This is a genomic window from Marinobacter sp. ES-1 (assembly GCF_000475255.1).
GTDB classification, from domain to species: domain Bacteria; phylum Pseudomonadota; class Gammaproteobacteria; order Pseudomonadales; family Oleiphilaceae; genus Marinobacter; species Marinobacter vinifirmus.
Window position 1 is genome coordinate 1 of record NZ_AXBV01000001.1, and the last position, 57671, is coordinate 57671.

Genomic DNA, 57671 nt, shown 5'->3' on the forward strand with positions numbered 1-57671 from the left:
TGGGTTTACCGGACGGTTACGCCGAATGGCCGTGACAGCTTGCTGGCATGGGGCGCAAGCCCGAAAGCCCGACGGCGCATCGCGCCGACACACCTTATTTTGGGAATGCGCCCCTACAGCAACAGGTCACTACATGAAGAAACTGCCTTGATCCGAATAACCATTCGGCTCAATCGTCAGATCTGCCAGCCGTGACTGCATGACACGCTTGCACCGGAAGGTCTCACCACCGTCTTGAATCCACGCACCCAAACGCCGCTCCAGCCAGCAATGCGCCACCGCATCACCGTCAGTCAGGCCGCAGTACCATTCTGGTTGGATATCAGCTTTACGGGGATTGAGAATGACACTGATGGAAAGCTCGTCTCCGCTGATAGCGTTCACATTGGCAATTGCTGCTATCTCTCCATCAACCATAAAGCGGTAAGTGCTGCGTTCACACTCATGGCTTTCCGGCGCACCGCCAGGCCACCAGTTCTCACCTGGTGAAAGCCCAAACAAGCGCTGTTCGAGACCTGCATTGATCGCCGCTACTAGCAGGTTGCGCCATGCACGCCAACGCACACTGCGTCCTTTCCTGAGCGGAAAGTTCTGGAAAGGGGAATAAGAGTGCTCGAACTCCGGCAACAATCGGAGGTCATCAGGCACCGAGGCATAACCTAGCTGGCGCAGACGCTGCACTAGCCTGGCATTGCTGGGCTTCTGGGTCTCGGCGGTTGCACGACCTTCAAGCGCGGCTCGCAGCGCAGCGTGGGTCTTGAAACCCAAAGCTGCCGCAACCCCTTCACTCAGGTGGGAAGAAGAAACACCACGAACATGCCGTTGTGCACTCTGCTTGAGCGCGCGCACAGCGGACTTGGAAACAAAAAACGTAGAGTCAGACATGCCAGATTCCTCTTGCAAGGTCGATGTCTGCCGATTACGCATCGACCGGGAATAGGCACGGTCAACTAAAAAAGTGAGGAAGAAACGTCGTTTAACCCGGCAGCAGGTTCAGCGTGACGCGGCTGTCTGCTCATGATAAGGCATATCTGCTGCCGCACAAAGAAGATAAAGCAGGCCAGCCCCTGGGCTGGCATTCCAGAGGGCAGTCGCTGACTGCAACGCCTGGTTGAGATGTTCCCGCACAAGGTCACTTGTGCGTCATCGCGCCGCCGCCTGACCGAAGGCGGCGGCGCGACGGTTTTGAAGGCAGTAAAAAGCCCGGCGCGGGCTGCGCCGGGGTCGTGCCGAATGCAGCTATCTCATGCCTCCAGTGCGTCTGCCGCTTCGCTGTCGGCCTCCACGTCGGCGTCCTGCGCTGCTTCCGACTTGCCGTCCTGCGTGGAGCAGCCTTCGACTGCGAACAGGGCGGGCATCCAGCCGGTGCCTTCGACCAGTCGTTCCGCTTCGCTGGCAATGTCGGCCTTCTTCAACTTCGCCAGCCGGGTGACGTGCTCCGGCGCGTACTCGCCCACGGTTTTCAAAATCGCTGCCTTCGGAACGTGCTTGAAGTAACCTTCGGCAGTTGGCTGCCACCATGCGGCCATGCCGAGGCCGACGGCCTGCGCCAGTTCCGCGCCGGGCTGGTGCTGCGTAGCGCGGAGCGTCACCACGTCCACCGTGGAAGCCACGCACACGGCCAGCAGCCGCACCAGTTCATCCTGCGACTTCGCCAGCAGCGCGGTGAACAGTTCGGCGCTGTCCTCCGGCAGCGCTTCACCCGCGACTTGCTGCAATTCGCGCAGTGCCACAGCGGCGGGTGATTCCGGCCAGTCTGGGGCCATGCCTTCCAACCGGTCTTGCACTTTGAGGCTCACGCCTAACGGCAGATCGTTCCCGTAATGGCCTTCCTGCAAGACGGTCTGCACCATGCCATGCACCACGGCGGCCAGCGCGGTTGGCGGATGCCGGGCCACTTCGATTTGCAGCGCTGCGGTGCGATGCGCGCTCAACCGCTGCGCCAGCCGGTCGGATATGACCGGGGCTTGTGCCTCGTCTGTCGTGTCGCCTTCATTATCGCTCTCGGCATCCTCGCTACCCAGTCCCTCCCGCAACCGTTCCAGCGTGCGCAGCGCCTTGGCCTCGGCCTCGCGCATCAAGCCGCGATGAATGACAGCCTCGCCATTGCGATCAATGGTGACAATGGCACCGGCGGCAGCCTTCACGTTCGGGTCGTAGTCCTGCAAGCGATATTCCAGCGCCTGCAATTGCTCGCCCAGCCGCTCTCCCTCGACTTGCAGCGCATCGGCTTTTTCCGCGTCATCGGCGTCCAGCGCGCTATCCACAGCGTCATCAATGGCCTGCATTTTGGTTTGCAGCTTTGCGATACGCTCGGCTTCGCGTTTAGTCGGGCGGCGGCGCTCTCTGGGAGCACGGTGAAAGGCGTGTAAATCGGCGTGGGTCATGGCGGGTGTGGCATCGACCCATCCCCAGCCTTCCGCCTTCACCTCGGCGGCAAGTTCGGCCAGCTTGTCCTGTGCCAACCGTTCCAGCAATGGGGCATCGGTCAGATACACGCCTTCGTCATCCTCCGCGAACAGGTCACGGCGGACACCACCGCCAGCAGTCTCGTAGCCATCCAGTCCGACAAAACGTACCAGCGGATGCCGGTGGGCTTCAATCTCGCGCGCGGTTAAGCGTTCGCGCAGGCTATGCGGGCTGCGCTGCCATTCCGGCGCATCGTAGAACGCACTCTCCTGCGCCGCGTGGTCGTCGGTGATAGCAAGGGCCATCAACTGGTCGAGGCTCACCGCATCGGCTCGATAGTCGGCCATCAGGCGCGGGGAGACGTTCGCCAGTTTCAAGCGGCGCTGCACCACCAGCGGCGTTACGGAAAAATCCGCTGCAATGTCCTCAATAGGCCGTCCTTCGGCCACCAGTGCCGCGAAGGCTTCAAACTGGTCTGCCGGGTGCATGGCCTCCCGCTGTACGTTTTCGGTCAGGCTCACAGTGCGGGCGCTGCCATCACTTACCAGCAGGCAAGGCACTGCCCAATCCTTGGGAATGCGCCGTTTCTTCGCCAGCCGCTTGAGGGCGGCAAGACGACGGCTACCGGCCACCACATCGTAATGCTCGCCATCACGGGCCTGTATCACGGTCAGGTTTTGCAGTAAGCCAACGCGCTGGATGCTGGCAGCCAGCGCCTCAATGGACTGGCCAGTGGTTTTGCGCACGTTGCGGCGCGAGGGTCGAAGTTGCGACAGCGGCACACGCATCAGGTCTTGCATCAAAGCCGTGTTGTCCTGTGCTGTGGCGTCGAGGGTTTCGGGTTGGGTCATGGTATTCATGGGAATAGCTCCTGTCGGTTCAGAGATGCAGCAGCAAAAGATGCGGCAAGGGCTGCTGCCTGCCCCTGCCGCGTGAGGGTTCAGGCTTTCAACTGGCGCAGACCATCGGCCAGCAACCACAGGGCGCGGTTCAGGCGTACATCGGAATCAATGCCCTGCACGGCGCGGGTGCGCTGGCGGCGTCCGTTGGCGCTTCGCCCGGACAGGCCGCCTTTGGTCAGGTTCTCCTGGGTGCGGTTGAACACGCTCCACAGGTCGGGGCGGCGGTCATCGAACCGGCGCGGCATCAGGATTTGCGATTCGGTGATAGGTGCGGGTTTGTTGTCCGTGGGGTCGTACTTCAGCGCCAGCGCGGAACGGGCAAAGACTTCGGCCTCGCTGTCATCCAGCGTCACGGCACGCATGGCGTCGCGGGATTCCTGCACTCGCTCGAAGCCACTCAGCACCTCGTAGGCGCCTTCAATGACTTGTCCGGCCACGTCACCTTTGTGCGGTACACGCACATCGGCCACGGTATCGCCGCACACCAGTCCGTTGGCGCAGACGAACCGGAACATTCCGGCCAGCATCTGGTAACTGCTGGTGCCGTCGTGGGAGTTCAGCAAAATGATTTCATTGGCTTCCGCACCGTTGATCTGGCTGGCGTGGCGCAAGCGAATCATGTGTTTGGTGTAGTCGCGCCGGTCTTCGTGGCGCGTGCGGGTCTGCGCCACCATGAAGGGCTGAAAGCCTTCCTTGCGCAGTTCTGTCAACACGGCGGCGGTGGGGATATAGGCATACCGCTGTGAACGGCTCTCATGCGGGGCGTCCGCGAAAATGGACGGGGCCACACGTTGAATCTGGTCATCGGACAGCGGGGAATCGCTGCGCAGTACCGGGGAACGGGAAGCGAAACGGGATGCAAGCATGGTCTGTACTCCTGACAAAATGGGTTGTTGGTCACACCGCGCACCGGATTCCTAGATTCGGAGCCCAGCCTTTCGGCTGTTCGGTGTGGTTGGCACGAAGAACCCGGTTGGTCTCGTTGCCACCGTCTTTCCTGAGTTCATCGCCCGCGACGGTCAGGAGCGCGCGGACGGGAGCCGTCAAGGAGATAAGCGTTGGGATGGTGCGGCCCGCAGGCGCAGCCGAGGACACGGCCCGGCGCGCCTTGATGGCACACGGACGCGGGCTACAGTCGCGGAAAAGGTGATGGAATCAGGAGAGATGGCTGGACAGGCAACGGCCGCCTCAATGTGCCGACCGCACGCAAGCGAAGCGCGCAGGCCCGAAACTGGAAGCCGGGCCGTAGGCGTCAGGGATGTAAAAGGCTGGCACCAGCTAGTCCCGTCAGGGATGAGCGGATAGCGAACCTGGAGCAGCGCGGTTCGCGAAGCGAAGACGTGAAAGTGTGTCCAAATGTTATGAATTTCTGGTAAATTGGGAAGTTAAACAAAGGGGTGGGTTGAAAATCCAAGGGGTTGTGAAGTATCAATCCCTACGCTTCCTGCGTAACCGTCCTCAAAAGGAATAACAGCGGTCTGAAACCAAGTTTATATACGGCTTGCTCTTAGACTGGATAAAAATGGAGCGTCGATGAGCTTTCTCAACGAGACCGAGATTGAAAACCTTACCATTGAGCGAATGATTTTCCACGTTGTCGATCCTGCGTTGGAATCACCCACTTTTCTAGCAGAAGTGAAACCGCCTCAATGCGTCGATTTTTTTGTTGAACGCGTAAAAGAAACCCTTCGTGGGGCCGCGTACGAATTTCTTCCAGGTGCAGGTGTTCCCGATCTTCTCTATCGAGCTCTACCAACCTCTGACGGGGACGATGATTTTATTCAGGTCTCCCATGATCTCGCAGACCGGTTCAAAGACAAAGTCAAACAGGACAAGCGTCTTGCTCCAGGCGTATTAATGCTCTTCGCACTTAAAACGACAGGCAACGTTCAACTGGTCGCAGTTATCAAGTATGAGCACCAGCAAGTAGTCTCTTACTCCTACATTAAAGATGAGAACGGTACGCCAGTTTTAGACGCCGATGGAAATCCTGTTCCTGATCTCCAGACGCTTGTGGAAACATTTACCAAAGATCGCAAGGCCATGCAGAAATCTGCGGTCATTCGATTCCAAGATTATAGAAAATCCACCAAGCATAAGACGCCTCAATCATCAGTCGTTGTCATTGACCATTCATCCGGCCGCTACCGAGACGCAACCCAGCATTTTGCCAACTTCCTGGATATTAAACGTACGCTTGAGCCTATCGAACTGACTAAACGTCTTGAAGATGCCGCTGTCGAATCTATAAAAGCAAACAAAAGTGAAGTTCCACCCGAAGTTGCCAAAGCCCCTAAGCGCTTTGTACGGACAGCGATCTCAAGACTCGACGGTTTTGACTTTGAAAAGCCCGAAGAGTTTTTGAGTGCTGTATTGCAGGGAGTCGACCCTGAGGCAAAAATCCTGAAAACCTTTAAGAGCAAACTCGCCAATAAGAATATAAGTACAGAGGCATTCAAATTCGAGGGAGCCACACCGCCTGCGGCCGAGTACCGTCGTGTAGTCACGAACGAAGGTATTACACTTTTGTTCAGTGCAGGGCATGAAGAGAACAAAAACGTAGAAATAAAAGATGAGGAGAATGGCGGTATTGAAATAACGATACGGTCCACCGGTCTGGAACGGGATGATGAACTCGAAAAAATGCCTAGAATCCCTGATTGATGGGTTAGGAGAGCACCCAAATATTCGAGAAACCATTGGGCAACTCGATATTTCCGGCCGAGTTTCTCCAGAACAATCAGATTCGTTTAAACTGGCGTACGACGACTTCTTGAAAGAGATGTCTGATGAGTGGTCGGTTTCAATTCGCGATGGTGAATTTTCAGAGATTTCCATAGATTCCATCACGAACGAGGATGTTACCCTTGTCGTAAAGAAGCCGGTAGGCGGCAGGGTTTTCTTTGCTACGTTAGCAGGGTTTTCATCAGCTCTTGATGATAAGTCGTTAACTCTATCCAGAGAGCTATTGGTACTGGGCTCATTTACTGAATTCAAAACCCGAGGGTTTTCCGTTTTGCCTTGGGATGGCATCCCTTTGCCTAGTTTGCCTTATTTTGATCCGAGCCCAGATGCGATTGACCCGAGAAAAGGCATCGTACGAGATCTAACTGGTATCACTGTTCCTGCTGATCCATATCGCTGGATACTATTGGGCGACAAAGGAAGTGGCGAACCGTGGGAGATCTGGAGAAGCAAGGCAACCAGGAAGCTAGCCACTCTTTTTGTTTCAGATGTCTGGGAAGAAGATAAGACAAAAATATCTCTTAATGGGGCAAGAAAGCGTACATTTGTACTTGGGAGTGAATTCGAGGATAACAATGCTTATGAGAAAGTCTGCCAAGTATCTGAATGGTTACTTGTAAAGCAAGATACCGAAGCACGCCATGAAGTTCTCGTGCGACGCCTTTCCGCAATTGTTAGGGATTCGGACACCAATACCGACTGGCTAGCCGTATTGCCTGAAGCACTGAAAGAAGCGCTTGATGGAGCGCGGCTTGATCATCGCGCTTATGTAAGATCCAAGTCAGCGGAGACGGTGAAGGCAATGGCTGACCTTCGGAAAGCCGTCGGAGAAGATGTTTCACGTATCGTAGAACGCGTTCATCGGCTATCGACTGGCTTTGTCGTTGGTCTTGCGGCATTAGCAACCGGACTAGGCGTTCGGCTGACATTATTAACATCACAAAAAAGTACTTGGCCGGCGGTGGGAATCATTTTTTGCCTCGTTGTTCTCGCAATCACTTGGGCTAGCATAACTCTCCAACGCCATGTCAGCACGAAGTCATTAGTGAATGAGCTGCGAAACATGAGGCGTTGGCACAAAAATGTTCATACTGCATTGACCCGATCCGATTACAGAGAGTTGGCATTACGCCCTGTATTAGATGCCGTCCGGCTATACAAGAAGACCGCCAAATTTACTTATAAAGGCATGATTTATGCCTCAATTATATTTTTGGCTTCCTTTGTTCTTATCCCGCTTTTTCACTCTGTAGAAAAGCCACTCGAAACAAACATAGAAAGCTTTCAGACTCCACCTCCCAGTGCAACAGGCACTAAATCAACCCTAGAAATTGAAGATGTCACACAACAATCCGGAGCGCCCACTGAGGCCACCGACAACTCAACGCAGACAGACAAGTCTGGAAATGAAAAAGAGACTGAGAGTGCTGATCCATTAGAAGATGAGCAGCCTAGACCACTCTCAGAATAGCTGTTTAAGAAAAAAGGGGCCGAAGCCCCCAGGATCAGATCAGTCCGCGCTCTGCAAAGGACGTGGTGTCGCTACCGGCGACAATGACGTGATCCAGTGTGCGCACGTCCACCAGTGCCAGCGCCTCTTTGAGGCGTTTGGTGATGGCTTCATCGGCACGGCTCGGCTCGGGATTCCCACTGGGATGATTGTGCGAAAAAATTACCGCCGCCGCATTGAGCCGCAACGCTTCCTTGACGACTTCGCGCGGATACACCGATGCACCGTCAATGGTGCCCCGGAACATCTCAGTGTAGTCGATCAGTCGATGCTGCGAATCGAGAAACAGTACTGCAAAGACTTCGTGCTCGAAGCCTGCCAGCTTGGCACACAGGTACTCCTTGACTAGTGCTGGTGAGGTGAAAGACATCCCCCGCTGGAGTTTCTGGTCGATGACATGGCGTGCCGCATCAAGAATTTGATCTGGCGACGCCGGCAGGTAGCGCCCCTGCGCGTCACGTACCAGCAGAGAAGAATCGAATGAGGAAAAGGACAGTTGAGTCATGATCGTGCTCCGGTTGCTCGGGCGGAATTGCCCGGAACCGGCGCCAGCACGGCGCAGCGCAAGCTGTCAGGGGTGACCCACGGCCGCAGGACGCAAGCACGCGGAGCACGCGCCGCCCTTGACGGCGAGCACGCCGTGGTACGGTGAAGGGAAACAGCAAGACCGCCCACACCCCGCCCACTGCACCCACTCGCTTTTGGCAAGCGGAGCGCGCAGGCCTATGGGCCGAAGACACTCAGGGATCAAAGCCAGATGGCTGTGACTCAGTATGAGGCGCGGGGCGCAGCCCGCGAGCCCGACGGAGAAACACCGGGAGGACAGTTTTAGATGAAGTAGTCTGCGCTGTTGTTGTGTAGATTACACGCCCGTCAATCACCAACGAACGTCAGCCGATACAACTCAATACCTTGCTCATTCCTCCAGATGGGCTATGGAATGATTATGTCTAAGATCCGAAACGACAGCGATTAGGCGATTGACTGGCTCAGCCAATCGCTTTGGTAATACACGGTGCTCTGAGAACCTTTTTTCATCTGCAATCCAGCGCTTTGCAACCCACACATCATCTTCAGGGTGATTGTTGTCCACGCCGTTGCAATACTTATAGCCAACCAACGCATCGGTGTGTGATAGCAGGACTCGCGCCATGGTCATGTGGAAACGGTGCGCTTGAAGATCGGTCGGCCCCTTTGAGCGAGGAAGGGTCAAACGAAGACATTTCTGATCATTGAATTCTTGCCAATCGGGCCCAACAACTTGCCCGGCACGCTCCAGCATCTTGCGAGCCTGGTCGTTCTTGCCGTTGACTAATGCGACAGCAACCATTCCCTTTGGATACTCCAGCTTGTCGGCCAACAGATTCATCCAGCGCACCAGCTTGTTTAGCGTTTCATCATCGGCAAATACCAGAAACTGATGGCGTTGCTCGTTATCAAGAAACGCCGGCAATTGAGCATAGAGGGGATACAACAAGTCATGGAGATAGATGTAGGTCTGCCGACGCCCTTGTTCATGGCTACGCGTGGTTGCTGTCAACACACGTTGCGCCCATTCTGGAGTCAGTTCGGCCAGTGTCATTTCGGTTATATCGATGGAGATGAGTGGGAATCCGAGCGACTTTCCGATCAGCGCTTTGCGTCCGTCGAAAGCGTGGCCGAGTTCGATTTCAACCCCGCCAAGTACCATCGGCTCAGCCTGGACTGGCGGGCCAAGCACGGCCACATCGAGCCTAAACTGACTGCCAAACGGTGTTTCAAGGGAGTGCTCAATTGTCACTTGATCGGCACCAAGTAACAGGTTGCCCTCTAACGGATAATCGGATGCATCTTCATCTTTGAATGCCCAAGGCATGGCAAGCCCGGCATTCAGACGGTTGGAGAGTTCTTCTGCAACTAGCTCTTTCGCCCGGCGGTGTTCGGGGCTCTCCTGCACAGCGCGCCACCGGCTGCCTTCTTCATCGTCGAAGTGCGCTTTAGGCTTAAAGACGTGCTGGGCAGGCAGTACTCTAAAATGGGATCGTCGGCGCAGTTTTCCATTGTTGAAGGAGGGGCTGACCCAGGTGACCATCTGTCGCGACCCGTCAGCGGAAACCAAAGGCCACAGCTTTCGCGCATGCTCCCGACTGCGGACGTCTCGCGCAGCGATAGAGGCCTTGAAGATCCCTTTCCGGGAGAAAACAACAATCGCCTCGTCCATGGTGCCCCCTTACATCGAAACAGCAAACCTAGAGACACCATCCAGCTTTCGGTGAATCAATGATGCCAACGTCAGGATGTCCAGGGCGTCTTGTTCAGACATCGGCCACTGCGTTTTGGTGGCATGTGCGAGTGGATTGCGTACCGCCCCAAACAGACCGATCAATAGGTTTACAAAGCCCTTTTGCTCGCTCTTTTCCGACTCAGTACTCAATGCTCTCAAAACAAGAACGGGGTGCTGTCCCCCGAATGCTTTATTGACCAGGTCAGCCCCATCTCCACCGAGACCTGAAAGTTGACGAATCCGCTCGGCGACACCCTTAGTCGCCTCAAAGACCGCGTGAAAATAGTTCTCTTCCATGAGTTCCGCGCGGCAGTAATTCAGAACCTCTGAATGCACCGCACGACTTTCCAGCGCTACTCTGAGACGGCCCGCACGAGCACGGGCCTCGTCTAGTGTATTGGCCTTGTCAGCATGAGCGACTTTGCCATCGTTACGCACGTAGAACCCCGAAAAGGCCAGGACTACATTGAGTTCATCGCGGCGCCATGCAAATGCTCCAGAATTGCTGGCATAACTCACTGGATTCATCGCACGGTTGATGAACATGATGAGATGGTTGCCGACCTGGTGCCGATTCTGTGCTTCAGCCAGTGCATTGAACAACCGTTTCCATTTGGTCATATCTGGCGAGGGATCGGCTACCTGAATCTCTTGAAGCAATCGGCCAATTTGTGTGCCGGTCAACCCCTGTGCGGTGTCAGCAAGAACGCGGCAGGCCGCCTCCAAGTGCTGGGAACTGAATGGGGCAATGCGTGAAGCCACTCTCTGTCTCTCCGCCGGAGTTACTTAATCAAATAATGGCCTGCAAGCCCTTGTCGGCAATAACGTTAAGCAGTTTGAGCGCCGGGCCAGCGGGACGGGTTTCTCCCTGCTCCCACTTGCGTACCGTCGAAGCGCTGGTATGCAGGTGGTGGGCGAATACCGGTTGGCTGAAGTGCAATGCTTCACGCAAACGTTTAATATCGTCGGCACTGAATTCGCGCACTGGCGGCGGGCAAATCGCGTCGAATTGGCGCATGGTTACTTTGTTGATCGCGCCAGCGTCGTGCAATGCAGCCAAGTCACCGCGCAAAGATTCAATGATTTTGCTTGTCACAACATACCTCCAGTAGAACACCTGCCTGTAATGCCTTCAATAACGCCGTACCCGATAGTTCCAGAAATACCTTGCCAGCATATTGCAGTGCTTTTTTCTCGTCCCGCGTGATGTTGGCCTTGTCACTCTTCGGGAACCCATGCAGGAATATATAGCGGTGGCCAACACAGGCCGATAACAAGGTGCGGTAGCCACCGCTCTTACCTGAACCAGACCGGGCGACCCGCTTCTTGTAAAGATGGCCACCCAAGTCTGTATCAATCAGTCCACTTTCCATTTCCCTGACAGCTTTGCACAGGGCCGCATCGGACAATTTCTCGCTCGCCTGCCACCGCGCAAAGTCCTTTCGCTTAAAAACCGTCATAGACTAACACTCCCAAAATATACCCGTAGCGGGCATGATTGTCCAGATTCTAGGAGACTTGGCCGGTTCATACGGACGCTCCCTTGTCAGGCTGCGCCCCGGTGATGGTCTTGCGCCGGTTCGCCACCAGCTCGGCCGCCTCACGCACCGGATCATCCTCGGTGTGGATATAGCGCATGAACATGGTCACCGTCTTATGTGCGGTCAGCACCATGCCGACCTTGACCGGGATACCCGAGTTGGCGATGTCGGTGGCTGAGCGGTGGCGGATACCGTGGGTGCCAACATGCGGTACACCAGCCGCTTTGAGTGTCCGAGTCCAGCCACCGTAATATTCCCCATAGGTCAGGTGGGTAAGCGGGTTGCGTGGCGACGGCAGCACATAACGCATACCGGGCTGTCGAGGGGCTGTGGAAAGCAGCCGATAGGCTTCCTCGCTCATGGGCTTGGACATGCCACCAGTCTTGCTGTCAGGCCAGACCACCCGGCGGTTTTCCAGATCAATCCATTCCCACTCGAGCAGGACGATTTCAGAGCGGCGGGCAGCGAACTCGAATTGCAGACGGATCGCCAACGGGATGACATAAGGCACCAAGCCCTCGACCTCGATTTGGTCAAGATGCTTGAACAGTCTGGCCATTTCTTCGTCGGTAATGAGGCGGGTAGTCTTGCTCCCGGTATACAACGGAACATGTCGGCACGGGTTCGAGCCATCCGGGCGATAGCCCCAAATTTCAGCCAGGTTGAACATCTTGCGCAGGACTGACAGCGCCTTGTTCGCCTCACCTGGCTTGTAGTCCAGCTTCTTCATCATCACCGCTACGTCAGATCGTTTCACATCCTGGACTTTCATTCGCCCCAGGATTGGGATGATGTTGCGGTCGATATTGCCCTGGTAGCCTTTCTGGGTGCTGGGTTTGTTACGATGCCTGGAATAGTCCTCCATGAACTTTGCACACAGCTCCTTGACCGTCGGTGCGTTGCGCGCCTCAGCCTTTGCGGCTCCCGGATCGCCGCCCCGGCGAACCTCAGCTAACCAACTCTGCGCCAACGAGCGGGCCTGATCGACCGTCAGTTCTCCGTACAGGCCCAGTGCCGGCTTGCGCCGCTCACCAGCATTTGTCCGGTACTGGAGCATGAAGACCTTGCGTCCGGCAGGCGTGATCTTGCACAGGAAGCCGGGGACGAGAGTGTCACGCAACTCAACGGGCTGCGCCTGGGGTTTTGCCGCATCGATTGCGGACTTGGTGAGTTTGATCTTAGCCATAGCTGACTCCTTGGAAAGACCCGTTTCCAGGAGCCTGTTAGGAGCCAAGCGGAAGGAAGCCGGGTCAAGTTTCGGAAAGCACCGGCATATGATGAATTCACCTAAGTTATTGATAAACTTGCTGTAGCGAGCCTAGGCGTAGTCCAGCGAAGTACGGTGCTGGAGTCATGGTGAAATAAAAAAACCGGCCTGGGCAATCAGACCGGTTTTTGGCTGTTCAGGCCAGGCTTATTCCTGATCGGGATTTACAGCCAGCAGTTCTACATCAAACACCAGCACCTCGTTGGGGCCGATCGCCTGGTTGCCGCCCGGGCCGTAGGCCAGGTCTGACGGGATGTACAGCTTGTAACGGGCGCCTTCGTTCATCAGCTGCAGGCCTTCAGTCCAGCCCGGAATGACCTGGTTCAGGCCGAAGGTGACTGGCTGGCCACGCTCGCGGGAGCTGTCGAAAACTTCGCCATTGATCAGCTCACCGGTGTAGTGAACCTGAACCTGGTCTTCGGCGGTCGGCTGGCTGCCATCGCCTGCTTCGATCACTTCGTACTGCAGGCCGGACTCGGTGGTTTCTACGCCGTCACGCCCGGCGTTTTCGGCCAGGAACGCTTCGCCGGCTTCCTGGTTCTTCCGTGCCAGCTCCTCCATCTGCTGCTCCTGCTGGGCCTGCATGTCCTGCTGGTACGCCATCAGGGCTTCCTGGATTTCCTCGCGGGTCAAGCGCTTGGCGTCTTCATCGCCAGCGTGGCCGTGCTGGATGCCCTGAAGAAACTGTTCCATCTGCAGGTCCGGCAGATCGTTGCCCATGCGCTCGCCCAGCACCAGGCCCATGCCGTAGCTGACCTTTTCCGGGGTGGACTCCAGGGTGGGATCCTTGACCGCTTCCTGGGTATTGGAGCAACCGGCAACCAGGCCAGTCATGGCAACGGCTAACAGGGTTTTCTTCATATTTCCGTCCTTTACACGTGTATCAGGGCGCCAGGCCCTATTGGATTTGTAGGAAAGACAAGGTAAACGGTTCGTCGCCAGTATGCCACTGAACATGTGGTAAGGGAGTTGTCCGGAAAGGTCAGGACCCGTTTCTGCCAGTGGTGCCATTCAGGGAAAACGGCGCGCTGTAGGGCGATTGCCAGTCGTTGTCGGCATCTGCTCCCAAGCCCTGGCGAGGTGAGGAGTTCGGCCGGTCGATAGCCAGGGCGTTCCACGACCCCTGCTTCGGCGGCTGGTCAGCGTAGTGCCAGTTGCCCTCGGTATCCTGCCATTTGAACACAATGTCCGGGCCTTCCACCGGAATGGGCGAGGGCAGAAGGCCTTCAAAACGGGGCACCTCTTCCGGCTGTTTCACTGCCGTGGGCTGGGCCATCTTCTCCGGGTCGCCCAGGCCGAAAAAGATCAGCAGCAACAGCAGGCCCAGGGCCGGGAAGGCTAGCCGGATCAGCCATTTCATGAGCATGGCGGAAGGCCTCCCGCAGTGATTTCGGAAAATTGCCCAGCCAGCGTTTCCAATTGCGCTATTTGTTCCGGCGCCAGTGCCCGGGACGGGGCCGCCGCAGACAGGTTGTGCAGGATGGCAGCGGTGGTGTCTTGCATGGTGCCGGTCTCCGGGTTCAGTGTGGTGATGGACTGCCAGGCCAGGGCCAGTTCCGTTTGTTCCGCCTGCAACTCCGCGCTGGCGAGGACCTCCCGCAGTTGCCGGCAGTCTTCATGGTGCCGGGGAATGGATTTTCGCGCCGACCGGATGCTACCGGTTACACGGCCGCGCCACTCTGTTACCTTAGCGTCCTCAATACCGGTGAACACGCGTCCGTTCATGCCCAGCCAGGCGGCGCATAGCATCCGGGTAACGCTCCAGCCCTGCGCCTGAAGTGCCAGGCAGCCCTGTGCCAGGCCGGGATTTCGCCAACAGGCCATTGCATAACGCCAGAGCGGGTTATCCGGTTCCATTGTTACCGGCAGGTGCAGCGGTTCAGGCTGGGAAGCGGTCATGGCAGGGCGCGTTCCGGCAGAATTCCATGGATAAAGTAAATCTATGTTAACGATAACCGATCTCAGTTTACAACGAGGCGGCGTCTGGTTGCTAGAAAACGTCAACCTGACGGTTCAACCCGGCCAGCGGGTGGCCATTGTGGGCGCCAACGGCGCTGGTAAATCCAGTTTATTCAAGCTGTTATTGGGGCAGCTGACGGCGGAGCAGGGTGGCGTATCCCTGCCCGGCGGTTGCCGGATTGCCCATATGGCGCAGGAAGTCGAAGCCTCGGCCCGCTCGGCCCGGGATTTTATCCTGGATGGTGATTTCGAACTGCGTCGGTTGGAACGGGAGTTGGCCGAGGCCGAAGCCCGGGGCGATGACCACGCCATCGCCCACGCTCACGGCGAGCTGGACCTGCACGAAGCCTGGTCTGCTCCACGGCGGGCAGAAGCCCTGTTGCGGGGCCTGGGCTTTGCGGACAGCGATGCGGAGCGGCCGGTATCGGCATTTTCCGGGGGCTGGCGCATCCGGCTGAACCTGGCCCAGGCGCTGATGCGCCCGTCAGACCTGTTGCTGCTGGATGAGCCCACCAACCACCTGGACCTGGACGCCTGCCTGTGGCTGGAGAACTGGCTGCGCCGCTACTCCGGCACCCTGCTGTTTATCTCCCACGACCGGGACTTCATGGATCGGGTGGCCACCCACCTGGTGCATTTCGACCAGAAAAAACTGGTGCTTTACACCGGCAACTATTCCGCCTTTGAGGTTCAGCGCAGCGAACGGCTGGCCCAGCAGCAGGCAGGCTTCGAGCGCCAGCAGGCGCGGATTGCGGAAATCCAGCGCTTTATTGACCGGTTCAAGGCCAAGGCCACCAAGGCCAAGCAGGCCCAGAGCCGGGTCAAGGCACTGGAGCGCATGGAACGGATTGCCCCGGCCCATGTAGATTCGCCGTTCAGCTTCGAATTCCCCATGGCCGACAAGGTATCGAACCCCTTGTTGTCGATTCGACACGGCGTAGCGGGCCATGGCGATACCGCGATCCTGCGGAACATTAACGTCACCCTGTTGCCGGGGTCCCGGATCGGCCTGCTGGGCCCGAACGGCGCCGGCAAGTCCACCTTTATGGATGCACTGCGTGGCACCGGCACGCTGCTGTCCGGCGAGCGAACCTGTGGCGAACACCTGGCCATCGGTTACTTCGCCCAGCACCAGCTGGAATCGCTGGACCTGGACGCCAGCCCGTTCCTGCACCTGCAGCGCCTGGCGCCAAGGGCCTCCGAACAGCAGGTAAGAAACTTCCTGGGCGGCTTTGATTTCCATGGTGACGAGGCCCTGAGCCCGATCCGATCTTTCTCCGGTGGCGAGAAGGCCCGGGTGGCGCTGGCGATCATTGCCTGGCAGAAACCCAACCTGTTGCTGCTGGATGAGCCCACCAACCACCTGGACCTGGAAATGCGCCAGGCCCTGACGATGGCCCTGCAGAACTTCGACGGAGCCATTGTGGTGGTGTCCCACGACCGGCATCTGCTGCGCAATACTGTAGACCAGTTCTGGCTGGTGTCAGACGGCGCGGTGCGGGAATATGACGGTGACCTGGAAGACTACGAGCGCTGGCTGGCGGAACGCCGGAAAGATGACGACGAGCCGCCGAAGCGGGAAGTGGTCGAACAGGCGGTGGCCAGCAGGGCTGGCGCCACCGCACTGACCGCCGATGAGCGCAAGGCCCGCAAGCGTCAGGAAGCCGAGCTGCGCCAGAAACTGAGCCCATGGCGCAAGAAGCAGGGTAACCTGGAAGCGCGGATGGATCAGCTGCAGCAAGAACTGGCGGGCGTCGAACAGCAGTTGGCCGACCCAGCCATTTATGACGACAGCGCCAAGGTGAAGCTGAAAGAGTTGCTGGCGCAGCAGTCCGGCCTGAAGCGGGAGCTGGACAATGTGGAGGCCGAGTGGCTGGACGTCAGTGAAACCGTGGAGAACCTGGAGGCGGAACTGGCCGGCTGAGTGCCGGCCTCAGCGGGCAATGATTTCCAGGGTGAAATCCTGCCGGGCCAGGTAATCCCGCTCGTTTTTCAGGTCGGCCAGGGTCAGCGGCCGGTTGTCCAGCCAGCCCTGGGGCAGTTCCACCACCAGCTTGTTCTCGTGGCCGTGCAGGGAAAATTCCGGCGGTTGTTCCAGGTTGCGGGGATGCTGGATCAGCACCGCAAGCCGGACCAGCACACACAGGTAACGCAGCCGGGGCTTGTCTTCCGGCTCGATGCCTTCAAATACCGCCGCTGAAAATTTACGCCGGTGGCCGCGCACCAGGGTAGCCAGGTCTTTCTGGAACTGCTGGGTAAAGCCAGGCAGGTCAGAGTAACGCAGCAGGTAGGCGCCGTGTTTGTGGTACTGGCTGTGGGAAATGGTCAGGCCGATTTCGTGCAGCCGGCAGGCCCAGCGCAGCACATCTTCGTCGGCATCGGTGCGCAGTCCCCACTGGTCGGCTACCTGCTCCCAGGCGGCCATGGCGGTCTGCTCAACGGCGGCACCGTGGGCCTGGTCGACATGGTAACGTTCCTGCAGTGCGGAAATGGTTCGCTCCCGCACATCTTCATGCTGGATACGCCCGACGATGTCGTACAGCAGGCCTTCACGCAGGGCGCCGTCGGCGAAGGTCATGGCGTCGATGTCCAGTGACCGGAAGGCGGCCAGCAGAATGGCAAAGCCGGCCGGGAAAATGCTCTGGCGATCCTGCCGGACACCCAGTTCGGCCAGCTTTTCCACCTTGCCCATATCCACCAGCCGCTTGCGCAGCTCTTCCATGGCGGTGCGGGTAATGGTGCCATCGGTGATCTTCAGGGCGGCCAGCACATTGGCGATGGCCTTGATCGAGCCGGAAGAGCCCACGGAACTTTGCCAGCCCACCTGCCGGTAGTGCTGGCGGATATTCTGCAGTTCCTGCTCGGCGTGGATGATGGCCTTGTCCATTTGCCGGCGGCTGATCTTGCCGTCCGGGAAATAGCGGTTGCGGAACGATACGCAGCCCATGTGCAGGCTTTCCATTTCCTGGGGCTCGAAGCGCTGGCCGATAATAAACTCGGTGCTGCCGCCGCCGATATCAATCACCAGCCGTTTACCGGAATCGTCCGCCAGGGTGTGAGATACCCCCAGATAGATCAGGCGGGCTTCTTCCCGGCCGGCAATTACTTCCACCGGATAACCCAGGACGTCCTCCGCCCGGGCAATAAACTCGTGGGCGTTGCGTGCCACCCGCAAGGCGTTGGTGCCGACAATCTGCACCCCCGCCGCAGGCATGCCCTGAAGCCGCTGGGCAAACCGGCTCAGGCACTCCAGCGCCCGTTGCTGGGCGGCCTCGGTCAGGCGGTTGTACTGGTCCAGGCCGGCGCCGAGCTGAACCTTCTCGCCCATTTTTTCCACCGTGCGGATCTCGCCGTGCACGAGGCGGGCCACGACCATGTGAAAACTGTTGGAGCCCATGTCAATGGCTGCCAGCATGTCCGGTGCGGGTGTTGCGTTCTCGGCGTTGGGGGTGGCCGTCACGTTGGTAGGAATCCTGTGTGGTGTGAACTTGGTCGTACTATAAGTGAAGAAACAGGGGTGTGTCAGTAACGGACTGCGGTCATTACTGACACGAATCAACCCTGAGCGGGATACTTCCCGCTTCACATTCAGGCGGCCAATCGCGTAAAGTATCTGTCTAACGAAATCCGGGCAGGCGGGATTTTCCCTTTCGGAAAAGTCCGTTTGCTACAGTCAACAGCGACTCCGCCGGGGCCGGCCAGAACGGCCCGGGAGCGCCTGAATCAGGAAAAGGTAATGAGCGGAAATATCGTTAATGTCACCGACGCTTCCTTTGAACAGGACGTACTGAAATCCGACATTCCGGTACTGGTAGATTACTGGGCCGAGTGGTGTGGCCCGTGCAAGATGATCGCACCGGTTCTGGAAGAGATCGCCGACGAATACGAAGGCAAGCTCAAAGTCTGCAAGCTGAACATCGACGAAAACGAGCAGACCCCGCCCAAGTTCAACATTCGTGGCATTCCGACCCTCATGCTGTTCAAGAACGGCAATGTCGACGCCACCAAGGTAGGTGCCCTGTCCAAGTCACAGCTGGCCGCCTTCCTCGACAGCAACCTCTGATCTGCTGTTGAAAAAAACCGCCCCTGAACAACGCTTCACGGGCGGTTTTTTTGTGCCTTGAGCCTGTCAGTCTGAAGACCAGGCCTGGGTCCGTTCACGATCAGACGCCTTCTGTTCCACCCAGTGCTCGCCGTCAGAGGTCATCTCTTTCTTCCAGAACGGAGCGGAAGTTTTCAGCGCATCCATGATGAACGAGCAGGCGGCGAAGGCATCGCCCCGGTGTGCGCTGCATACTCCAACAAATACGATCTGGTCGGAAAGCGCCAGCCGTCCGACCCGGTGAATCACCCGGGCATCACGGACATCCCAGCGGCGGGAAGCCTCGTCTATCAGCCCCTGAATAACCGCCTCTGTCATCCCCGGATAGTGTTCCAGGAACAGTCCCGTTACGCCGGACAGGTCTCCGGAATCCCGGACCAGTCCGGTGAAGGTGGCAATGGCACCGGTGCCTGAACCGCTTGCTCTCAGCGCGGCATATTCCGCGCCGGTATCAAAATCCCCGGTCTGCACAGAAATCATCTCAACCTCCGGTTACCGGCGGGAAAAACGCGACCTCATCACCGGCCTTCACCACTGTAGCGGGTTTTGCCATGGCCTGGTTGACCGCCACCATGACCGGCTGGTCGCCCTTAAGCTGGGCCCACCGGCCGCCACGGCTGGCCAGTTGGGTCAGAAGGTCGTCGACGGTTTGCCCGTCATTGGCGGGCAGGTTCAGGGAATCGGTATCCAGCTCTTCCCGCAGGCGGGCGAAGAAACGAACGGTCAGGGTAGGCTCGGTCATCATCAGCTCAGCAATTCGTTAAAGGAATAGAACGTAACCAGGTCGCCCCGGGCCACCCGGGTATTCTCGGGCACTATTGCCAATCCCGAAGCCCAGCAGGCGGAACTCATTACCCCGGAACTCTGGTTGGGGAAGGCCGCAACCTGCACTTCGGAGCCGGCATTCTCCTTGCGGGCCCTGACAAACTCGCGGCGCACCGAGGTCTCGGTAATCTCGAACGCGGCAGGCAACCGCTCACCGGTCAGTACAATATCGGAGCGGCCCTGGCGTTTCCGGATATAGGGCATGGCGACCACCATGAAGGTCACCAGTACCGACGCCGGATTGCCGGGCAGCCCGATTACCGGCGTGCCGGCTACCTCGCCAAAGGCCAGCGGCTTGCCCGGTTTGATCGCCAGGCGCCAGAGTGACAGCTTGCCGGATTCCTCGAGCACGGCCCGCACATGGTCTTCCTCGCCCACCGATACCCCGCCACTGGTGATGATCAGGTCGGCCTCTGCCGCAGCCCTTGTCAGGGTCTGGCGGGTGGCATCGCGGGTGTCTTCCAGGCTTTCACACAGGGTTACATCGCAGCCAGCTTCGGCCAGCAGGCCCAGCAGGGTATACCGGTTGGTGTTGTAGATCTGCCCCGGTGCCAGCGGCTGGCCCGGGTCTACCAGCTCATCGCCGGTGGTCAGGATGGCCACTTTCAGCTTCGCCAGTACCGGCACCCGGTTGATACCGGTGGACGCCAGCAGGCCCATTTCCTGTGGCCGGATTCGTGTACCCCGGGCCAGGGCCAGGGCCCCCTTGGTAAGGTCTTGCCCGCGGCGCCGGATGTTCTGGCCTGAGCTGACCGTGGCGTTGATCATGATGCTGTCGCCGGTGCGCTCTACCCGCTCCTGCATCACCACCGCATCGGCTCCTTCGGGGATCTCCGAGCCGGTGAAGATGCGCACTGCCGTGCCCGGCTGCAGCGGCGCCGGGGCGGTGCCGGCGGGAACCCGGTCAGACACGGTCAGCGCTTCGCCATCACGTACATCGCCGTGGTAAACCGCATAGCCATCCACCGCGCTGTTGTCGGCCGGCGGCACATCGGCCGGTACATAATGGTTTTCCGCCAGGATCCGGCCCAGGCAGTCTGTCAGGTTGACTGCCTCGGCACGGGTAACCGGGGTGGCCCGGCCAAGCAGGTGGTTCAGGGCATCGTCCAGGGAGATCAGGTTCTGGCCAGCCATAACGTCTCCTTATCGTTCGGCCCGGGAGCCGATTACTTCATGCAGCCGCTGGCAGGCACGATCCGGCTTGCGCAAGGTCAGCCCTGAGAAATTGCAGGGGCCGTGGCGGCTGTCGAGCTGGCTTTTCAGAATGCCTTCCCACCCGGTGCGGCAGGCGCCGGTGGAGCCGGGCAGGCAGAAAATGACCGTGTTATTGGCCATGCCTCCGAAAGCCCGGGACTGAATGGTGGAACTGGCGATCTCGGCGGCGGACAAGCGGCGGAACTCTTCGCCGAAGCCGACAATCTCCTTGTCGAGCAGCGCACCAACGGCTTCCGGGGTGCTGTCCCGTTCCATAAAGCCGGTGCCGCCCGTGATAATGATTGAATGAACTTCCGGATCGGCAATCCACAGGGACATCAGCGCACGGATCAGGTAGACGTCGTCCGGCAGGATGCGGCGGGCCAGAAGCCGGTGGCCGGCTTCGATAATCTGGTCTTCCAGGTACTGGCCGGAGGTGTCTTCGGCGGGGCCGCGGGTGTCTGATACGGTTAACAGGGCGACGTTCAGGGGTTTGAGTTCGCTGGTAAGGTCACTGCTCATGGAAAGACTCCAGAAGGCTGTATCAATAATATAGTCAGTATCCGGATTGGCGCTGGTAAATGGAAGAGGGTGCCTGCCAGAGAGATTTCCGGTGTCGACATTGGTCTGATGCAGGGCAAGCCACTGGTTTAAATTTGGTCACAGGTCTTGACATCAGCCTTCAAGGTGGTCGATTATGCCGCTTGCCCGGCGAACGATTGTTCCCACTCTCTGGCTTCAGCATACTTAATCCGGATTTCATCTGCACCGGTAGCTCCATCGAGCCAGCACCTTGTTTCAGCTTAATCAGATCAATGCGTTCAGGGGCACCCCTGTCATTCCAACTGTCGTTTACTTCCATTCCTGAAAATCCAACAAACTATGAATCTTACTGAACTCAAGCAGAAATCCGTGCCCGAATTGCTCGATATTGCGCAAGAAATGGGTCTGGATAACCTGGCTCGCTCGCGCAAGCAAGACGTGATCTTCACCATCCTGAAGAAACACGCCAAAAGCGGCGAAGACATTTACGGTGATGGTGTACTGGAAATTCTGCAGGACGGTTTCGGCTTCCTTCGTTCCGGCGATGCCTCTTACCTGGCCGGTCCGGACGATATCTACGTCTCTCCCAGTCAGATCCGCCGTTTCAACCTGCGTACCGGCGATACCGTTTCCGGCAAGATCCGCCCGCCGAAAGACGGCGAACGTTATTTTGCCCTGCTGAAAGTTAACGAGATTAACTTCGACAAGCCGGACAACGCCCGTAACAAGATTCTGTTCGAGAACCTCACCCCGCTGTTCCCCCAGGAGCGTCTGACCCTGGAACTGGGTAACGGCAGTACAGAGGATCTCTCTTCCCGGGTACTGGACCTGGTGGCTCCGATCGGTAAAGGCCAGCGTGGCCTGATCGTATCTCCGCCCAAGGCCGGTAAAACGCTGCTGATGCAGGGCATTGCCCAGTCCATCACCCGCAACAACCCGGAATGTCACCTGATGGTGCTGCTGATTGACGAGCGCCCGGAAGAAGTGACGGAAATGCAGCGCACCGTGCGCGGCGAGGTTGTGGCATCTACGTTTGACGAGCCGCCGGCCCGCCACGTTCAGGTAGCCGAGATGGTGATCGAAAAGGCCAAGCGCCTGGTGGAGCACAAGAAGGATGTGATCATCCTGCTGGACTCCATCACCCGCCTGGCCCGCGCCTACAACACCGTGATTCCGTCTTCCGGCAAGGTACTGACCGGTGGTGTGGATGCCCATGCCCTGGAAAAGCCCAAGCGCTTCTTCGGTGCAGCCCGGAATGTAGAAGAGGGCGGCAGCCTGACTATCCTGGCCACGGCCCTGGTGGATACCGGTTCCAAGATGGACGAGGTAATCTACGAGGAGTTCAAGGGCACCGGTAACATGGAAGTGCACCTGGACCGCAAGATTGCCGAGAAGCGGGTTTACCCGGCCATCAACATCCGTCGTTCCGGCACCCGCCGCGAAGACCTGCTGATGAGCGAAGCGGAAATCCAGCGGGTGTGGATCCTGCGCAAGCTGCTGCACTCCATGGACGACGACACTGCGTCTCTGGAATTCCTGCTCGACAAGCTGCGGGATACCAAGACCAATGACGAGTTCTTCCAGTCTATGAAGCGTCGTTGATTCTGATTTCTCTGCGCGCCTGATTTTGGGGCGTGAGTAAAGAAGTCGGAAGAACAAGGTCGGGAGGGGGTGTCAAAACCATCAGGAAAACCACTGTTTTCCGTTTTGGCACCCCCTCCCGGCCTTGTTCCAACGCCGAAAAGTCACAACTCCAGGGGCAGCCCGGAACGCCCCGAACTCCGTAGTACCGTAAAAAAAACGGAGCACACCATGAAATACAACGACCTCAGAGACTTCATCGCCCAGCTGGAAAAGCAGGGCGAGCTCAAGCGCATCAGCACCGAAGTCGACCCCCACCTGGAAATGACCGAAATCTGCGACCGCACGCTGCGGGCCGGTGGGCCGGCGTTGTTGTTTGAGAATCCCAAGGGCTACGACATGCCGGTGCTGGCCAACCTGTTCGGCACGCCAAAGCGTGTAGCCATGGGCATGGGCCAGCAGGATGTTTCGGCATTGCGGGAGATCGGCAAGCTGCTGGCGTTTCTGAAGGAGCCGGATCCCCCCAAGGGCTTCAAGGATGCGATCGAGAAGTTGCCGCTGTTCAGGCAGGTGATGCGCATGAGCCCGAAGGTGCTCCGTTCCGCGCCCTGCCAGGACGTGGTGATCGAGAAGGACAAGGTCGACCTGTACCAGATTCCGGTGCAGCACTGCTGGCCCGGGGATGCTGGCCCACTGGTGACCTGGCCGCTGGTGATTACCCGCGGCCCGAACAAGGAGCGGCAGAATCTGGGCATTTACCGGCAGCAGTTGATCGGCCGTAACCGGTTGATCATGCGCTGGCTCAGCCATCGCGGTGGCGCGCTGGATTACCAGGAGTTTCGCCGGGCCAATCCGGACAAGCCTTATCCGGTTGCGGTTGCCCTGGGGGCTGATCCTGCCACCATCCTGGGCGCTGTTACGCCGGTGCCGGATACCCTGTCTGAATACGCCTTTGCCGGATTGCTGCGGGGCAGCCGTACCGAGCTGGTGAAAGCCGGCCTGAGCGACCTGCAGGTTCCGGCCAGTGCCGAGATTGTGCTGGAAGGCTTTATCTACCCGGATGATATGGCGCCTGAAGGCCCGTTTGGCGACCATACCGGCTATTACAACGAGGTGGACCAGTTCCCGGTGTTTACCGTGGAGCGTATTACCCACCGCAAAGACCCGATCTACCACAGCACCTACACCGGCCGCCCGCCCGATGAGCCGGCGGTGCTGGGTGTGGCGCTGAACGAAGTGTTCATTCCCATCCTGCAGAAGCAGTTCCCGGAGATTGTGGATTTCTACCTGCCCCCGGAAGGTTGCTCCTACCGGCTGGCGGTGGTCACCATGAAGAAGCAGTACCCGGGCCACGCCAAGCGGGTGATGATGGGCGTGTGGTCGTTCCTGCGCCAGTTCATGTACACCAAGTTTGTGATTGTGACCGACGACGATGTGAACGCCCGCAGCTGGGAAGATGTCATCTGGGCTATCACCACCCGTATGGACCCGGCCCGGGACACCACGCTGGTGGAGAATACCCCCATCGATTACCTGGACTTCGCGTCGCCGGTGTCCGGCCTTGGCTCGAAAATGGGGATGGATGCCACCAATAAATGGCCCGGCGAGACCGACCGGGAGTGGGGCACTGCCATTACCATGACCGATGAGGTCAAGCAGCGGGTGGATGAGATCTGGGACAGTCTCGGTATTGAAAATCGTGACACCCGCCCCGACTGACAAGGCACAGGCTGCATACCGGGTTGAATTGCAGCCGGCCGGGTTGGCCTGCGGCGTAGCGGGCGCTGAGGATTTGCTGTCCGCTGCCGCGGCTGCGGGTATCCAGGCGCCGGCAGCCTGCCGCAACGGTGTCTGCGAGATCTGTGAGGCAACCCTGATAACGGGGCAGGCCCTGAATACCCGGAACCAACAAACCTTATCGGTGGGTGATCGGCTGATGATGTGCCGGACGCTTGCCCTGACCGACCTGAAACTGGAGATACCTGCCATTATGGCAACTGCGAACCATCTGCCCCGTCAGTATGCAGCCAAAGTAGTTGATGTGCGCTCGATCAGTCACGATGTGTTCCGGGTTGAGCTGAAGCTGCCGAGGCGCCGCGATGTGGCCTTCCATGCCGGTCAGTATCTTTCGGTCATCCTGCCGGGGGAAGATCCCTGTTATTTCTCCATCGCCAGCAGCCCCGCCGCCGAGCATATCGAATTGCACATCCAGGCTTCCCCGGACTGGGTTTCGGCCCGCAAGGTGATTGATGCGCTCACCTCCGGCCAGGATGTAACGGTGGAACTGCCCAATGGCAAGGCCTGCCTGGCTGCGGCGCCAGACAAGCCGTTGCTGCTGGTGGCGGCCGGAACAGGCTTTGCCCAGATGAAAAGCCTGGTGGAATTCCTCCAGGAAACCCGGTACAGCCACCCCGTGACCCTGTTCTGGGGCGTGCGCAAGCACGAGGACATGTACCTGAGGTCGCTGGCGCAGCAGTGGCATGAAGACTGGAGCAATTTCAGCTTTGTGCCTGTCGTCGGTGATGACGAGGATAATGACTGGGGTGGTCACCATGACCAGTTGGTGCGGGCTGTGCTGGCGTCCGGGGCCGACTGGCAGAACGTGGAAGTGCATGCCAGTGGCTCACCTACCATGGTGTATACCCTGATGGATGCACTGCTGGAAAAAGGCCTGCCTGAGCAGGCGTTTTTCTCGGATGTGCTGGAGTATGCCCCCAGGGCCTGATTGCTTAGCCTGACTCTCTTAGAGTGTGGCGCTGATGGCTTATGTTGTGGCGCTGAAGGCTCATGTTGTGCGCTGAGGGCTCATGTTGTGCGCTGATGGCTCAGGCCCGGGGCATCGGCAGCTCGGGCAGGCCGTTGTCGGTCTCCAGCCCCTGCATCAGCAGCTTGATGCTGGCTTCTTCATGGCCCATATGGGCGTTCAGGCGGCTCAGTTCCGCGAGGGTTTCACGGCTGCGCTTCAGGCGCAGGCTGGTTTCGAAATATTCCCGGGCCTTGCCCCACAGTTCGTTGCGCAGGCTCAGGCGGCCCAGTGCCAGCAGCAGTTCCGGATTGTTCGGGCGGTCTTTCAGCCACTGTTCGGCAATGATTAACTGCTCATCCGGCTGGTGGCCCTCAAGCCGCCCGTAGAGGTTGATCAGCTCGTCGCTCCAGTGGTTACGCAGCACTTTTCTCAGCAGGGTTTCGGCCTGCCCCTCATCGCCCAGCCGGGCCAGTAACCCCGCGTAGTCCCGGATGGTGTACTCGTCGCGGCGAACGAACCGGGGCAGTTCGTCCCATAGCCGGGTCAGCGGTTCCAGGGTCGCTTCCGGATCTTCCTTGCGCCGGCGTTCGCAGTCGGCGGCAGCCTGTTCCAGCAGGTTGTGCCATACCTGTCGTTCCAGGTCATCCAGTTCTTTTTCCGTCAGCACGCTGCGCTTGCGCAAGTCCGGCAGGAGTTTTGACAATTCCCGCCAGTCTTCCAGCCGCAGGTAGGTGTTCTTGAGTAGCTTGAGTACGAACGGATGGTGCGGTGCTTCTTTACGCAGGCGCAGCAGGGTGGCCAGGGCCTGTTCCAGCCGGTTGCCCGCCAGCTGTAGCTGGGCCTGGGTCAGGCCGACCGCCAGGCTGGAGCCGGGGGTGCTTTCAAAGGCCTGGCGCAGTAATTGGTCGACCGAGTCGTGGTCACCGGATTCGAACGAGGCCTGGGCTGCCGCCAGGTAGTTGATCAGCGGTGTATCGGCATGGTTGGCGGAGCTCACCAGCAGTTTCCTGGCTCGTGGCCAGTTGCCTTCGGCCAGTGCCAGCAGGCCCTTGGTGGTGCGCCGGCGGGCACGGCGTTCGTTGCCGCGGCTGACCCAGGTGGCCATCAGGCCGGTGCCCTGACGGAACCGCTTCAGCAGGCCGATCAGGAACAGGCTCAGCATCACCAGGACAACGATCAGCCCGAGGCCAACCCAGAAATTGGTTTCGATCAGATAGTTGCCGAGGCTGACACGGATGTAGCCGAGATCATAGGCCAGCCCCAGCGACAGCCCGGTGCCCACCAGCAGGGCAATCAGCAGGATCAGCAGCAGGCGGATCATGATTCATCGCCTCCGTTGCTGCCGGCAGCGGTGCGTCCTGCCAGGCGCTCTTTCAGCAGGTCCAGGGACTTGCTGATATCGGGCAACCGGGGATCCACATTCCGGTCTGCCAGTTCGGTCAGCGTGCCGCTGATGCCCTGGATAGCCGGGTTGGTGTTGTCATACCAGTCTTTGACGGTGCTGATAGCTTTGTTCAGCGCCCGTTCGTACAGCGGCTGGTTGCCCCGCAAGACCGCCATTTCGGCTTCTTCCAGCATCAGTTGCAGGTTCAGCCGGGCCCAGGCGCTCTGGTCAGGAGACAACAGCGGTTTGACCGGTTCGTCCAGCCGGCGCACCACAACCACCTGTTTCATGGTATCGGCGAACCGGTTCCAGCCGCGGGTGAGCATGTTGCTGCCGTCTTCCGGGGCCTGGTCGTCTACGACCATGCTGAACCCGGGCGCACGGTCGTGGATCAGGGCCTGGTCGGTCAGGTCATGGAGGCTGGCAATGGCGGCTTCCAGTTTCAGGTACAGGCCGGTGCGGTCGACCCCTTCGATACCCTTCAGGGACAACACTTCCTTAGCCAGCTGCTGGCGTACCGGGAACACGCCGATGTCGTCAGACTCTGCCAGCACTTCGTCGGCAGACTCCAGGGCCGACAGGGCACCCTTGATGTCTTTTTCAATCAGCAGGCGCTGGTTGGCAATGCGCAGCAGGTATTCGGCCTCGGCCAGCAACCAGTCGGTGCGGGTGCGGTTTCCGGCTTCCAGCAGTTCCCGGGCGTTGTGGTCAATCTGGCGCTGCTGGGTGGCAATCAGCTCACGCTGTTCGGTCAGCTTCTGCTCCATGGCCTGCATGCGCTGGCTTTGTTCGTTGCCCCGGCTGCCATAGAGGTCGTCCAGGCGGGCGGTATCCTGGCGCAGATCCGAGATGACCTGCAGGGTCGCCTGGTGGTTGTTCCACTGCTGCCAGCTCCACAATGCCAGAATGACGGTAATGACCAAGGCAACAACGGCTATCGCCCAGACGGGCCACAGGCGCGGTTTTTCAGGTTTGTTGTCAGGCTCGATGGTGGCGGGCAGTTGTTCTGTTGTTTCAGTCACGGGCATCCTTACTTGGTTATCCGTTGTTACCGGCCTGCGGCCCGAGCCGCACAGCCACGCAATTCACCAGTTCCCGGTCGGACAGGCCATCCGGAACCACCGGGTTGCTGAATCCGGCCGCCCGGGCCTGCTCGGCCACCCGGTCTGCCGGGACAACCACCAAGGCAGTGTCCAGGGCATGCGGGTATTCCCGGGCCGTGTCTTTGAGATTGTTCAGGGTTTCGCCGGACAGGGCGATCACCGCTTCGGGCCGGAACCCGGTAAAAATCTCACTCAGCTTATCTGCAGGATAGTACGGCTGGAGGCGTCGGTACAGTGGCAGAACCGTTACCCGGGCTCCCCGTTGCTCCAGGGTCTGGCGAATCAGCTCCCGACCCTGCTCGCCCCGGGCCAGCAAAACCTTTTCGTGTTCCAGGTGCTGCAGCGACGGGTGCGCCAGCAGGGCTTCGCTGGTCCAGCCGTCATCCGGCTTCTCGGCCGGCAGCCCTGCTTCGGCAAACGCCGCCGCAGTGCCGGCGCCGACGCCATACCAGTGCACGCCAACCGGTGGCTGCGGCCACCACTGATCTACCTCATCCAGCAGCAGCCGTGCGGCATAGGGGCTGACGGCAATGATATGGTGGAAGTTATCGAGTTCCTGCAGCAGGCTGCGGCGTTCCGGGGTTTCCGGCAAGGGTTCGCGAACCACGGTGGGCAATACCCGAACCCGCGCGCCGGCCGCCCGGAAAGCTTCGGCCAGCCGGTCGGCTTCCGGCTCCGGCCGGCAGATCAGTATCCGCCGGCCAGCAAGTTCCGGTTGAGCCAGGTGGGCTTCAGCTCGGAGTGTGGCCATAGACTTCAGCCAGAACCTTGTCGGCACCCATTGCCAGCAGCTGTTCTGCCAGTTCCCGGCCCAGGCGTTCACCTTCAGCGCGGGGCGCACGGCCTTCCACCCGGAAAATCCGGGTGCCGTCGACTGCACCCACCAGGCCTCGCAGCCAAAGGGTGTTGTCGTCTTCCAGCAGGGCATAGGCCGCAATGGGGACCTGGCAGCCACCTTCCAGCCGGCGGTTCAGGGCGCGCTCGGCCTTTACCCGGTCTGCGGTGTCGGTATGGTTCAGTGGCTCCAGCAGGCCCAGCAGTTCGTCATCGCTCAGGCGGCATTCGATGCCCAGTGCGCCCTGGCCGACGGCCGGCAGCGAGACGGTATCCGGCATGCAGTAGCGGATGCGATCGTGGAAACCCAGCCGCTTCAGGCCGGAGCTGGCCAGCACGATGGCGTCGTATTCGCCGGCATCCAGCTTGGCCAGCCGGGTGTTCACGTTGCCTCGCAGCATCTTGATTTCCAGGTCCGGGCGGTTGGCCCTGAGCTGGGTTTCACGACGCAGGCTGGACGTACCAACCACGGCGCCCTGGGGTAGCTGGTCCAGGTTGTCGTAGTGGTTGCTGACGAAGGCGTCGGTGGGGTCTTCGCGCTCACAGATGGCTACCAGCCCCAGGCCTTCCGGGAACTCCATGGGTACGTCTTTCATGGAGTGCACGGCAAGGTCGGCGCGGCCGTCCAGCATGGCTTCTTCCAGTTCCTTCACAAACAGGCCCTTGCCACCGATCTTGGCCAGGGGAACGTCAAGGATCTTGTCGCCCTGGGTCTTGATCTTGACCAGCTCCACGGTGACGTTGTCGTGCAGCCGCTCCAGCTCGGATTTGATGAATTCTGCCTGCCACAGCGCCAGTGCGCTGCTACGGGTTGCGATGCGAAGGGTTCGTTTGGACATGGCACTCACTGTCGTTCGGGAAAATGTGCCCCAAGGTTACCTTGTGGCAGTAAAAAAGTCCCGCTGAGACAGTGCCTCTATCACTTTTGGGGGAGTGTATGAGGCATGACTCTACACCGGGTTAAGTGTTTCCAGCGGTAAAGCATTAAGCTCATCCCTCGCGGTACGCCAACCTGGGTAATGTTGATCCAGAATGGCGGTGAATCGCTCGCTGTGGGTGGGTTCCAGCAGATGCACCATCTCATGCAGCACAATATAATCCAGTAGCTCCTTGGGTTTCTTCACCAACTCGGTATTCAGACGGATGTTACCGCCCCGGTGATTGCAACTGCCCCATTTGGTTTTCATCTTCTGCAGGTAGTAACCGGTCACCTTGACTCCCAGTTGCTGTTCCCATTTTCGGATCAGCGGCGGCACCGCCTTGTGCAGCAATTGCTTGTGCCATGCGTGAACCACTTCAGTGCGCTTGGCGTGGTCGCTGCCCGGCCGCACGGTCAGCAGGATGCGTGTATGGTTCCAGGTAACTCCGGGCTTGGTGTCTTTTTCTTCCACTTCCAGCAGGTAGCGCTGGCCCCAGAGGTACAGTGTTTCCCGGGTTACGAACTGGCGCGGTTCTTCACGTGCCTGCTGGCGCAGCTTGGCCTGCTGGTTACGAATCCAGCCGAGTTTGGTAATGGCGTAAGCGCGGGCCACATCCAGCCGGGTACTGGTTGGTGCAACGAGCGTGACCTCTCCATGGGGCGGGTGAACGCTGAGATGCACATTCTTCACTGCCTTGCGGGTAACCCGAATCCGGACTTCGCCCAGCTCAATCACCTCAGTCATTGATAGCCGTCCTGCTGCTTGATTAGCTCAAACAGCGCCAGCGTGGCTTCCCGGTTTCTGCCCATAATTGGGTGCAGAGCATTGAGTACCTGCTTTTCACGGGTATCGTCACCCTTCCAGTTGGCCGGTGCGTGCTCGCGCATGGCTCGGTCGATCTTTAAAGTAATCTGCAGCAGATCATTTTCTTCGTCATTCTCACCGTCGCGGATTTCCCAGGTTGGAAACGCCAGCGCCAGAATATTCGGCAGGTTGTTGTAGAGGGTTTGGGCCGCGCGATTACCCTCAAGTGCATCCGGTACAGGACTATCACCTTTGCCACCCACCATGTTTTTGACCAGCTCTTCAGCACGCTGAAGGAACTCCTGATAGTTCAGGGTCTCCTTGCGCCACTCCAGAATCAGGTCGTCGAGCAGTTTGGATATTTTTTCATAGAAGCGTGGATCGGTGAGCTGATCTCGGATAATGGTCTTGCGCATGTTGTTGATGATGCCTTCAGCCACCGCATTCTTTGAGAGTTTGCCCTTGGTATTGAGCTTCTTGGCAATGGCGTCGTGGACACCGGTTTCGATAATCAGCTCAACCAGCGAATAGTTGTTTACAGAGCCAAGATCCTTCGGCTGATCCGCTTGAATGTAGGTGTTGATCAGGTGGCGCATATCCGCTTCAAACGGCTTGATATCCAGCTCTTCACCGGAGTAGTGCTTGATGGCATCGCGGACGTCGGCAAAGAATGCGGTTTCGCGGTTCAGTTTGTCGATCTCAGCGGCTGGATAGCCAGCTTCTTCCAGATGCTGGGATACATCCGAGAAGGCGCGAATAAACGCCGCCGTCGCCTTGTAGAAGGTAATCCGCAGTGCTTCGGTGTCATCCAGCGCCTTGGGGTCGTTGATATCGCCGCAGAAGGTATGAATGTAATCCTCGATCTCGCGTGGTGCCAGCACCGGCTCGCACAGGTACATCAGGGCTTCGCGGGCCTCTTCCAGCTTGCGGCAACCTTCCTTCAGCCAGTCTTTCAGCTCCACATTGTTTTCAGCCGCACCGCCACCGCTGTCCAGATCCAGCTCATCCGAGCTGTAAACTGAGATGGCGTTCTGAACGTCACCGAAGAGATGTACAAAATCAACGATATGACCGTATTCCTTGTCTTCGCCGTCCAGCCGGTTGGTGCGGCAGATCGCCTGGAACAGGTTGTGGTCGCGCAGTTCGTTGTCGAGATAGATATAGGTACAGGACGGCGCATCAAAGCCCGTTAGCAGTTTGCTCACCACGATCAACAACTTCAGGTTGGCGGGTTCTTCCTTGAAGCGCCGTTTCATCTCCTCTTCGTACTGCTTGGTGCCAGGAAAGCCCTTCAGTACGTATTCGGTGTAAGTATCAAACTTGTAGCGCTCGTCACTGTCGGCCGGTTCACGGGAAATCGCATTATGATTCGGCTCAAATGAGGTGATGATGCCGCAGTATTTGCCGAAGCTGGTGCCCTGAAACAGACGGAAATAGTGGCAGGCATCGTAGATAGAGGCGGCTACCAGTATGGCGGTGCCCCGGTTGTTGTTCAGGCGCGGCTTGAGGCTGAAATCTTCGATGATGTTGGCAATGATCCGCTCCTTGCGTTCCTTCGCACTCATCAGTTCTTTCAGCTTGGCCCAGCGCTTGCGCAGTGCCGCCTTCTGGTAGTTATTCAGATTCTTGGTTTTTTCTTCGAACCAGTCATCAATCGACTTCTGTGATATCAGCCGCTGAGGCACATCACGGGCTTCGTATTTGAGGTCCAGCACCACGCCATCGGCCACGGCCTGGGGGAACTTGTAGGTGTGAATGTAGCGGCCAAACACTTCGCGGGTAGTCTGCTTGTCTTTACGCAGCAGCGGTGTGCCGGTAAAGCCGATAAAGATGGCGTCTTCCAGCCAGCGCTTCATCTGCTTGTTCATACGCCCGCCCTGAGTACGGTGGCACTCATCCACAAACACATAAAAACGGCCATGAATCGGCGGGGGCGGGCCATCCAGATCACTGGGATCGAACTTGTGTACCAGCGCACATAGCAGACGGGGAGTGGTGGCACCCAGCTTGCTGACCAGTTGTGCCCTTGAGGCAATCCGCGGTGAAGGGTCATCCTCGCCGACCACCCCGGCATTGCGCATTACACCCTCGATCTGCTTGTCCAGCTCGTCACGGTCGGTCACCACCAGCACGCGGGCTTCTGGATCATGCTCCATCAACCACTTGGCCAGCAGCACCATGAGGATGCTCTTGCCACTGCCCTGGGTATGCCAGATGACTCCGCCTTCACGTTCGGCGATGCGTGTCTGCGCCGCCTTGATACCGGCATACTGGTGCTGGCGCGGCACTTTTTTCAGCCCACCATCGAAGATCATGAAGTTGTAGATTAGATCCAGCAGGCGCGCCTTATCGCAGATCTGCGCCAGCGGCTGATCCAGCAAGGTGCCGGGGGTACGCTCGCTGCTGCCGGTTTCATCCTTCCACTGCACATAGAACTGTTCTGGCGTGCCGGTGGTGCCATACCTTAGGCCCTGGGAGTCGTTGCCGGCCAGCAGCAGTTGCGAGGTGGCGAAGAAGTCCCGGTTGAAGATTTTTTCCTGATTACTGATCAGTTGACGTATGCCGTCACCCACTTCGACGGAACTGCGCTTCAGCTCTATCACTGCGATGGCAATGCCATTGAGATAAATCACCAGGTCCGGCCGGCGCTCATGGCCGCCTTTGAGCGTTACCTCCTCCGCCACGGAAAAATCGTTGCGTTCCGGATGTTGCCAGTCAATTAACTGAACATCCTCGTGAGGCTTGCCGGGCGACAATTGTACTTTGACTGGGTAGCGCAGAAGGTTATAAACGCGCATATTGGCCTGGTAGAGGGTATCGCTCCCCACCTCGGCTGCGGTTTGCAGCCGTAACACGGCGGCAGCAATATGCTGGTCGGAATAGCCACGACTGCGAAGGTTGGCGCCCAAGAGCTCCGGCTCTATACAGCGATTCAGCTCTCGCTTGCTCCATTCGCCAAGGTTGCCATAACCCAGGCCCCCTTGTTTAACGGGTGTCGTGAACAAACTGACGACACGGTTTTGTGTCTTGCGTTCGGGGCGAGGTACAGCGTACGTCATGGCATCCTCTCCTGTGACGGGGTGTCATTATTCCTGTTAGCGGCTCAGTCAGCGTTCCCAGGCTGCAGCTCACGTTCAATCTGTTCAATACTGGGCAGGTCGGTTTCCAGTTCGGCCGGCAAGGCTTGCTGCAGCTTATACTCGGCAATGCCCATTGGCTGGCTCTTGTCACTCAGAGCATATTCGGCCACCACCTTGTTTTTACTCTTGCACAGCAGCAGGCCGATGCTGGCGTTATCCTGATCGCCCTTGATCTGGCGGTCGACAGCGGTGAGGTAGAAGCCCAGCTGCCCCAAGTGTTCGGGCTTGAACTTGCCGGTCTTGAGTTCAATGACCACATAGCAGCGCAGCTTCAGGTGGTAGAACAACAGGTCGATGAAGAACTCTTCGCCGCCCACGTCTACCAACACCTGACGACCGACAAAGGCAAAGCCTGCACCCAGCTCCAGCAGAAACTCAGTGACATGGCGTACCAGTGCGCTTTCGACCGCGCGTTCCTGCGCCTCTTCGCCGAGGTTGAGGAAATCAAAGCGGTAGGGGTCTTTCAGTGATTCGCGGGCCAGATCCGACTGGGCCTTGGGCAGGCGTGCCTCGAAGTTGGTCACCGCCTTGCCCTGACGCTGCAACAGGCCGGATTCGATCTGCATCACCAGCACATTGCGCGACCAGCTGTGTTCTATGGCTTTGGCGGCATACCAGCGTCTGCTTTCAGCGTCCGGCAGCTTGTCCAGCAAAGCCAGCTGGTGATACCAGGGCAATTGTGCAAGCACCCCTTGCACAAACTCGCTATCTGGCCAGGCTTCGGCAAAGGCACGCATGTATTTCAGGTTGCGCGGTGAAAAGCCTTTTATATCCGGAAACGCAGTGCGCAGATCATGGGCAAGGTGATCAATGACCTTGGCGCCCCAGCCTTGCGCCGCCTGCCGTTGCAGAATGTCCTGCCCGATCTGCCAGTAGAGCAACACCAGTTCTCGATTCACCGCCAGGCTGGCTCGCTGCTGGGCGTGGTGAATACGGTTCTTCAGGTCGGTCAGCCAGTCGCTGTAGCCGTCCGGCGGCGTGGTCAGGGATACAGGCTTGTTACTCATACCAGGCGCGTCCTCCCGGTCAGCAGCTCCTGCATCATGCCCTGTTTCAACTCGGCGGTTTTGCTGCGGCGCTGTTCGAGGGCCTGGATTTCGGTGTCCATGTCGGAAAGTACAGCGGCAATGGCTTCTTGTTCTTCATGAGTTGGAAGCACGATCTCGATATTTTCAATCGTTCGTGCGCTGAGACTTGGAACACCCGAAGCCTCATTGTAGTTTCTCCAAGGAATCATGCAGAACTTGTAGTACATGAACTTAGCTGAGTTACGATCGAGTAGTTCTGTGTAGAACAGCGTATCAACAGTCCAGAAGGGTTGATCGCAATACCTCGGGGCATCAATCGTGCCTTTGCGACCGATTAAAACCGATGGCTTGGAATATAGATACGTATTAGCTCGGCCAATTTCCCCACCGCTGGCGTAAATCGGGTGCTCACCATCTTTGGTTTCGACTTCTTTTTGACTACGGCCATGGCGCACTTCAAGAACATCACCAATGCGCCGTGCTTCCCACTCCCCCTCAAACCCCGGCAGGCGGATTTCGCCGGTCAAGAGCTGCTGCATGGCGGCCTGTTTAATATCGCGTTTTTTGGCGATCAGGCGGTCCAGCTCTTCCAGCAGGGCATCCACATCGCTCAGGGCGGTGGCGATGGCTTGTTGCTCAAGTTGGCTGGACGGCACTAACAATGGGAGCAAAAGCACCTTGGATACTGACAAACCTGGCTGCGCGGAGGACTCAGAAAAACGGTTCAGATTCATTGTGTCCAATACATAAGCAAGCCATTTAATATCAATCCCTTTATTAGGGCTCACTACCACTGCATGTTCAGACGCAAAAAACTTGCCCTTCACTCTAACTACATTCCCGCACAGAGCTCCTTGCCTACCAATCAGAGCAAAATCCCCATCATGGGTGTACCTGTCTGTAAAGCCTCTTAACCCATTACCACCATAACAAGCGTATAGTGCGTGATCGCTTATCTTTTTACTGGTAATGCTTTCGCCGCTTTTCATAGTGCAGACGCAATTTAGTTGCTTCGTATCCCAGTCATCGGGTATTACACCCACTTCAGTCAACTTATATCCCACCGGTACCGCCGGATTCTCGGCGATAAACTCATACCCCGGCGACACTTCCTGCACGCCCAACTCGTCCTTGCTCATGCCCAGTGTGCTCCCATCTTTTTCAGATGCTCATCCACCTTGGCCGTCAGGGCGTCTACCCGCTGGGTCAGTTCCGGCAGCGGCATGGCATAACGGTCAGCCAGCTGGCGCACGCGGCTGGTGAGGGTCTGGGATACGCGCTCCAGCTCGTTCTGCAGCGCGGCTTCCAGTGCTGCGAGCCACTTGTCATCCACCACCAGGGTTTTGATCTCGTCCACACTGAGTTTGGCGTACTTGTCATGGGCGAGCTGATCGAGTGCGGCGTCCTTTTCCTTGATCGTTTTCTTCAATTCGCTCTGCTGCTTTTCGAGGGCGCTCCATTGTCTGAGCACCTTGGCTTCCTCGGCGCTGTCGGGGTCACCTTTGATCTCTTTCAGGCGTTTGGCAACTTCGCCCTTGTTGATCTTGTCCAGTTCGGCAAAGGCGCCGTCCTCCCCGCCGTGTTCCTCTTCCAGCTCGGTCAGTCGGCTGCTGGCGCTGTCCAGCGCGGCCTGCAGGGCATCCAGCTCGGCCTGCTCCTCGGCAAAGTAGCGCGCCACGATGTAGGGTTTGGGGATCAGGTCGCAGGCCCAACCCTTGTCTTTGGTCTGGCCCTTCTTCTTGCCGCTGGTGATTTCTTCAACAATGCGCTTGGGTTCAGCCACCCAGCCATCGGCGGTGATCTCGTAGGCATCGTCCTGCAGGGTGTCGGCCCAGTAATCCATCAAGTGCTGATAGATATCGTAGGGGTTGAGCAGAGGTGCCTGGCGGAACGTCTCCAGCAGGTTTTCACCTACCTGAGTGATCAATACCTTGGGGTTGTCATCGATATCGAAGGCTTTGAATACCGGGGTGTTGCGTGTGCGCCACTGGGCAAAAAGGCCATCAATGGTGCTGCGGAAATCGGCAAACTCGGGGTGCTGCAGAATGGTTGTTTTGAGTGCGCCGGACTCCACCGCCAGATCGGCATAGCCTGGGTGGGCATTGGCAGTGAACAACGCCTGACGCAATCCCGGCAGCGCCTGCCAGTAAGCCGACAGGCCCGGAATGGGCGGCAGAGCGCTGGCATCACCGTCGATATCGCGCACGGGAATACCGCCGTTCAGATGGGCATGAATATCGTGCAGGTCTTCCGGCTCGCTGGTGTCGATGTAGCGCGGCAGGTTGAGGTTGTAATCGTTCTTGGCATCGGTGATCTCGTCAAAGGGCACCATGCGCGCATAGCCGGGCACGCTGTTGAGCTTGTTGAAGGTATCCACAATGCGGTGGATATCCTGCTCGCGCAGCCGGTTCTTGTTGCCATCCTTGATGAAGCCTTTGGCGGCATCGATCATAAAGATGCCGCTCTTTTTATCACCGCTGATGGCTCTCGCCTGGGCATTTTCCTTGTCCAACACCAGAATGCAGGCAGGAATGCCGGTGCCGTAAAACAGGTTGGCAGGCAGGCCGATGATGCCTTTCAGGTAGCCGGAACGCACCAGCTGCTTGCGAATTACAGCCTCGGCATTGCCACGGAAGAGCACGCCGTGGGGCAGAATCACCGCTGCCTTGCCGGTGCTGTTCATGGAGCGGATCACATGCAGCAGGTAGGCGTAATCGCCCTGCTTGGCCGGTGGTACGCCCCAGCTGAAACGCTGGTAGGGGTCATCGTCAACGGAGATGCCGGTACTCCAGGCCTTGTCCGAGAACGGCGGGTTGGCGACCACATAGTCATAGGTACGCAGCTGCTCGCCATCCTTGAACTTGGGGTTGGCGAGGGTGTTGCCCTGTACGATATTGGCGGTTGGGAAGTCGTGCAGGATCATGTTCATGCGCGCCAGACCGGCGGTGCTGACATCCTTTTCCTGCCCTTCAAGGGTAATGTGCTTGCCCGCCTCGGCAGCCACCTTCAACAGCAGCGAGCCGGAGCCGCAAGTCGGGTCATAGGCCACGGTGCGGGCGGTGGTGTTGTGCGGCCCTATGCCCAGCACCTGCGCCAGAATGCGGCTCACTTCGGAGGGGGTATAGAACTGCCCCTTGCTCTTGCCGCTCTCGCTGGCGAAGTGACGCATCAGGTATTCGTAGGCATCGCCCAGAATGTCATCATGCTCGGCACGGTTCTTGGCGAAGTTGAGTTCCGGCTTCTGAAATATGGAGATCAGATCGGTCAGGCGATCCACCATCGCCTTGCCTTCACCCAGCTTGTTGGGATCGTTGAAATCCGGGAAGTCGCTGCGTGACAGACAGTCGTTGGCGTCGATCAGCGGCTGAATGATCTGGGTGTTGATCTTGTCACCGATATCGGGCTTGCCCTTGAGCTTGACCATGTCGTTGAAGCTGGCGCCAGCTGGGATAGTGACCGGAGGGGCAAAGTCATCCGAATCCGCATACTTGTCGGTGATGTACTTGATGAACAGCATAAACAGGACATAGTCCTTGTACTGCGAAGCGTCCATGCCGCCACGCAGAGCATCGCAAGACGCCCAAAGAGACGAGTACAGTTCCGATTTTTTAATAGCCATTCAGTATTCCCGGTTGTTGCTGATAGATTCAAGCCCGCATCATAACAAATGGACAGGAGTGAAGCGGCTTCACACATCAATGTTTTAGCGCTGCTCCAACCACTGGCGAACATGGGGGGCATGGCGCCGGCTGACAGTTAGAAGGCTTTCGGTTTCTTTCAGGGACAGTAGGTGCCTTCCGTCAAATGTGCGCTGCAGCCCACGGATAAAGTGCACGCCCACCAGGGTATTGCGGTGAATGCGCAGCAATTGCTGCGGATAGGCCTGCTCCAGTTCCTTCAGGGTGTAATCGCACAGGGTTTCACCCCGGGTATGGTGCAGGGTGACGTATTTCTGGTCGGCTTCGCAGTACAGGATGGTGTCCAGGTCGATCAGCTCGGTACCCCGGTGGGTGCGAACCGCCAGCTGGCTGGAGTCCTGGCCGGTCTGTCCGGCCAGGCTGCGGCGCTGCACCCGGTTGGTGCGCCCGGCCCGGGCGAGGGTCTGGGCCAGGGCTTCCTTACGGACGGGTTTTAGCAGGTAGCCGCAGGCCTGTACATCAAAGGCCTGAATGGCGAAGTGGTCGTAGGCCGTGCAGAAAATCACCGCGGGCGGATTATCCAGCTGGCTGATCTGGCCTGCCGCCTGCATGCCGTCCATGCCGGGCATGCGGATATCCAGCAGCAGGATATCCGGTTCCAGTTCGGCAATTTTATGCAGGGTGTCGTTGCCGTCGGTGGCCTCGCCGCACACGCGGTAACCGGGGAGGTCTTCCAGCAGCCTGCGGACCCGTTGCCTGGCCAGGGGCTCGTCGTCGGCAATCAATATGGTTTGCTGCGGTTGTGAATCCATCGTGTCACCGTGAAACAAGGCGTTTGTGCTGGCTGACGGTCTGCCTGGGCAGCCTCAGTGTAACGGTATAAATGTCATTTTGCCGGCTGCGCTTGAGCACGGCGGACTCCCCGAACAGGGCCCGGAGTCGGGCCAGGGTGTTGTCCAGGGCGATGTGGTTGCCGGGGTGCCGGCTTTCACCGGCCTCCGGGGCCGGGTTCTGTACCAGCAGATAGACAAATCGATCCTTGGCGGAAACTTCAATCCTTACGGTGCCGCCCTCCGGCCTGGGTTGTATGCCATGGTAAATGGCGTTTTCCACCAGCGGCTGAAGGGTCAGGGGCGGAATCACCTGTTGCCCGAGCCCGGGCTGAATATCCCACTCCAGCCGCAGGCGCTCCCCTAGTCTCAGGGACTCGATGGCCAGGTAACGCTGGCACAGTTCCAGCTCACGGTTAAGGGGGATGAGCTGGTCGTCGGTGCGCAGGCTGGCCCGGAACAGTTCCGACAGATCCAGTACCGCCTCTTCCGCCTGCTCGGGATTGGTGGCAATCAGGCTGGCAATGGTGTTCATGCTGTTAAACAGGAAATGGGGCTGGATACGGGCCTGCAGGGAGGTGAGCCGGGCCTGCATTTCCGCCTCCTGCTGTTGTTGCCACTGGTGTTGCAGATAGAAGTAGCGAAGCACCATCAGGGTGATCAGCAGTGCCAGCAGCAGTTTCTTGGCGATGCTTTGCCACAGGATACCGCCGGGTTGCGGGTTCAGAACCTTGTCGGCAAACAGGCTGAACGCCAGTACATCCAGCAGGACGATGGTGACGATGGCCAGGGTGGCGCCGGCTATGCCCATGTGCGCCAGCCGGGGCCGCAGCAGGCAGATCAGCGCTGCGCTGGTGAGGGTGGTCCATTGCACAAACAGCGACAGCAGCCCGAAGTAGTTCCAGTCAATCCAGCCCTGTTCCGCCTGGACAATGGATAACACCAGCACGAACAGTTCGCTGGTGACCAGCATCAGGAACACCGCCCGCACCCGGCACAGATCGGGAACGTAAAAGCTGCCAGGCTGTTGCTTGCCTATGCCATGGTCTGGTTTCAGGGGTGTCTCCTTAACCGGGGTCAGAATGCTATACTGCGGCAACTTTTTACCGATTCACTGCCGGCATGATGATGCCGGGCTGTCAGCAGGAAAGATAGACTTATGACGGATCAGAAGAAATCTGACCAGGCCACATCCTCCGAAAAACCCTGGGGTGGCCGTTTCAGCGAGCCTACCGATGCCTTTGTTGAACGCTTTACCGCGTCAGTCGGTTTTGATCAGCGCCTGTACCACCATGATATTACTGGCTCTATCGCCCATGCCACCATGCTGGCCAAGGTGGGTGTGCTCACCGACGCCGAGCGGGACCAGATCATCGAAGGCCTGAAAGGCGTTAAGGAAGACATCGAAGCCGGTCGCTTCGAGTGGTCCGTCAGCCTGGAAGACGTGCACATGAACATCGAAGCCCGGCTGACCGATCGCATCGGCATCACCGGCAAGAAGCTGCACACCGGTCGCAGCCGTAACGACCAGGTCGCTACCGACATTCGCCTGTACCTGCGCGATGAAATCGACGTGATCGCCGAAGAGCTGGCTCGCCTGCAGGCCGGCCTGCTGGACCTGGCGGAGCGCGAAGCCGATACCATCATGCCCGGCTTTACCCACCTGCAGACTGCACAGCCGGTTACCTTCGGCCACCATTTGCTGGCCTGGTACGAAATGTTGGTACGCGATGCCGATCGTCTGCAGGATTGCCGCAAGCGGGTGAACGTGATGCCTCTGGGTGCCGCTGCCCTGGCTGGCACCACCTACCCGATTGACCGCAACCTGACCGCCGAGCTGCTGGGCTTTGACCGGCCCACTGAAAACAGCCTGGATTCGGTCTCCGACCGGGATTTCGCCATTGAATTCTGCAGCTTCGCCGCGCTGCTGATGACCCACCTGTCCCGGTTCAGTGAAGAGCTGGTGCTTTGGACCTCCGCCCAGTTCGATTTCATCGACCTGCCGGATCGTTTCTGCACCGGTTCTTCCATCATGCCCCAGAAGAAAAATCCGGACGTACCGGAACTGGTGCGTGGCAAGACCGGCCGGGTGAACGGCCACCTGATCAGTCTGCTGACCCTGATGAAGAGCCAGCCGCTGGCCTACAACAAGGACAACCAGGAAGACAAAGAGCCGCTGTTCGACACCGTCGATACCATCAAGGGCTGCCTGAAGGCCTACGCCGACATGATTCCGGCGATCGAAGCCAAGGCCGATAACATGCGGGTAGCGGCCAAGCGGGGCTTCTCTACCGCCACCGATCTGGCCGACTACCTGGTCAAGAAAGGCGTGCCATTCCGGGATGCCCACGAGATCGTCGGCAAATCCGTGGCTTTTGGTGTGGCGGAAGGCCGTGACCTGTCCGAGATGACCCTGGAAGAACTGCAGCAGTTCTCTGACGTGATTGGCGAGGACGTGTTTGACGTGCTGACCCTGGAAGGTTCCGTGCAGGCCCGTGATCACCTGGGTGGCACCGCGCCGAACCAGGTGCGTGCCGCCGTAGCCCGGGCCCGCGCGGCCCTGAAGTAATCCTGCCCTGATCATCCGCCGGCACTGGGGTAACCTCTGTGCCGGCGGAACTCAGCCCCCGATACGCCCGGTACTCAGCTCCACCACCGCCGGTTTCAGTTGTTCCAGTGGTTGGGGTTCTGCCAGCCGGAAGCCCTGGCCGAAGTGAATTCCCAGTGTTCGTACCTTGCGCAAGGTTTCATCGTTTTCGATGAAGGTGGCTACGGTTTCCTTGCCGGCAGCCTCGGCAATGCGGTGCAGGGCATCCACCATAATTTGTTGTACCGGATCTTTTTCCAGGTGCTTCATCACCCGCTGGTCCAGCTTGATGATGTCGACCGGCAGGTCGGCGGCCAGGCTGTAACTTTCCACCGAAGCCCCGGCCCCTTCCAGGGCGACCCGGAAGCCGGCCCGGTGCAGGGCATCGCACAGCACCGCCACTTCATCCGGATACTGGGTGGCATGGGCCCCCCGGATTTCCAGGCAGAAACACTCCGGCTTGTAGGCCAGCGGCGCCACCGCCTGTGCCATGAATTCCGCAAAGCTGTCATCCAGGATGCTGGCCAGCGACAGGTTAAAACCGCAGTACTTCAATCGCGGCTCCAGCAGAGGATGCCGGGCCAGCCAGTCGAGGGTCTGGCGGATGACCTGCCGGTCGAGGCGTTTTACCAGGTCAAAGCGTTCGGCGATGGGCAGGAACTGGTTCGGTGTCAGTGGCGTGTCGTCAGGGTTGGCACCCGGAATCCGGCACAGGATTTCAATGTGGTCGCCCCAGGTGACGCTGGCCACCGGTTTCATGGACTGGAATTCCAGCAGCAGGTGGTTGTTGTCCAGGGCGTTGCGAAGCTGCTCCAGTTGCTGGTCGGAACTTCCTGCCGGTTGTTCACCATGCCTGGCGTGGGCTGCGTGAATCCGGTCGCGGCCCGAGATCTTGGCAGTATGGCACAGGTTGGCGGCCTGGCTCAGCAGCTGCTCCGGATGTTCCGGCTGCTCGCCTCCCAGAATCAGTAGCCCGCCGCTGGCGGTGGTTTGCAGCTGCTGGCCCTGCCAGTCGAACTGGAAGCTGGCAATCTGCTCGCGGATTTCATCCGCCAGTTTGCGTACCCTGGGTTCCGGGCAGTTCTCGATGTAAAGCGCAAAGGTATCGCCGGCCAGCCGGGCCAGGGCATCCCGTTGCCGGACCCGCAGCCCCAGCGTGGCCGCCAGCTCTCTCAGATAACGGTCGCAGGCGCCGCTGCCAGCGCTGTCCTGGCATTGCTCGAAGTTGTCCAGGTCCAGCAACAGCAGGCTGTCGGTGAACTGGCGCCGGTGCTGGTGGGTAAGGGCCCGCTCAAGGTGTTCGAGAAAGGCGCGGCGGTTGAGCAGGCCGGTGACCGGGTCAAACCGGGTGCGCCGGTCATCGTCCAGGTTGCGTTTCAGGCGGTCACTGATATCCCTCGCTACATGGGCTGCGCCAACCACTTCGTTATGCGGGTCGCGCAGGCTCTGGAAGTGGAATTCGTACACCGGAAAGCCTTCGCCCTGACGGTTCAGTGGCATCTCCGCAACAAAGCTGTCCCGCTCCAGCGCCCGTTGCCACAGGCGTTCGATCAGCCGGCGCTCATTCGGGAAGTCGTCCAGCAGCTTGCCGAGATTGTCGCCGACAGAAGGGGACAGTCCGAAGGCTTTATAAAACTGGCGGGCCCAGGGCTTATTGAAGTGCAGCAGGTCCAGCCGGGTATTCACGGCCAGTACCAGGTCTTCGGTGGCATTGCCGATGGCTTCCAGAATGCTCCGTACCCGTTGTTTTTCGTCATCGTGGCGCATGGCTTCGCTGTGATTGACGATGACGCCCCCCAGCCGCTGCGGTTCCCGGCTGTCGCCAAGAGTACCGCCAGCGAGGGTGACGGTTTGCGGGTTCTGTTTGCCGGTGAGGATGGACAGGTCAATCCGGAACGGCTTGCCGGTGCGGATGCTGCGGCGGAACAAAGCCCGGACCCGGTTCTGGCCGGCCTGGCAGTAGAATAGGGCCTGCTCGGGCGTCAGCCCGGTGCCGGGCTGTAGTTCCAGTAACCGGTAAACGCCTTCGGTCCAGCCGATCTCGTTGCTGACGATATCCAGTTCCCACAGGCCGAACCTGGCGCTCTGCTCTGCCAGTTTCAGCAGGCTGCCGTCCATGGCGATGCTGTCTCGCAGGGTGATCTCGGCGCTGGCGGCCTGGTCGGAATCCCGCATTTCAGTGTGCAGGCCCAACTGCGCCGTGAAGAAGAATCCCTCCTTGTGGCGGAAGGTCACCAGGACCTTCTGGCCGTCATTCAGCCGGTGCCGGTTAGCCGGTGCAAAGGGGTCGTCCTGGCGCGAGGCAAGAATCTGTTGCACCGGCTTGCCGATCAGTTCCGCCGGTTCGTAGCCGAACATGGTGTCGGTATGGCGATCGGCCCGGATAACCCGTCCGGTGTCATCAATCTGTACCAGCGTGGGTGGAGTGGCGGGGCCCAGCGGGTCCTGGCGATAGCGTTGGATCAGGAATTCTTTCACAGCGGTTGTCCCTTGCGGGTCTCCGGATTGTCGTTAGGGCTGTAAATGACAGAATGGCTCCCATGATACTGGCTCCTCACCCGAAAAGAAGTGGATGGTGTCCCGGTTATCGGATTGCCCTGGGCGGAGCCGGTTCTCTCGCCGTAATGGCCGGGTGTCGGGTATACTTCGCCCATTATTCACTCAGGGGATTGGGTATGCAGGTCAAGCAGGTGCGCTGGCCGGGGCTGGCGGCCCTGGTGCTGGTTTCGCTGATGGCTTCCGGTTGCGGCCAGAAAGGGCCGCTGTACCGGGAGGCGCCGGTGCCGGCGGTTGAAAACAGCACTGAAACACAGCAAAGCGACGACAAGCCGGAAAGCTGACCACTCAACCCGATTCTGCCCGAACAGTCAGGAATATCATGGATCATTTCAATTACCGTGACGGCGAACTCTACGCCGAAGACGTCCCCGTAGCACAGATTGCCGAGCGCTTCGGTTCGCCCGCCTATGTCTATTCCAGGGCTACCCTGGAGCGCCATTACAAAGCCTACGACAACGCTCTGGCTGGCCGGCCACACCTGGTTTGCTACGCCGTGAAAGCCAACAGCAACCTGGCTGTACTCAATGTGCTGGCCCGGCTTGGTGCCGGTTTCGACATTGTCTCGGCCGGTGAGCTCGAACGGGTGCTCAGGGCTGGTGGCGAGGCCGGAAAAGTGGTGTTTTCCGGCGTGGGCAAGCAGGAATGGGAAATGAAGCGGGCGCTGGAAGCGGGCGTTCGTTGCTTCAACGTAGAGTCCGATACCGAGCTGGACCGCCTGAACAAGGTGGCCGGCGAGCTGGGTGTGAAGGCGCCGGTTTCCCTGCGGGTGAACCCGGATGTCGATGCCGGCACTCATCCATACATTTCCACCGGCCTGAAAGAGAACAAGTTCGGCATCGACATTGCCGAGGCGCCCCGGGTCTATGCGCGGGCAGCCAGCCTGCCGAACCTGGACATCCACGGCGTGGACTGCCACATCGGCTCCCAGCTGACCTCTGTATCGCCGTTCCTGGATGCACTGGACCGCGTGCTGGCGTTGATTGATGCGCTGGCGGAGCAAGGCATCCGCATTCGCCACCTGGATATGGGCGGCGGCCTGGGGGTTACCTATGACCAAGAGCAGCCGCCCCAGCCGGCGGACTATGTGAAAGCCCTGGCCGAGCGTATGGGCGATCGTCAGCTGGAGCTGATTCTGGAACCGGGCCGCTCGATTGCCGCCAACGCCGGTATCCTGGTGACCCGGGTGGAATTCCTGAAGTGCACCGAACACCGCAACTTTGCCATCATCGATGCCGCCATGAACGACCTGATCCGCCCGGCCCTGTACAGCGCCTGGCAGGCGATCATCCCGGTACAGCCGCACCGGGATGGTGAAGAAAAGGCCTGGGACCTGGTAGGCCCGGTGTGCGAAACCGGGGACTTCCTGGGCAAGGACCGCAAGCTGTGTCTGCAGGCCGGTGACCTGCTGGCCGTGCGTTCCGCCGGTGCCTACGGCTTTGTGATGGCCTCCAACTACAACACCCGTAACCGCCCGCCCGAGCTGATGGTGGATGGTGACAAGGTACATGTGGTCCGGCGCCGGGAAACCCTGGAAGACCAGCTGGCTCCTGAAAGTTGTCTGCCGGAATGAGCGGGGAACCGGAGATGAACCAGCAAAGACGGAATCAGGGGCCGCTGCTGAGGTTCACCAAGATGCACGGCCTGGGCAATGATTTCATGGTGGTGGATGCCATCAGCCAGCCGTTTCGCCTGCGCCCGGAAATGATCCGGGAGCTGGCCGACCGCAACTTTGGCATTGGCTTTGACCAGCTGCTGGTGGTGGAGCCACCCGGATTACCGGATGTCGACTTCCGCTACCGGATCTTCAATGCCGACGGCTCGGAAGTGGAGCAGTGCGGCAACGGCGCCCGCTGTTTTGCCCGCTTTGTGCGGGATCAGCGCCTGACCAACAAACGGGTGGTTCGGGTGCAGACTGCCAAGGGCGTGATTGAACTGAAAATCGGCAAAGACGGCATGGTGATGGTGAACATGGGCGTGCCGGAACTGAACCCGCCTGCCATTCCCTTTGCCGCTGACCGCCAGAAAACCGTGTATACGGTCGAGGTGGACGGCCAGCAGATTGAATTGTCCGCGGTGTCTATGGGCAATCCCCACGGCGTGCTGGTGGTGGACGATGTGGACACCGCGCCGGTAGCCAGCCTGGGGCCGGCGCTGGAGAAGCATCCGCGGTTCCCGGCACGGGCCAATATCGGTTTTTTGCAGGTTGTGGACCGCAGCCATGCCCGGCTCCGGGTGTTTGAGCGGGGCTCCGGGGAAACCCTGGCCTGTGGCAGTGGTGCCTGTGCAGCGGTGGTTGCCGGCCAGTTACGCGGCTTGTTGGATACCCGGGTAGATGTGGAGCTGCGTGGCGGGCGTCTGGTGATTGAATGGCAGGGTGAGGGTACCCCTGTTATGATGGAAGGCCCTGCGACAACCGTATTTGAAGGCCAGTTACGACTGCCGGGCGAGGCTCCGCCCCGCCGCCGAAAAGGCCCTCGCAGCCCTAAAACAAAATCCTGACAGATCAGGAGAACACGATGGCAGAACAAACGGCCCACCAGAAGGTCGCACAGCTCACCCGTGAGCAGGTAGCGGATTATCTACGCGACAACCCCGATTTCTTTGTCGACCAGGATGAACTGCTGCGCACCCTGACCCTGCCTCACGACAGTGGCCGTGCGATTTCCCTGGTGGAGCGTCAGGTTCATCTGTTCCGTGAGCAGCGGGATACCCTGCGCCGGGAGCTGGTCGAGCTGGTCTCCATTGCCCGTCATAACGACCGCCTGTTCGAGAAGAGCAAGCGCCTGCTGCTGCAGGTGATCGAAGCCCGTAACCTGAACGACATGGCGGCGGCTATCGATGACAGTATCCGCAGTGATTTCGGGCTGGATGCCGCGTCTGTCTTGCTGTGCAGCAATGAGGAATTGCCCGGCTCGGGCCAGGGTGCCCTGCATGTTGTCAATGCCGGCCTGGCCCGGGAACGACTGGGTAGCCTGCTGGATGGTGAGCGGGCGGTGTGCGGACAGTTCCGGGAGAAAGAGCGGGAATTCCTGTTCCCGGACCGGGACGAACCGATCGCCTCGGTCGCCCTGATGCCGCTGCGCCATGAAGGCCTGGTCGGGGTGTTTGCGGTGGGTAGCTGCGAGCCGGGTTATTTTGACCAGAGCATGGGATCGCTGTTCCTGAGTTATATCAGCGATACCCTGAGCCGCCTGCTGCCGCCCATGCTCAAACGCCATGGTTCCGGCGAACCGGTGTCTGACCTGGCGGTGGAAAGCGGTCGGGGGTGACCTTGGAGGCTGGCCCCGGCGAGTCCGGCCCACCGTCTGTGGACCTGGCACTGCCGCTGTCGGGCTTTATCCGCCACCTGCAGTCGGAAAAGCGGCACTCTGCCCGTACCTGCGACAATTATCAGCGTGACCTGCAACGCCTGGCACTCTGGCTGACAGCGGCCGGGTGCAAGCACTGGGCGGACCTGTCCAGCCACGAAGTCCGCCGGTATGTTGCTCATCTCAGCAAAAGCGGCCTTGGTGGCCGCAGCATTGCCCGCCATCTATCTTCTATTCGTCGCTTCTACCAGTATCTGCTCCGGGAAGGCCTGGCCCGGGATAACCCGGCGCTGGATATCCGGGCTCCGAAAACCGGCCGCCGGTTGCCGAAAGTGGCGGATGTCGACCAGGTTAACCAGTTGCTGGAAGTAAACCCGGACGATCCCCTGGAAGTGCGGGACCTGGCGATGTTCGAACTGATGTATTCCTCCGGCCTGCGGCTGGCCGAACTGGCCGGGCTTGACCTGCACTCTCTGGACCTCAAAGGCCGGGAGGTGCGGGTGCTGGGCAAGGGCAACAAGGAGCGGATTCTGCCGGTGGGCGGCAAGGCGGTAACGGCCCTGAACAACTGGCTGGCACTACGGCCGTCACTGGCACCGGAAGGCGAGCCTGCAGTGTTTGTCAGCCAGCGGGGTGACCGCCTGAGCCGGCGCAGCATCCAGGCCCGGCTGGCCCGCTGGGGTGTGTTGCAGGGGGCCGACCAGCGCCTGCACCCGCACCTGCTCCGGCACTCCTTTGCCAGCCACATGCTGGAATCCAGTGGTGACCTTCGGGCCGTGCAGGAATTGCTGGGCCATGCCGATATCGCAACCACCCAGGTGTATACCCACCTGGATTTTCAGCACCTGGCCAGGGTCTATGACCAGAGCCATCCCCGGGCCAGGCGCCGGCGCGGGGGGGCGGGTTCCGGCGAGAGTTGAAACCGGGCGTCAGTGCCTCAGCATGGCATCGAGCTCGTCAATGATTTCTGCCCAGTCACTGTCTTCTTCCAGGCCTTCCTCCAGGAAGTGGGACTGGGCCTCGGACCAGAACGGGGCATCCTGCAGTGCGATTTCCGAGGGCAGTGGCGAGTGACGGCCAATGAAGTCTTCGATGCTGGCTTTGTCTGCCGGCATGCCAAGTTGTTCGAACAGGGTGCTCAGGCTATGTTTGCTGGTGTCCATGGAAGTGCCCTCTGTGATGGGTTGGCAAAATGCAATGTACCCCGTTTACGGGTATGGTTTCCTGAAATGTAGTGGACCCGCCGAGGATATCCAGTGAAGTCTGTTTCACAGTTATTGTTCTGCCTGCTGTTTTTGGTATTTCAAGGGGCCGCGCTGGCAGATCCGCCACTGGCTGCGCCGGACCCGGTGCTGGGCGTGGAAGACCTGGAGTGGCTGGAGCAGCAGGACAGCTTCCGGGTGGGCATCGGCCACAGCCAGGTACCCCTGGTGTTCGATACCGGCGATGGCCCCCTGGCGGGTATCTGGATCGATTACCTGCAGCGGATTGAAAACAAGCTGGGGGTGCTGGTGGAGCCGGAACTCCTGGATGGCTCCGGTAACCAGCCCGAGCCGGATATCATCCTGACGACCCGCATTCCCGATGCCCCGGTGATTCCGGGCGTGCGCCATACGGCGCCGCTGATGTCGCTCACCTATGGGGTCTTTGTGAACGCCGGAGCGGCGGCAATCCGCGGCCCGTCAGACCTTGAAGGCAGTCGGGTGGCCATTGTCGGTGACGACCCCAACCAGTACCCGCTGCTGGACCCGGTGAACAACTTTACCCCGGTGCCGGCGGCCAATCTTGGCGAAGCTGTCAGCCTGCTGCTGTCGGGCAAGGCGGATGCGTTTCTGGGGCCGGTGCCGGTGGTGTCCGACTACCTGGAATCGGCAATGATCAACGGCGTTGGCCTGTCCTTGCTGCTCGACCACCGGGAGGTGGATGTCGTGCTGCAGGTGCCCATCGAAGAAGCCAACCTGTTCCGGGTGTTCGACCGCGCCATCACCGCCCTCGGCCACCAGGAACATCGCAGCATCCGGCAGTCCTGGCTGCAGGCCAGCGCACCGGAGATGGACGCCGGTAACCAGTCCCTGAGCAGCTCCGAGCGGGCCTGGCTGAAAGCCAATCCCGGGCTGAAGGTGGGCGTCCGGTCAGACTGGCCGCCCTTCGAATTTCAGCAGGACGGCCGGCCGGCCGGGCTGGTGGTCGACCTGCTCAAGCGCCTGGAGCAGGACCTGGACATCCGCTTTGAATATGTTCCGGTGGATAGCCGCAGTGCCTCGGAAGAACAGCTGAAATCCGGTGAAGTGGATGTCCTGCCAGGCATGTCCCGAACACCCCGTACCGAGCAGGATTTCCTGTTTACCCGGGCCTATGTGAACGTGCCCATTGCCCTGGCGATTCGGGACACCGGGCGGTTTATCGGGGATTTGCGGGAGTTGCGTGACGAGCGGGTAGGGGTGGTCAATCGCCAGGCCAGCCATGATTACCTGCTGATCAATCATCCGAACCTCGATATTTATCCGCAGCAAACTGTAGAAGAAGGCTTGCTGGCGCTGTCTAACGGCGACCTGGACGTGATGGTGACCCACATCCCGGCGGTCAGTTACACCGTCGCCCGGTTGGGGCTGACCAATCTGCGTATTACCAGCATTACCCCGTACCAGTACGACCTGCGGTTAGCCGTGGGCCAGTCGGCCCAGCAACTGCACCGGATACTGAACAAGGCCCTGAGTGGTTTGCCGGCATCGGAAACCGAGGCAGTTTACAACCGCTGGATTCACCTGGATATCGAGCAGGAAGCCGACTACACCGTGGTGCGCCGGATTATCCTGATTGCCATCGTGGTGGTGCTGATCTTCCTGTACTGGAACCGAAAGCTGTCGCTGGAAGTCGACGAGCGGATCCGGTCGGAGAATGCCCTGAGGCGCAGTGAAGACGAGCTGCGGGCAGCCAAGCTGGAGGCGGAGCGGCTGGCGCGGCAGGCCGAAGCCGCAAGCCGCTCCAAAAGCGAATTCCTGGCCAATATGTCCCATGAAATCCGGACGCCAATGAACGCGGTGATCGGCTACAGTGACCTGCTGTATAACTCGGTTACCGACCCCCAGCAGCGTAACTACCTCAACGCCATCCGTGCCGGCAGCCGCAGCCTGCTGATGCTGATTAACGACATCCTGGACCTGTCCCGGATTGAAGCCGGCAAGATGCGCCTGGACTTTGGCCCTGTGTCGGTGCGCCGGCTATTGAGCGATGTCCGCCACATCTTCGATCTGCGCGCCACCGAGCAGGGCATTACCCTGGAAGTGAGCGTGGGCAAGAAAATGCCGGCAGCCATGATGCTGGACGAAACCCGGCTGCGGCAGGTGCTGTTCAACCTGGTGGGTAACGCCATCAAGTTCACCCACGAGGGTGGGGTTACCGTTCGGGCCGTGGCCAGCGAGCTGGACGAACCGGGCGGGGAAGACTCCGAAACCCGGTATTACCGGCTGGTGGTGACGGTGGCCGATACCGGCATTGGCATTGCACCAGACCAGCAAGAACGCATTTTTGACGCCTTCGAACAACAGGAAGGCCAGAGCTCCCGGCGTTACGGCGGCACCGGGCTTGGCCTGGCAATCAGCCGTAAACTGGTGGAAATGATGGGCGGCGAGCTGACGGTGGAGAGTGAGTCGGACGTGGGGTCGACCTTCTCGGTGGTATTGCCCCGGGTGGAGGCTACCGTTGAACAGGTGGAAGACGACGGTACGCCGAAAGAATCGGAGCGGTTACTGGCCCAGACTATGAGCATTCAGGAGCGGGGCTGGTTGCGGGAAAAGCTGGCGGAAGACTTCGGTAACGAGTGGCAAGACGTTCGAGAGAGTGGCGACCCGGAACAGATGAAAGACTTTGCCCTGAGAGTGGTCGAGTGGGGCCAGCGTTATCGATCCCCGTCGGTGACCCGGTACGGTGAGAAGTTGCTGTCGGATGTGGAAGCCTTCAACCTGGACGCTGTTAATACCGCGCTGGAAGCCTTCCCGCACCTGCTGGGCCAGAGCTGAGGCAGCTCTGGCTTACAGGCAGTCGAACTGGGACTGGCGGTCGAAGGCAACCGACACCATGTCGTAACCGGAATCCGACAATGAGCGGATCAGGTCGCGGTCTTTAAGCAGGGTCATGCAGACTTTGTGTACGCTGGCCTGAAGCTGTTCGCTGGCCGGTTCCTGGCCGGTAAAGCGGAAGTCCACCACCAGGTATTTGCGGTCTACGGCTGCTAGTTCCGGAATGTCCTCCCGCTCGATGCTTTCAAAGCCGATGTAGGTGGCTTCGTTGTCCGTGAAAACACCGCTCATCAGAACGTCCAGGTTTTCTGCCTGAGCTGTGGGTGCCGTCAGTGCGATGACCGTGGCGGAAGCAAGGGATGGCAACAGGGCACGCATGGTTATTCTCCTTGGGTCGCGCCTTAAATCTGTGTAACACAATGTAACAGATTGTTGAGTTAGATTGTTGCAGAGGATTTGGCAATTTTCTTCCGGTGAGCTCCGGATTTTTCAATTGTTTGCAATCTTCAGGCATTTTTTGCGGCTCACCAGGCTGGCCTGCTCCGGCAAGGGTTTTCAGCTATCATTGGCCCATTGGTCTGCGAAAAATAACGAGGCATAACTATGTTCCAGCTTGTGTTCAAAGGGGAGTGCGTGCCGGGCACCGACCCTGCTGCGGTTCGTAATAACGCAAAGGCCCTGTTCAAGGCCAGTGTCGAGCAGCTGGACCGCATGTTCAGCGGTCAGCCGGTGGTTATCCGCAACAAGCTTGAGCAGGTGCAGGCTGAAAAATACCAGGCGGTTCTGAAAAAGCATGGCATGGTGGCCTATGTGCAATCGATGGCCGGTGCAGCACCATCCAGCCCGCAGCCCCGGCAGGAGCCGGCACCAGAATGCCCTGCCAGCCCGGCGCCGGCAGCTACCGGTGCAGCGCAGGACGCTCCCGCCCGAACCGGTAAAGCGCCCGAACCGGAACCCGGTGACCGACTGCCCGTTGCCGGTGAAAAAGTGGATGACATCCTGGCTGGTTCCAGTCTGAGCCTGGACCCGCCCGGAGTCACTCTGGTGGAGCACCGGGAAGCGGAAGCCCCCATGTTTGAGCACCTGGACGACTGGACTCTGGCGCCGCCGGGCACCGACCTTGGCGTAGACCGGGTTGTTCCGCCGCCGGTTGTGCCGGATGTCTCCCACCTTTCCCTTGCCGACGATGACAAGAAAAAGCACTGATCGCCCGATCTTGAGCCCCCCGAAGCTGTTCGCCATTGCGTTGACGTTGCTGGCCATGGTGGCAGCGCCAGCCTGGGCCCAGTCGCGGCCCGAGGTTCGCCCCAAGGTGGGTCTGGTGCTCAGTGGCGGCGGCGCCAAGGGCATGGCCCATGTAGGTGTGTTGCGTGCGCTGGAAGAAATGAAGGTGCCGGTAGACCTGGTGGTGGGCACCAGCGCGGGCTCCGCCGTGGCGGCCCTGTATGCGTCCGGCATGCCGGTGGAGGAAATAGAACGCCGGTTTATCGAGCTGGACTGGCTGTCGAGCTTCCGGGATGACCCTGGTCGGGCATACAAGCCGGTCCGGCGTAAACAGGATGACTGGCGCTTGCCGCTGACCCCCGGCCTTGGGATGAGCATGGACGGTATCCGGCTGGGTGGCGGGCTGGTTACCGGTCAGAACCTGGGCTTTATCCTGAACGAGCTGACTCGCAATGCCGCATTGGTGGAGGATTTCGACGAGCTGGCGATTCCCTTCCGGGCGGTGGCCACGGACCTGGAAACCGGGGGGGAAGTGGTGATCGGCAATGGCAACCTGGCCGAAGCCATCCGGGCCAGTATGAGCATACCGGGAGTCTACGCGCCGGTAGAGCGGTACGGCCGGCTGCTCGTGGACGGCGGTGTGGCGAACAACCTGCCGGTCAGTGTGGCCCGTGACATGGGCGCCGACATCATCATTGCCGTGGATATCACCGACTCGCTGCTGACCAACGAGGAAATGCAAGAAGCGTTTTCGGTGGTCGGCCAGCTGACCACCATGATGACCCGCCGTAATACCGACGATCAGCTGGCCCGGCTGACCGACCGCGACATACTCATCCGGCCGGACCTGGAGGGGCGCTCCTCTGCTGACTTTTTTGACGGCCCGGTCCTTTTCGAACTGGGCGCAACTGCTGCCCGTAACCACGCGGTTGCACTGAACCGGCTGGCGGTTTCGGGGCCAGCCTGGCACGCCTGGCGGGATTCAGTCGAAGGTGGCAGGTGGCAGCCGGGGCTAATCGCCCGTATTGAATTCACCCAGGGTGACCGCCTGGCCAGTGATTTCCTGCGTGAGCGGATTCGCCAGCAGGCCGGTGAGCCACTGGATGTCGAGCAGCTGGAAGATGACCTGAAACGCATCTACGGCCTGGGCTATTACGAGACAGTGTCCTGGTCGATGCGCCCGTCTGAAGAGGGACCGGTGCTGATGGTGCGGGCCCGGGAGAAAAGCTGGGGGCCGAACTACCTGTCGTTTGGCCTGAACTACGAAGACAACTTTGACGGCGACACCCGTTTTAACCTGGCCGCGGGCCTGCGTATGACCGAACTGAACCAGCTGGGGGCCGAGTGGCAGACTGCCCTGCAGCTGGGGACCCAGCCCTGGGTGCGCACCCAGTGGTACCAGCCGCTGGATTACGGCTATGACCGGTTCGCGGTGCTGGGCGTGGAATACCGCCAGGATGATTACAGCGTGTACCAGGATGGCGAGCGGATTGCCGAGATTGATGTAGGCTTCCGCCAGATAGACCTGGCAGTAGGTATGGAGCTGGGCCGCAACGGTGAGGTGCGCCTGGGCTACGTGCGCGGGCTGGCGTCAGTGGACGATGAGTTGGGTGCGTCGGTGGCACCTTCCAGCCATGTTCATCAGGGCTACGCCAGTGTGCAGTTGGTTCACGACTCCCTGAGCGATACCTTTTACCCGAAATCCGGTGCCTTTGCTGGTATCCGGGGCCGTTTTGAGCGAGACGGGCTGGGCTCTGACCGGGAGTTCGATTCGGTGACCGGCATGCTCCTGGGCACCGGCACCTGGGGCCGGTTCAACCTCACTGGCCTGGCGTACACCCGGCAGGTGGTCAGTGGTGAGCCGGGTATCGAGAATGCGGCCAGCCTGGGTGGCTTCCGGCAGTTGTCGGCCTATGCACCGGGTGAGATCACCGGTAACGACGCGGCGTTACTGTCAGCCTATGCCCGGCGGGAATTCGGCGGGCCGGTGATGCCCTGGTTTGCCGGCGTGGGCTTTGAAACCGGTAACGCCTGGGACACCATGGACGACGCCCGCTGGTCTGGCCTGGTACGGTCCTGGAGCCTGTTTGCCGGGGTGAATACCTTCCTGGGGCCGGTGCAGCTGGCTGGTGCCTACAACAATGAAGATGACTGGACCGCCTACCTGAACATCGGCTTCTCGTTTACCCAGCTGTTCTACTGATCCAGCGCCGCCAGTACCTGGTCGCTTTGCTGTTGTGCGTAGCTGTGCAGCAGCGAAGCCAGTGCGTCTTCGTCCCGGTCACGAATGGCCTGGATCGATTCTTCCATATGCTTCAGGTTGTCTTCCAGAACCTGCTTCCCGCCCTGGCGGAAGGCTACAAACGCGCAGCGCTTGGCCGATGGCCACAGGTCTTCAATGGCAGAGACAATAAAGTAGTTGTCTGCGTAGGCCAGCGAGGCCTTGGTGTACTCGATGCCCAGCTCCAGGAACGCCATCAGGTCGTTGTTCTGGTAGCAAGCCTGCATCTGGCTGTGCAGTGATTCCAGCCGGGCCATGTCTTCGGGCTGCCACTGCCGTACCAGTTTGCGGCCGGTGTGGGTCAGGTACAGCTCCAGGGTTTCGTACAGGCTTCTGACGAAGTGCTCGTCCAGCGGGGTTACGAAGGCGCCTTTGCGGGGTACGTTCCTGACCAGGTGGCGTTTTTCCAGAAGCAGCAGGCCTTCGCGGATGGAGCCGTGGCTTACGTCCATTTCCTTGGCCATGGCGCTTTCGTATATGCGCTCGCCGGAACGGAGCTGGCCAAAGGCAATCAGGTTCTCGATGTGGCGGGCGACCTGCTCGGTCAGGGTCTCACGGGGTTTGAATGCGGTCATGGAGTATCGGTTGTTGTCTTGCCGGTTTTCGGGCGGTCATATTGGCACAAGCCTGCACTGAGAACCAGTTCAAAGAAGCGGTGCCAGCAACCGTACGGCACGACAGCCCAGGCGGAACGGAAGTGAGCGGTCCTGGTAGTCGCTCTCGCTCATCAGCCGGCACTGTTTCAGGTCGTCTTCCAGCATCTGCTCTACCTGCCCGATGAACTCCGGGTGGGTGTTAATGGCCATGATCTCGAAGTTCAGGCGCATGGAGCGGTTATCCATGTTGGCAGTGCCCAGGGCCGCATAGCGGTCGTCCACCAGTACCACCTTCTGGTGCATGAAGCCCGGCTGGTAACGATAGATGCCGATGCCGGCCTGGCTGGCCTGCACCAGGTAGGAATAGGCCGCTACCCGGATCAGCGGGCTGTCGGATTTCTCCGGAATCAGGATGCGTACATCCACGCCACGCAGTGCCGCCAGCTGCAGCGCGTTCATGATCTGGAAATCCGGCACGAAGTAGGGCGAGGCGATCCACAGGCGGGTTCGGGCGTTGTTGATGCAGTTCAGGAAAAACAGGGTGCAGGTTTCCCAGGTGTCGGCCGGGCCGGAGGGCAGTACCAGCACTTCCTGCTGCCCCGGAGGTGGCTCTGCCGGCGCCCATTCCAGCTCGGGGCGGTCGTTGCTGGCCCAGTTCCAGTCTTCCAGCCAGGCCAGTTGCAGGCCGATGACCGCCGGCCCTTCGATACGGCAGTGGGTATCCCGCCAGGGCTCCTGGTCCATGGCAGTTCCCAGGTATTCGTCGCCAAGGTTGATGCCACCGACAAAGCCGGTGTGGCCGTCACACACCAGCAGCTTGCGATGGTTGCGGAAGTTGATCTGGAAGCGCCGGCGGCGGATGTTGCCGTCGCCAAAGGAGGCAACCCGTGCCCCGGCGGCGCTCAGTTCGTTGAGCCAGCGGCGGGACAGGGAGACACTGCCGATGTCGTCGTACAGAAACCACACCGACACACCTTCCGCCAGTTTGCGCTCCAGGATTTCCTTGATCCGGTGGCCCACCTTATCGGAGCGCACGATGTAAAACTCCAGCAGGATATAGTGGGTGGCCTGTTCCATGGCTTCGAACAGGGCCTCGAAGGTGGCCTCGCCATCCCGCAGCAGCGTGCAGCGGTTACCGCTGGTAAACGGCTGCCGGCTGAGTTTGCACAGCACCTGCAGTTCATCGCTGAAGTGCCGGTCGCCGGGCTTGGCGATCGACGTACTCTGGTTCTCAAAGGTGTCCAGCAGGTCAGACAAATCCTTGTTGCCCATGCGCCGGGCCTTTACGTAGCCGCCAAAGCGGATGCGTCCGAACAGCAGGAACGCCGGCACGGCAAGGTAGGGCAGGCCCAGCAAGGCAATAATCCAGGCAATGGCACCCTGGGAGGTGCGGTAGGTCAGGAGAATGCGATAGATGCAGGCGATGGCTGACAGGTACAGCAAGGCCAGGGGGATGGCGAGCCAGGACAGGGTATCACCGGTCATGCGCTTGCCTCCTGGTGCCTGGCCCGGTATTGCGCGGGGGCCATGCCGGTCCAGCGCTTGAAGGCGCGGCTGAAGGCGCTGAGTTCGGAGAACCCGAGCAGGAAGGCAATTTCGCCCAGGGCATATTGATCGTCGGCAACATAGCGCAGCGCCTTGTCTTTGCGGACCTGTTCCACCAGGTCGTGGAAGCTCAGGCCTTCTTTTTTCAGCCTGCGGTACAGGGTTTGCCGGCTCATGTGGCATTGCCTGGCCAGGGTGTCGGCGTCAATACGGTCGGTCGCCATTTGCCGGGAGATCAGCCGGCGTACTTTGCGGCTGAATGACCGGCGGGTTTGCAGCCGGGC

The 57671-nt window shown here is 59.5% G+C and carries 51 protein-coding genes (1 of these 51 running past the window's edge); 16 read left to right on the top strand and 35 right to left on the bottom strand.

Annotated features, from left to right (window positions below; translation table 11 throughout):
* Window positions 1-129: 129 nt before the first annotated feature.
* The 3 genes from Q668_RS00005 to Q668_RS00015 all read right to left on the bottom strand — a co-directional run bounded on the left by Q668_RS00005 (window position 130) and on the right by Q668_RS00015 (window position 4177).
* Window positions 130-885: a hypothetical protein gene (locus Q668_RS00005; protein ID WP_022987517.1), complete on the bottom strand. Its 756-nt coding sequence runs from the start codon at window positions 883-885 to the stop codon at window positions 130-132.
* Between the two features lie 359 nt (window positions 886-1244).
* Complete coding sequence (locus tag Q668_RS00010; RefSeq protein WP_022987518.1) at window positions 1245-3269, bottom strand: ParB/RepB/Spo0J family partition protein; 2025 nt, start codon at window positions 3267-3269, stop codon at window positions 1245-1247.
* 80 nt (window positions 3270-3349) lie between these two features.
* Window positions 3350-4177, bottom strand: coding sequence for a DUF932 domain-containing protein (locus tag Q668_RS00015; protein ID WP_022987519.1), 828 nt, complete (start codon window positions 4175-4177; stop codon window positions 3350-3352).
* Window positions 4178-4844: 667 nt separating this feature from the next.
* Here Q668_RS00015 and Q668_RS00020 point away from each other — a divergent pair.
* Both Q668_RS00020 and Q668_RS16650 read left to right on the top strand, forming a co-directional pair.
* The gene (locus tag Q668_RS00020; protein WP_022987520.1) at window positions 4845-5975 is read left to right on the top strand and encodes a nucleoid-associated protein; all 1131 of its coding nucleotides are present in this window, start codon (window positions 4845-4847) and stop codon (window positions 5973-5975) included.
* Window positions 5938-7527 (top strand): hypothetical protein, encoded by a 1590-nt coding sequence (locus Q668_RS16650; protein ID WP_227498240.1) that lies wholly within the window; start codon window positions 5938-5940, stop codon window positions 7525-7527. Before Q668_RS00020 ends, Q668_RS16650 begins: the two co-directional genes overlap by 38 nt.
* A gap of 34 nt (window positions 7528-7561) precedes the next feature.
* Here the strand turns inward: Q668_RS16650 and radC are convergent, their stop codons facing one another.
* The 9 genes from radC to Q668_RS00065 all read right to left on the bottom strand — a co-directional run bounded on the left by radC (window position 7562) and on the right by Q668_RS00065 (window position 14536).
* A complete protein-coding gene (gene radC / locus Q668_RS00025; RefSeq protein ID WP_022987522.1) occupies window positions 7562-8071 on the bottom strand; it encodes a RadC family protein in 510 nt (169 codons plus the stop codon).
* 411 nt (window positions 8072-8482) lie between these two features.
* On the bottom strand, window positions 8483-9766 hold the full coding sequence (locus Q668_RS00030; protein WP_022987523.1) for a hypothetical protein: 1284 nt from the start codon (window positions 9764-9766) through the stop codon (window positions 8483-8485).
* Between the two features lie 9 nt (window positions 9767-9775).
* Window positions 9776-10591, bottom strand: coding sequence for a TIGR02391 family protein (locus Q668_RS00035; protein ID WP_022987524.1), 816 nt, complete (start codon window positions 10589-10591; stop codon window positions 9776-9778).
* Between the two features lie 28 nt (window positions 10592-10619).
* Window positions 10620-10925, bottom strand: coding sequence for a helix-turn-helix domain-containing protein (locus Q668_RS00040; RefSeq protein WP_022987525.1), 306 nt, complete (start codon window positions 10923-10925; stop codon window positions 10620-10622).
* Entirely contained in the window at window positions 10906-11289 is a 384-nt protein-coding gene (locus tag Q668_RS00045) for a type II toxin-antitoxin system RelE/ParE family toxin (RefSeq protein ID WP_022987526.1), read from the bottom strand. The genes Q668_RS00040 and Q668_RS00045 overlap by 20 nt, the downstream gene beginning before the upstream one ends.
* Window positions 11290-11356: 67 nt before the next feature.
* Window positions 11357-12556, bottom strand: a complete 1200-nt coding sequence (locus tag Q668_RS00050; protein WP_022987527.1) for a tyrosine-type recombinase/integrase — start codon at window positions 12554-12556, stop codon at window positions 11357-11359.
* Window positions 12557-12784: 228 nt separating this feature from the next.
* On the bottom strand, window positions 12785-13498 hold the full coding sequence (locus Q668_RS00055) for an FKBP-type peptidyl-prolyl cis-trans isomerase (protein ID WP_022987528.1): 714 nt from the start codon (window positions 13496-13498) through the stop codon (window positions 12785-12787).
* A gap of 121 nt (window positions 13499-13619) precedes the next feature.
* Window positions 13620-14003, bottom strand: coding sequence for a hypothetical protein (locus Q668_RS00060; RefSeq protein ID WP_036218623.1), 384 nt, complete (start codon window positions 14001-14003; stop codon window positions 13620-13622).
* A complete protein-coding gene (locus Q668_RS00065) occupies window positions 13994-14536 on the bottom strand; it encodes a DUF2390 domain-containing protein (RefSeq protein ID WP_022987530.1) in 543 nt (180 codons plus the stop codon). The genes Q668_RS00060 and Q668_RS00065 overlap by 10 nt, the downstream gene beginning before the upstream one ends.
* 43 nt (window positions 14537-14579) lie before the next feature.
* Between Q668_RS00065 and Q668_RS00070 the strand changes: the two genes are divergently transcribed.
* Entirely contained in the window at window positions 14580-16520 is a 1941-nt protein-coding gene (locus Q668_RS00070; RefSeq protein ID WP_052009644.1) for an ATP-binding cassette domain-containing protein, read from the top strand.
* A 9-nt stretch (window positions 16521-16529) separates the two neighbouring features.
* Here Q668_RS00070 and ppx read toward each other — a convergent pair whose 3' ends face one another.
* Entirely contained in the window at window positions 16530-18011 is a 1482-nt protein-coding gene (gene ppx / locus Q668_RS00075) for an exopolyphosphatase (RefSeq protein ID WP_227498243.1), read from the bottom strand.
* Window positions 18012-18332: 321 nt separating this feature from the next.
* Here ppx and trxA point away from each other — a divergent pair, with 321 nt between their 5' ends.
* Window positions 18333-18659 carry a thioredoxin TrxA gene (trxA, locus tag Q668_RS00080; RefSeq protein ID WP_022987533.1) on the top strand — a complete coding sequence of 109 codons (327 nt, stop codon included), beginning with the start codon at window positions 18333-18335 and terminating at the stop codon, window positions 18657-18659.
* A 66-nt stretch (window positions 18660-18725) separates the two neighbouring features.
* Here the strand turns inward: trxA and Q668_RS00085 are convergent, their stop codons facing one another.
* The 5 genes from Q668_RS00085 to Q668_RS17025 form a co-directional block, all read right to left on the bottom strand.
* Complete coding sequence (locus Q668_RS00085) at window positions 18726-19178, bottom strand: molybdenum cofactor biosynthesis protein MoaE (protein ID WP_022987534.1); 453 nt, start codon at window positions 19176-19178, stop codon at window positions 18726-18728.
* Window position 19179: 1 nt separating this feature from the next.
* A complete protein-coding gene (moaD, locus tag Q668_RS00090) occupies window positions 19180-19440 on the bottom strand; it encodes a molybdopterin converting factor subunit 1 (RefSeq protein ID WP_036218639.1) in 261 nt (86 codons plus the stop codon).
* A gap of 2 nt (window positions 19441-19442) precedes the next feature.
* Window positions 19443-20657, bottom strand: coding sequence for a gephyrin-like molybdotransferase Glp (glp, locus tag Q668_RS00095; RefSeq protein WP_022987536.1), 1215 nt, complete (start codon window positions 20655-20657; stop codon window positions 19443-19445).
* A 9-nt stretch (window positions 20658-20666) separates the two neighbouring features.
* On the bottom strand, window positions 20667-21239 hold the full coding sequence (gene moaB, locus Q668_RS00100; protein WP_022987537.1) for a molybdenum cofactor biosynthesis protein B: 573 nt from the start codon (window positions 21237-21239) through the stop codon (window positions 20667-20669).
* Between the two features lie 160 nt (window positions 21240-21399).
* On the bottom strand, window positions 21400-21579 hold the full coding sequence (locus tag Q668_RS17025; protein ID WP_152521743.1) for a hypothetical protein: 180 nt from the start codon (window positions 21577-21579) through the stop codon (window positions 21400-21402).
* 20 nt (window positions 21580-21599) lie between these two features.
* On the opposite strand from Q668_RS17025, the gene rho reads away from it, so the two are divergent.
* From rho to Q668_RS00115, 3 genes are all read left to right on the top strand, one after another.
* Window positions 21600-22862 (top strand): transcription termination factor Rho, encoded by a 1263-nt coding sequence (gene rho / locus Q668_RS00105; RefSeq protein ID WP_022987538.1) that lies wholly within the window; start codon window positions 21600-21602, stop codon window positions 22860-22862.
* Window positions 22863-23072: 210 nt separating this feature from the next.
* On the top strand, window positions 23073-24560 hold the full coding sequence (ubiD, locus tag Q668_RS00110; protein WP_022987539.1) for a 4-hydroxy-3-polyprenylbenzoate decarboxylase: 1488 nt from the start codon (window positions 23073-23075) through the stop codon (window positions 24558-24560).
* Entirely contained in the window at window positions 24532-25566 is a 1035-nt protein-coding gene (locus Q668_RS00115; RefSeq protein ID WP_022987540.1) for an NAD(P)H-flavin reductase, read from the top strand. The genes ubiD and Q668_RS00115 overlap by 29 nt, the downstream gene beginning before the upstream one ends.
* A 100-nt stretch (window positions 25567-25666) precedes the next feature.
* On the opposite strand, the gene Q668_RS00120 is transcribed toward Q668_RS00115, so the two are convergent.
* From Q668_RS00120 to Q668_RS00170, 11 genes are all read right to left on the bottom strand, one after another.
* Window positions 25667-26908: a heme biosynthesis HemY N-terminal domain-containing protein gene (locus tag Q668_RS00120; RefSeq protein WP_022987541.1), complete on the bottom strand. Its 1242-nt coding sequence runs from the start codon at window positions 26906-26908 to the stop codon at window positions 25667-25669.
* Window positions 26905-27999, bottom strand: a complete 1095-nt coding sequence (locus Q668_RS00125) for a uroporphyrinogen-III C-methyltransferase (RefSeq protein ID WP_022987542.1) — start codon at window positions 27997-27999, stop codon at window positions 26905-26907. The genes Q668_RS00120 and Q668_RS00125 overlap by 4 nt, the downstream gene beginning before the upstream one ends.
* A 10-nt stretch (window positions 28000-28009) precedes the next feature.
* Window positions 28010-28825, bottom strand: coding sequence for a uroporphyrinogen-III synthase (locus Q668_RS00130; protein ID WP_022987543.1), 816 nt, complete (start codon window positions 28823-28825; stop codon window positions 28010-28012).
* Complete coding sequence (gene hemC / locus Q668_RS00135; protein WP_022987544.1) at window positions 28806-29747, bottom strand: hydroxymethylbilane synthase; 942 nt, start codon at window positions 29745-29747, stop codon at window positions 28806-28808. Before hemC ends, Q668_RS00130 begins: the two co-directional genes overlap by 20 nt.
* Before the next feature lie 111 nt (window positions 29748-29858).
* Window positions 29859-30572: a M48 family metallopeptidase gene (locus Q668_RS00140; RefSeq protein ID WP_022987545.1), complete on the bottom strand. Its 714-nt coding sequence runs from the start codon at window positions 30570-30572 to the stop codon at window positions 29859-29861.
* Entirely contained in the window at window positions 30569-33691 is a 3123-nt protein-coding gene (locus Q668_RS00145; protein ID WP_036218628.1) for a type I restriction endonuclease subunit R, read from the bottom strand. Before Q668_RS00145 ends, Q668_RS00140 begins: the two co-directional genes overlap by 4 nt.
* A gap of 44 nt (window positions 33692-33735) precedes the next feature.
* Complete coding sequence (locus tag Q668_RS00150) at window positions 33736-34779, bottom strand: PDDEXK nuclease domain-containing protein (RefSeq protein ID WP_022987547.1); 1044 nt, start codon at window positions 34777-34779, stop codon at window positions 33736-33738.
* Entirely contained in the window at window positions 34776-35939 is a 1164-nt protein-coding gene (locus Q668_RS00155) for a restriction endonuclease subunit S (protein WP_022987548.1), read from the bottom strand. Before Q668_RS00155 ends, Q668_RS00150 begins: the two co-directional genes overlap by 4 nt.
* Window positions 35936-38419, bottom strand: a complete 2484-nt coding sequence (locus tag Q668_RS00160; RefSeq protein WP_022987549.1) for a class I SAM-dependent DNA methyltransferase — start codon at window positions 38417-38419, stop codon at window positions 35936-35938. Before Q668_RS00160 ends, Q668_RS00155 begins: the two co-directional genes overlap by 4 nt.
* 84 nt (window positions 38420-38503) lie before the next feature.
* Window positions 38504-39250 carry a LytR/AlgR family response regulator transcription factor gene (locus Q668_RS00165; RefSeq protein WP_022987550.1) on the bottom strand — a complete coding sequence of 249 codons (747 nt, stop codon included), beginning with the start codon at window positions 39248-39250 and terminating at the stop codon, window positions 38504-38506.
* Window positions 39251-39254: 4 nt separating this feature from the next.
* A complete protein-coding gene (locus tag Q668_RS00170) occupies window positions 39255-40367 on the bottom strand; it encodes a sensor histidine kinase (RefSeq protein ID WP_022987551.1) in 1113 nt (370 codons plus the stop codon).
* Window positions 40368-40427: 60 nt separating this feature from the next.
* Between Q668_RS00170 and argH the strand changes: the two genes are divergently transcribed.
* Complete coding sequence (gene argH, locus Q668_RS00175) at window positions 40428-41837, top strand: argininosuccinate lyase (RefSeq protein WP_022987552.1); 1410 nt, start codon at window positions 40428-40430, stop codon at window positions 41835-41837.
* A gap of 51 nt (window positions 41838-41888) precedes the next feature.
* Here argH and Q668_RS00180 read toward each other — a convergent pair whose 3' ends face one another.
* The gene (locus Q668_RS00180) at window positions 41889-44333 is read right to left on the bottom strand and encodes an EAL domain-containing protein (protein ID WP_022987553.1); all 2445 of its coding nucleotides are present in this window, start codon (window positions 44331-44333) and stop codon (window positions 41889-41891) included.
* A 197-nt stretch (window positions 44334-44530) separates the two neighbouring features.
* Between Q668_RS00180 and lptM the strand changes: the two genes are divergently transcribed.
* Genes lptM through xerC form a run of 5 tightly spaced genes read left to right on the top strand, consistent with a single transcriptional unit; the run spans window position 44531 to window position 48642 of the window.
* Window positions 44531-44695 carry an LPS translocon maturation chaperone LptM gene (gene lptM / locus Q668_RS16655; protein ID WP_022987554.1) on the top strand — a complete coding sequence of 55 codons (165 nt, stop codon included), beginning with the start codon at window positions 44531-44533 and terminating at the stop codon, window positions 44693-44695.
* A gap of 38 nt (window positions 44696-44733) precedes the next feature.
* The gene (lysA, locus tag Q668_RS00190; RefSeq protein ID WP_022987555.1) at window positions 44734-45984 is read left to right on the top strand and encodes a diaminopimelate decarboxylase; all 1251 of its coding nucleotides are present in this window, start codon (window positions 44734-44736) and stop codon (window positions 45982-45984) included.
* Between the two features lie 14 nt (window positions 45985-45998).
* Window positions 45999-46913, top strand: coding sequence for a diaminopimelate epimerase (gene dapF, locus Q668_RS00195; RefSeq protein WP_036218651.1), 915 nt, complete (start codon window positions 45999-46001; stop codon window positions 46911-46913).
* Window positions 46914-46930: 17 nt separating this feature from the next.
* A complete protein-coding gene (locus Q668_RS00200) occupies window positions 46931-47683 on the top strand; it encodes a DUF484 family protein (protein WP_022987557.1) in 753 nt (250 codons plus the stop codon).
* 2 nt (window positions 47684-47685) lie between these two features.
* Window positions 47686-48642: a tyrosine recombinase XerC gene (gene xerC, locus Q668_RS00205; protein WP_052009647.1), complete on the top strand. Its 957-nt coding sequence runs from the start codon at window positions 47686-47688 to the stop codon at window positions 48640-48642.
* A 9-nt stretch (window positions 48643-48651) separates the two neighbouring features.
* Here the strand turns inward: xerC and Q668_RS00210 are convergent, their stop codons facing one another.
* A complete protein-coding gene (locus Q668_RS00210) occupies window positions 48652-48885 on the bottom strand; it encodes a DUF2789 domain-containing protein (protein WP_022987559.1) in 234 nt (77 codons plus the stop codon).
* Between the two features lie 93 nt (window positions 48886-48978).
* On the opposite strand from Q668_RS00210, the gene Q668_RS00215 reads away from it, so the two are divergent.
* Window positions 48979-51741 carry an ATP-binding protein gene (locus tag Q668_RS00215; protein WP_022987560.1) on the top strand — a complete coding sequence of 921 codons (2763 nt, stop codon included), beginning with the start codon at window positions 48979-48981 and terminating at the stop codon, window positions 51739-51741.
* Between the two features lie 12 nt (window positions 51742-51753).
* On the opposite strand, the gene Q668_RS00220 is transcribed toward Q668_RS00215, so the two are convergent.
* Entirely contained in the window at window positions 51754-52119 is a 366-nt protein-coding gene (locus Q668_RS00220; protein ID WP_022987561.1) for a hypothetical protein, read from the bottom strand.
* 225 nt (window positions 52120-52344) lie between these two features.
* Here Q668_RS00220 and Q668_RS00225 point away from each other — a divergent pair, with 225 nt between their 5' ends.
* Window positions 52345-52947 (top strand): hypothetical protein, encoded by a 603-nt coding sequence (locus Q668_RS00225; RefSeq protein WP_022987562.1) that lies wholly within the window; start codon window positions 52345-52347, stop codon window positions 52945-52947.
* Window positions 52928-55168, top strand: a complete 2241-nt coding sequence (locus Q668_RS00230) for a patatin-like phospholipase family protein (RefSeq protein WP_036218630.1) — start codon at window positions 52928-52930, stop codon at window positions 55166-55168. Before Q668_RS00225 ends, Q668_RS00230 begins: the two co-directional genes overlap by 20 nt.
* Here the strand turns inward: Q668_RS00230 and Q668_RS00235 are convergent.
* The 3 genes from Q668_RS00235 to Q668_RS00245 form a co-directional block, all read right to left on the bottom strand.
* Window positions 55162-55821, bottom strand: a complete 660-nt coding sequence (locus Q668_RS00235; protein WP_022987564.1) for a GntR family transcriptional regulator — start codon at window positions 55819-55821, stop codon at window positions 55162-55164. The genes Q668_RS00230 and Q668_RS00235 overlap by 7 nt on opposite strands.
* A 69-nt stretch (window positions 55822-55890) precedes the next feature.
* Entirely contained in the window at window positions 55891-57327 is a 1437-nt protein-coding gene (gene cls, locus Q668_RS00240; protein WP_022987565.1) for a cardiolipin synthase, read from the bottom strand.
* A protein-coding gene (locus Q668_RS00245) for an AraC family transcriptional regulator (protein WP_036218655.1) crosses the window boundary here: on the bottom strand, window positions 57324-57671 show its 3' portion. Its footprint extends 693 nt past the window's final position; the window shows 348 of its 1041 coding nt (coding positions 694-1041); the start codon falls outside the window, past its right edge — the gene reads right to left on this strand; its stop codon occupies window positions 57324-57326. Before Q668_RS00245 ends, cls begins: the two co-directional genes overlap by 4 nt.

What these genes read in the sequence shown, in the direction of transcription:
- moaB (WP_022987537.1), bottom strand. Translation starts at nt 21,239, where the DNA reads ATGAGCAGTGACCTTACCAGCGAACTCAAACCCCTGAACGTCGCCCTG.
- Q668_RS00070 (WP_052009644.1), top strand. Translation starts at nt 14,580, where the DNA reads ATGTTAACGATAACCGATCTCAGTTTACAACGAGGCGGCGTCTGGTTG.
- lptM (WP_022987554.1), top strand. Translation starts at nt 44,531, where the DNA reads ATGCAGGTCAAGCAGGTGCGCTGGCCGGGGCTGGCGGCCCTGGTGCTG.
- Q668_RS00125 (WP_022987542.1), bottom strand. Translation starts at nt 27,999, where the DNA reads ATGCCCGTGACTGAAACAACAGAACAACTGCCCGCCACCATCGAGCCT.
- hemC (WP_022987544.1), bottom strand. Translation starts at nt 29,747, where the DNA reads ATGTCCAAACGAACCCTTCGCATCGCAACCCGTAGCAGCGCACTGGCG.
- Q668_RS00160 (WP_022987549.1), bottom strand. Translation starts at nt 38,419, where the DNA reads ATGGCTATTAAAAAATCGGAACTGTACTCGTCTCTTTGGGCGTCTTGC.
- moaD (WP_036218639.1), bottom strand. Translation starts at nt 19,440, where the DNA reads ATGACCGAGCCTACCCTGACCGTTCGTTTCTTCGCCCGCCTGCGGGAA.
- Q668_RS00015 (WP_022987519.1), bottom strand. Translation starts at nt 4,177, where the DNA reads ATGCTTGCATCCCGTTTCGCTTCCCGTTCCCCGGTACTGCGCAGCGAT.
- Q668_RS00140 (WP_022987545.1), bottom strand. Translation starts at nt 30,572, where the DNA reads ATGACTGAGGTGATTGAGCTGGGCGAAGTCCGGATTCGGGTTACCCGC.
- Q668_RS00030 (WP_022987523.1), bottom strand. Translation starts at nt 9,766, where the DNA reads ATGGACGAGGCGATTGTTGTTTTCTCCCGGAAAGGGATCTTCAAGGCC.
- radC (WP_022987522.1), bottom strand. Translation starts at nt 8,071, where the DNA reads ATGACTCAACTGTCCTTTTCCTCATTCGATTCTTCTCTGCTGGTACGT.
- glp (WP_022987536.1), bottom strand. Translation starts at nt 20,657, where the DNA reads ATGGCTGGCCAGAACCTGATCTCCCTGGACGATGCCCTGAACCACCTG.
- Q668_RS00155 (WP_022987548.1), bottom strand. Translation starts at nt 35,939, where the DNA reads ATGAGCAAGGACGAGTTGGGCGTGCAGGAAGTGTCGCCGGGGTATGAG.
- Q668_RS00230 (WP_036218630.1), top strand. Translation starts at nt 52,928, where the DNA reads ATGACAAGAAAAAGCACTGATCGCCCGATCTTGAGCCCCCCGAAGCTG.
- cls (WP_022987565.1), bottom strand. Translation starts at nt 57,327, where the DNA reads ATGACCGGTGATACCCTGTCCTGGCTCGCCATCCCCCTGGCCTTGCTG.
- Q668_RS00085 (WP_022987534.1), bottom strand. Translation starts at nt 19,178, where the DNA reads ATGATTTCTGTGCAGACCGGGGATTTTGATACCGGCGCGGAATATGCC.
- Q668_RS16650 (WP_227498240.1), top strand. Translation starts at nt 5,938, where the DNA reads ATGATGAACTCGAAAAAATGCCTAGAATCCCTGATTGATGGGTTAGGA.
- Q668_RS00045 (WP_022987526.1), bottom strand. Translation starts at nt 11,289, where the DNA reads ATGACGGTTTTTAAGCGAAAGGACTTTGCGCGGTGGCAGGCGAGCGAG.
- trxA (WP_022987533.1), top strand. Translation starts at nt 18,333, where the DNA reads ATGAGCGGAAATATCGTTAATGTCACCGACGCTTCCTTTGAACAGGAC.
- argH (WP_022987552.1), top strand. Translation starts at nt 40,428, where the DNA reads ATGACGGATCAGAAGAAATCTGACCAGGCCACATCCTCCGAAAAACCC.
- dapF (WP_036218651.1), top strand. Translation starts at nt 45,999, where the DNA reads ATGAACCAGCAAAGACGGAATCAGGGGCCGCTGCTGAGGTTCACCAAG.
- ubiD (WP_022987539.1), top strand. Translation starts at nt 23,073, where the DNA reads ATGAAATACAACGACCTCAGAGACTTCATCGCCCAGCTGGAAAAGCAG.
- ppx (WP_227498243.1), bottom strand. Translation starts at nt 18,011, where the DNA reads ATGCTGGCAGCCATTGACATGGGCTCCAACAGTTTTCACATGGTCGTG.
- Q668_RS00130 (WP_022987543.1), bottom strand. Translation starts at nt 28,825, where the DNA reads ATGGCCACACTCCGAGCTGAAGCCCACCTGGCTCAACCGGAACTTGCT.
- Q668_RS00120 (WP_022987541.1), bottom strand. Translation starts at nt 26,908, where the DNA reads ATGATCCGCCTGCTGCTGATCCTGCTGATTGCCCTGCTGGTGGGCACC.
- Q668_RS00065 (WP_022987530.1), bottom strand. Translation starts at nt 14,536, where the DNA reads ATGACCGCTTCCCAGCCTGAACCGCTGCACCTGCCGGTAACAATGGAA.
- Q668_RS00055 (WP_022987528.1), bottom strand. Translation starts at nt 13,498, where the DNA reads ATGAAGAAAACCCTGTTAGCCGTTGCCATGACTGGCCTGGTTGCCGGT.
- Q668_RS00210 (WP_022987559.1), bottom strand. Translation starts at nt 48,885, where the DNA reads ATGGACACCAGCAAACATAGCCTGAGCACCCTGTTCGAACAACTTGGC.
- Q668_RS00020 (WP_022987520.1), top strand. Translation starts at nt 4,845, where the DNA reads ATGAGCTTTCTCAACGAGACCGAGATTGAAAACCTTACCATTGAGCGA.
- Q668_RS00220 (WP_022987561.1), bottom strand. Translation starts at nt 52,119, where the DNA reads ATGCGTGCCCTGTTGCCATCCCTTGCTTCCGCCACGGTCATCGCACTG.
- Q668_RS00060 (WP_036218623.1), bottom strand. Translation starts at nt 14,003, where the DNA reads ATGCTCATGAAATGGCTGATCCGGCTAGCCTTCCCGGCCCTGGGCCTG.
- Q668_RS00235 (WP_022987564.1), bottom strand. Translation starts at nt 55,821, where the DNA reads ATGACCGCATTCAAACCCCGTGAGACCCTGACCGAGCAGGTCGCCCGC.
- lysA (WP_022987555.1), top strand. Translation starts at nt 44,734, where the DNA reads ATGGATCATTTCAATTACCGTGACGGCGAACTCTACGCCGAAGACGTC.
- Q668_RS00050 (WP_022987527.1), bottom strand. Translation starts at nt 12,556, where the DNA reads ATGGCTAAGATCAAACTCACCAAGTCCGCAATCGATGCGGCAAAACCC.
- Q668_RS00200 (WP_022987557.1), top strand. Translation starts at nt 46,931, where the DNA reads ATGGCAGAACAAACGGCCCACCAGAAGGTCGCACAGCTCACCCGTGAG.
- Q668_RS00225 (WP_022987562.1), top strand. Translation starts at nt 52,345, where the DNA reads ATGTTCCAGCTTGTGTTCAAAGGGGAGTGCGTGCCGGGCACCGACCCT.
- Q668_RS00145 (WP_036218628.1), bottom strand. Translation starts at nt 33,691, where the DNA reads ATGACGTACGCTGTACCTCGCCCCGAACGCAAGACACAAAACCGTGTC.
- Q668_RS00165 (WP_022987550.1), bottom strand. Translation starts at nt 39,250, where the DNA reads ATGGATTCACAACCGCAGCAAACCATATTGATTGCCGACGACGAGCCC.
- Q668_RS00010 (WP_022987518.1), bottom strand. Translation starts at nt 3,269, where the DNA reads ATGAATACCATGACCCAACCCGAAACCCTCGACGCCACAGCACAGGAC.
- rho (WP_022987538.1), top strand. Translation starts at nt 21,600, where the DNA reads ATGAATCTTACTGAACTCAAGCAGAAATCCGTGCCCGAATTGCTCGAT.
- Q668_RS17025 (WP_152521743.1), bottom strand. Translation starts at nt 21,579, where the DNA reads ATGGAAGTAAACGACAGTTGGAATGACAGGGGTGCCCCTGAACGCATT.
- Q668_RS00005 (WP_022987517.1), bottom strand. Translation starts at nt 885, where the DNA reads ATGTCTGACTCTACGTTTTTTGTTTCCAAGTCCGCTGTGCGCGCGCTC.
- Q668_RS00150 (WP_022987547.1), bottom strand. Translation starts at nt 34,779, where the DNA reads ATGAGTAACAAGCCTGTATCCCTGACCACGCCGCCGGACGGCTACAGC.